This is a genomic window from Streptomyces sp. NPDC020780 (assembly GCF_044334475.1).
In the GTDB taxonomy this organism is placed as follows: Bacteria; Actinomycetota; Actinomycetes; order Streptomycetales; family Streptomycetaceae; genus Streptomyces.
The window spans coordinates 229,266-286,613 of record NZ_JBIRTB010000006.1; the positions used below are offsets into that span (position 1 = coordinate 229,266).

Genomic DNA, 57,348 nt, shown 5'->3' on the forward strand with positions numbered 1-57,348 from the left:
CACCACGCGTCCGGTCTTCTGGACGCGCGAAGTACCACCGGGCGGAGGGCCGTTGGCGGCGCTCGGGGCCGGTGTCCGGCACGTGACCGCGGAAACCGTGCTCGTGCTCTCCGCGGACCTGCCGTTCCTGGACGGGGCGACCGTCCGCTCGCTGCTGGACACGGTCGGTACGGGTGCCTGCGAAGGCGCTGTGTGTACGGACCCGGACGGACGCGACCAGCCGCTCGTGGCGGTCTACCGAGCGGAACCGCTGCGCCGCGAACTCGCGCTCCTGGCTACGGAGCACGGCAGCCTCGCCGGGCTGCCGCTGCGGTTGCTGACGGCCGAACTCGCCCTCGACCGGGTCGAGGCGGGGCCTCTCGCCTCGTTCGACTGCGACACCTGGGAAGACGTTGCTGCCGCCAGGGCGCGTATCAGGGACCATGGAACCGTGCTGGACGAATGGATCACCACAGTCAAAGACGAACTGGGCATCGAACTCGACGTCGATACCGGCGTCCTCCTCGACCTCGCCCGTGATGCCGCGCACGGCGTCGCCCGGCCCGCCGCACCGTTGACCACCTTCCTGGTGGGGTACGCGGCGGCGAAGGCGAGCAGTGGGGCGAGCCCGGAGGACGCGGCCGCCGCCGTGGCGGACGCGGCCCGCAAGGCCGCCGCGCTGGCCCTGCGCTGGGAGGAAGAGACGGAGGCCGGCAGCGGGACCGGCACGCCATGACGGCGCCAGGAGGCGAGACGGGGGATCCGCTTCCGGCGGACCGGCCGGGCGGGCGCTCGACCGATGCCGCCCAGCGATCCCCTGCCGCCCAGCGATCCCCTGCCGTTCAGCGATCCTCTGCCGCCGCTCAGCAGCCCCACGCCGCCGACCTGATCGGCAGGGCCGGGGATGCCCGGACCGCCGACGGAACCCGCGAGCCTGACGGGCTCCGCGCAGGGGAAGCCGGGCCGGCAGCAGAAGTCCCCGAGCCGGAGGAAGCCCCGACGGCCGCAGAAGCTCGAGCCGCAGAGAAGGCGCGAGCGCCTGCAAAACCCTGCACCGCCGCAGAAGGCCGGTCCGCAGAAACCCTTCGCGCAGAAACCCGCTCCGCCGAGGAAGCCCGTACCGCAGAAACCCGTGCCGTCGAGGAGGAGCGGGCCGTCGAGCAGGCTCTGGCTCTGGTCGGACGCCAGGTCCCCTCCGCGCACTCCGCGCCCGGCCGGCCCCTCCCCTCCGAGCCCGTCGGGCCCTCCCTTTCCTCCGCTCCGCGCACCCCGGCGGCGTCCAGCGAGGGGCCCTCGGCCGCCGACGTTTCCCCGGCTGCCCGCAGCCGTGCCCGCCCCGCGGCATCCCACGGCTCCAGCGGTTCCAGTGGTTCCTCCCGCCCGTCCCGCTCCTCCCCCTCACACCCGACCACGTCGTGGACCGGCGCCCGCGCCCTGGCCGAGCGCCTCGGCCGCTCCGCCCCGCGCGCCGCTCACCGGCTTCCTCTGGACCGGGCGCTCGGCCACGTCCTGGCCGAGGCCGTGGTCGCCCTCACCGATCTGCCGTCCTTCGACACGTCGGCCATGGACGGCTGGGTCGTCGCAGGGCCGGGCCCGTGGTCCGTACGCGAGGGCGAAGGGGTTCTCGCCGGCCACAGCACGGCCGTACCGCTGCCCGACGGCACAGCGGTACCCATCGCCACCGGCGCCCGCATTCCCTCCGAGGCCACCGCCGTCATCCGCAGCGAACACGCACACGCGGACGAGACCAAGGGGCTGCTCCACTCGACTCGCCCGGTCGTTCCCGGGCAGGACATCCGCCCGCGCGGCCAGGAGTGCCGGTCCGGCGACCAGCTTCTGCCCGTCGGGACTCTGGTGACGCCGCCCGTTCTCGGCCTGGCGGCCGCCGCGGGGTACGACGCCCTGGTGGCCGTCGGCCGGCCACGCGTCGACGTTCTCGTCCTGGGGGACGAACTGCTCACCGTCGGACTGCCGCGTGAGGGGCTGATCCGGGACGCCCTCGGCCCGATGCTGGCCCCGTGGCTCCGGGCCCTGGGTGCGGAGGTCACGGCCCCCAAGCGTCTCGGGGACGACGCGGACGCCCTCCGCCGAGCCCTCACCACATCCGACGCCGATCTGATCGTCACGACCGGCGGTACCGCGGCCGGGCCCGTCGACCATGTCCATCCGGTACTCGCCGACACCGGCGCCGAGCTGCTGGTCGACGGAGTAGCCGTGCGCCCCGGCCACCCCATGCTTCTGGCCAGGTTCCCCGATGGGGGTCCCTACCTGGTGGGTCTGCCCGGCAATCCGCTCGCAGCCGTTTCCGGTCTGCTGACGCTGGCCGAACCCCTGCTCCGGGGAATCGCAGGAAGGCCCGCTCAGGACGCGTTCCGAGTGCCGGTGCACGAGGAGGTCCAGGGCCATCCGCACGACACGCGACTCGTCCCCGTGGTCCACCGAGGGGACAGGGTCGTGCCGCTGCACTACAACGGTCCCGCGATGCTCCGGGGGATCGCCGCTGCGGACGGGCTGGCTGTGGTGCCCCCGGGCGGGGTACGGTCCGGCACCGAGGTGGAGATCCTCGATCTACCGTGGGCCTCGGCAACGCCGTGGACTGAAGGGTGTTTCACGTGAAACTTCCCGGCCACGACGCGATGGCCAGGCGCGCCGACGAATACGTGGTGCCCACTCGGGTGCTCCTGCCACGGCGGGTGGTCGACCGGCCGCTGCGGCAGGTCGCCAAGCGGCTGGCGATGGCCTTGGCGGTACTGGCCGCCACGGTCTTCATCGTCTGGGCGGACCGGGGCGGGTACCACGACAACGCCGATGAGAAGGTCGACTTCCTCGACGCCGTCTACTACGCGACGGTGACGCTGTCGACGACCGGGTACGGCGACATCGTGCCGTACAGCGATTCGGCGCGGCTCGTCAACGTGGTGCTGGTGACGCCGCTGCGTGTGCTGTTCCTGATCATCCTGGTCGGCACCACCCTCGAGGTCCTGACGGAACGGACCCGGGAGGACTTCCGGCTGAACCGTTGGAGAACCAACTTGCGTGAACACACAGTTGTCGTGGGCTTCGGTACCAAGGGCCGCTCGGCAATCCAGACGCTCTGTGCCACCGGGCTGAAGAAGGACCAGATCGTCATCGTCGACCCGGCCGGCAAGGTGATCGAGGCGGCCAACGCCGAGGGATTCGTGGGTGTGGTGGGTGACGCCACGCGCAGTGACGTGCTGCTGCGGGCGGAGGTACAGAAAGCGCGGCAGGTCATCATCGCCACTCAGCGCGACGACACCGCCGTGCTGGTCGCCCTGACGGCGCGGCAGCTCAACCGGGGCGCGAAGATCGTCGCCGCCGTGCGTGAGGAGGAGAACGCGCCGCTGCTGCGTCAGTCCGGCGCCGACGCCGTGATCACCAGTGCCAGCGCGGCAGGCCGCCTGCTGGGGCTCTCCGTCCTGAGCCCGAGCGCCGGCACGGTGATGGAGGATCTCATCCAGCAGGGCAGCGGCCTCGATCTCGTCGAACGGCCGGTGATAAAGGCCGAGGTGGGCAAGAGCGTCCGGGAGACCGACGACTTGGTGGTCAGCGTCCTGCGCGGGCACCGGCTGCTCGGTTACGACGATCCGGCAGCCAGCCCCCTGCAGCTGACGGACCGTGTCATCACGATCGTGCGGGCCTCGCCGCTCCACGTGCCACCGGCGAACCATCCGCCGCAGTCCAACCAGCGGTCGTAGACGGCCCGGGCGCGCGGACGGGTCCCAGGCAAGCCTGACACGCCCGGAAGGCCGTACGGAGTAGCCTCGCGGCCATGCATGCGATCACGATCCCCGAACCCGGTGGCCCCGAGGCGCTCGTATGGACCGAGGTCCCCGATCCCGTACCAGGCGAGGGCGAAGTCCTCGTCGAGGTCGTGTCCGGTGCGGTCAACCGGGCCGACGTCCTGCAGCGGCAGGGCTTCTACAACCCTCCGCCCGGCGCGTCCCCCTATCCCGGCCTGGAGTGCGCGGGCCGCGTCGCGGCACTCGGTCCGGGTGTGACCGGTTGGTCCGTGGGCGACGAGGTCTGCGGGCTGCTGGCGGGCGGTGGTTACGCGGAGAAGGTGGCCGTACCGGCCGGACAGCTGCTGCCCGTGCCCGCCGGAGTGGATCTCGCCGTGGCCGCCGCGCTGCCCGAGGTCACCGCGACGGTCTGGTCCAACGTCTTCATGGTGGCCCATCTGCGGCCTGGTGAGACCCTGCTCGTCCATGGCGGCTCAAGTGGCATCGGCACGATGGCGATCCAGCTCGCCAAGGCGGTGGGGGCGCGGGTCGCGGTGACCGCGGGCGGCCCCGAGAAGCTGGCCCGGTGCAAGGAACTCGGTGCCGACATCCTCATCGACTACCGCGAGCAGGACTTCGTCGACGAGCTGCGCAGGGCGACGGACGGTGCGGGAGCCGACGTCATCCTCGACATCGTCGGGGCCAAGTACCTGGACCGCAATGTGCGGGCGCTGGCGGTGAACGGCCGGCTTGCGATCATCGGTATGCAGGGCGGAGCCAAGGGCGAGTTGAACCTGGGGGCCCTGCTGAGCAAGCGGGCCGCCGTCACGGCCACGTCCCTGCGTGCCCGGCCGCTCGCGGAGAAGGCCGCGATCATCGCCGCGGTACGCGAGCACGTCTGGCCGCTCATCGAGCAAGGTGTAGTCAAGCCCGTCGTGGACCGTACGGTGCCGATGGCGGATGCGGCGGAGGCCCACCGGGTCCTTGAGTCCAGCACCCACATCGGCAAGGTGCTCCTGCTCGCCCCGACGGCCTGAGGGAGACGCGGCGCCCCGGCGTCCAGAGGCCGGCGTCCCCCCGCGTCCCGAGAGCCGACGACCGGGCAACGAGGACAGGCGGACTCAGACCGACACCCAGGACGGCCTACGCGCCGGGGGCCGGCACACCTCAGGTGTGCCGGCCCCCGGCGCGTAGGGGCGACACAGGACGCTGACCACTGCCCGCGCCTCCGTGCGGCGTCGTCCCGCCCACGGCCGTGACGGCGGCTACAGGTACGGGCCCGAACGAGCCGGACCGTGCGGGTCCGGGCCGCCTTCCTCGTCCTCGTGGAGCGCACCCGGGGGAAGGGCGCGGCGCATCTGCTCCAGCTGGGCCCTGGCCGCCATCTGCTGCGCGAACAACGCGGTCTGGATCCCGTGGAACAGCCCCTCCAACCAGCCGACCAGCTGGGCCTGGGCGATCCTCAGCTCGGCCTCCGAGGGGACGGACTCCTCGGTGAACGGCAGCGACAGCCGTTCCAGCTCCTCCACCAGCTCGGGTGCCAGCCCGTCCTCGAGTTCCTTCACGGAACTGGCGTGGATCTCCTTGAGCCGCACCCGGCTGGCCTCGTCGAGAGGAGCGGCCCTGACCTCTTCCAGAAGCTGCTTGATCATGCTGCCGATGCGCATGACCTTGGCGGGCTGCTCGACCATCTCCGTCACCGGGACCTCACGCGACTCGTCGTCGCCGCCCCCGCCACCGATAGCCATTCCGTCCTGCCCCACCACGAGGACCTGGGGGTGCTCCTGCGACCGGTCATTCCTCGGCATCTCCATGTCGCCATTGTCTCGCACACCTGCTGCACCACACGGTGGTGCCCCCGGAAAAGCATGATCCACCTTTCCGGGGGCGGCCGATCGGCCGGTCAGTCAGGGACGACCCCGCCCCGGGACGCTCATCCCGCGCGGCGGGTCAGTGTCAGCCGTGAGCCGGTGAACGCGGCCGCGAGCAACCCGGCCAGCACCGGTACGACCAGGGCCAGCAAGCCGAGGGTCTCCCACGGCATCACGATCGGCGTGTAGGCGGAGTCCATGGGCTGCCGACGCATCGCCTCCATCGCCTCTCCCAGGTCGACCAGTCGCAACGCCACCGCGGGCACCACGCCCGCCGCCGTCCCGAGAAGCACGCCGGTGAGGGCGACCACCACAGACTGGAATCCGGAGAGGGTGCGCCGCACTCCGGGCGGTGCGCCCACCGCGCTGAGCGTGGTGAGGTCGGCCTGCGCGTCGGCCTTCGCGAGACCGGTGGTGAGGCCGGCGGCGCCCAGGGTGACCACGCCCGCGAACAGGGCGAGGACCAGCAGGACCACCTCCTCGCCGCGGTCTTCGTAGGGTCTCTCCGACTGCAGGTAGATCCCGTTCCCGGCCTGGGTGATCACTGCGGCCACTGCCTGCCCCTCGCGGTCCGTCGGCGCGTGGGCGACAGCGTAGACGCTTCCGAGGACCGCGGTGTGCAGCCCGAGCCGGTCTGCGGCTCGCTGCGGAAGGATCATGCGGACTCCGGGGGTGGCGGCGTACCGCGCGGGGGCGACGTACACCTTCACCCGGTCCGTGGTGGCCTCGGTCTTACCCGGGTGGAGCTTCCGATTCTCCTTGTCCCGTTCGTCGTACGTGTGCACGGCCTTGAGCGTGACCTCACCGTTCTCCGCGTACGCCGGGTTGAGCAGCACGGGCGTTCCGGCAGCCAGGGCTGCGGCTGCCGCCGGGTCGTCGAGCTTCACATACGTCCTGAGCAGCGCGGCGTCACCGACGACGATGTGGCTGTCACCCGTGTTGAGCGCCTGCGCGGTGTTGAACTCGTCGACGCAGGCGGGGGAGTTCAACAGCTTCTTGTGCGCGTCGGCGGAGAGGCTTTCGGCGAGCTTCCGCGCGCCCGCCCCCGCCTCCTTGCGGGCCTGGCGCACGGGTACGCCGTCCCGTTCGCGCGGCAGGGCGATGTTCTCGGCGGCGGTGAGCGCGGGGATCAGGTTGTAGTCCTGGAAGACGTAGCCGATACTGCGGCGGCGCAGGCGCGCGATGCCCTTGCGGCCGAGCGCCGAGAGGTCCTGGCCTTCGATGACGACCTGGTCGCTGCTCGCGGTGTCCAGGCCCCCGGCCAGCGTCAGCAGCGTGGACTTGCCGGACCCGGAGGGACCCATGACGGCGACCAGCTCACCGGTGCGGACGGACAGGCTGACGCCGCGCAGAGCATGGACCTCTGCGGCACCGGAGCCGTGGGTGCGGGTCAGCGCCCGCAGTTCGAGCACGGGCGTGTCCGCGGGGACACCGGCGGACGGGGCGGGTACGGACGTGGACATGGCGGGTGTTCCCCCTGAGAACGGCGCGATGGTCAGGCAGACGGCTGCGGGACGGGTGGGCCGGTCGCCGGTGTGTCGCATGCCGGTCGGCGTCAGGCGTGGGTCAGCGGCGGACGGAGGGACGGGAGCCTGCCGGCCGGGCGGCTCCTCGGCTCGCCGGCCCGGCCGCACGGGGGGCGGGGTCGGTCATGGCGGCTTCGGCGAGACGGACCAGGCGCGACTCGCAGTGGTCCAGCCACCGGGCCTCCGCCTCGGCCTGGAAGATCAGCTGCTCCACCACGAGGAGCCAGGCCACCTCGTCGCGGTCGGCGGGTACGTCGGCGAGGGCCTGCGCCTTGAGCCGGGTGTAGTCCTGCATCGCCTTCAGAGTGTGGCCGCGTTGCGACTGGATGACGGCCCGGATGTCGACCCCCGGGGCGCCGACCGCCATGGCGAGTTTGATCGCCAACTCGTCCCGGGGCGGATTGCTGCGGTCCACAGGAGTCTCGAACCAGCTGCGGAGCTCGTCGCGGCCGTCGTCGGTGATCGAGTAGAGCGGGTGACCCGCGTCGTCCTCGCCGTTCTGCACGACCATGCCGTCGCGCTCCAGCCGGCTGAGCGTCGTGTAGACCTGCCCGACGTTCAAGGGCCAGGTGGCACCGGTGCGGGACTCGAACTCGGTGCGGAGCTGAGAGCCGTAGCGGGGCCCTCGCTCAAGAAGGGCCAGCAGCCCGTGGCGGATACACATACTCAGTATCCATACCGAGTATGTGTACCGCCGCAAGTGTCCCGGAAGGGGGAGAAGGCCTCGGCCCCCCGTCAGACCGCCCGGCGCATGCGGAAGGCGAGGAACCCCAGTCCCAGTCCGACCAGGGCGATCCCGCTGCCCAGCGTCAGTAGCGGGACCTGCCGTGCGGCAGGCCCGTCCAGCGCCTGCCGCTGCCGTGCCGACCTCCCGGGCTCGGGGAAAGCGCCGGGCGGTGGGGTGAACGCGGGCGCCTCGTCCGGGTCCTCCGGTGGCACCTCGTCGGCAGGCGGCGTCTCGGAGCGCGCGAGTTCCATGGGTGTCAGCGACCGCCCGGGCCGGGGCCGGCCTTTCCCCGCCTGCCTCCCGGCCAGGGGGGAGTCCTCGGCGGACGGACCGGCGCCGGGGGAACGGGGGGACGGCGAGGGCGACGGCCGAACGGGCGCGCCGGCTTCCCGCGAGCGCACGGGGAGAGCGGGTGCGGGGAAGGCCTGAGCGGGGAGAGCGTGGGCCGGAAGGCCGCGCGCCGCAGAGGTGGACGCAGGGGTGACAGTGGACGACCGTACGTTGCCGTACGCCACGGAGACCGGCCCGATGATCAGCCCGGCGGACATGGCCAGAGAGGCCACACATCGTGACGACCGTGAAGCCAGGAGTCCCTGAGGCATGAGATCAGCGTCACACGCACACGGAGGCCCGGCATCCCGGGCCCACCGCACGGCACACGGCCCCGGGCGGACACCCGGCACACGGCCCGCTCTGGGCGGGCCGGCTGCCACGAAGGAAGCCGGAGCGGAGCAGGAAGCAGTCAGAGTCGTCAGAAACTGTCAGCAAGGGAGCGCGCAGGCAGGCAGCACGCACGCAGCCCCGAGGCGGGCATCAGGCAGCACGCACGCAGCCCCCGACAGCACGCAGCCGTCAGGCCGGGTCGCCCGTGGCGATCTGGAGTTCGAAGTGGGTGCCCCGCTCAGCAACAGCCGCACCCGGCGTCGGGAACTGGCCGATGACCTGGTCCTCCGCGTAGGTGTTGCCCTCCACCTCGATCACCTTGACGGTCCAGCCGGCCGCGGCGGCGCACGCCTTCGCGGAGAGGACGTCCTTGTAGATGAAGTTCGGCGCCTGGACCTTCGCGGGGTCGTCCGTGTCCTCCGTGGCGTCCGTGCACTTCTCGGTCTCCATCGTCCGGTTCCGCTCCGGGGGCTTGTGCTCCCCCGCCACCGCGGACTCGCTGGAGCCAGGATCGCCGCCCTTGCCGTAGTCCGAGCCGTCGTCGAAGTCCAGGAAGGCGATGAGGCCGCCGACGGCGATCAGCGCCACCACGATCGACCCCACGACGACCGGCATGCCCGACCGGGAACGGCCGTTGCCCCCCGTGGGCTGCGGGGACGTCGCGTACGCGGGCGGAGTCCGGTGCCCCACGGCACCGGGCCCGTACGGCTGGGCCGCCTGCGGGTAGCCGTATCCCGGCGTGGGAGCGGGGGTCGGCACCCCGTAGGGGCCGGGCTGCTGCTGGGGGTGGTGGGGCTGCGGCTGGTAGGGCGTCTGCACGCCGTGCGGAGCGGGGGCGGCCTGGTCCACGGGCGGGAAGACCGCCGAGCCGACGCCCGAGCCGCTGTTGACCGGCGCACCGCCGCCGATGATCACCGGAGCACCGGCCGGACCGCTCGCGTTCAGCACGCGGGCGATCTCGTCCTGCATCGCCGCGGCACTGGGGAAGCGCTCGTTCGGGTTCTTCCTGAGCGCGCGGGCGACGAGCGCGTCCATCGCCGGAGTGAGGGACCGGTTGATGCTCGACGGAGCGACCGGCTCCTCCTGGACGTGCGCGTACGCGATGGCGAGCGGCGAGTCCGCGTCGAAGGGGATGCGTCCCGTGAACAGCTGGAAGAGCATGATGCCGACCGAGTACAGGTCGGACCGCGCGTCCACCCCGCGGCCCAGCGCCTGCTCGGGGGAGAGGTACTGCGGCGTACCGACGACCATGCCGGTCTGGGTCATCGAGGTGACCCCCGACTGCATGGCACGGGCGATGCCGAAGTCCATGACCTTGACGACGCCGCGCTTGGTCATCATGACGTTTCCGGGCTTGATGTCGCGGTGGACCAGGCCCATCTCGTGGCTGGTCTCCAGGGCGGCGAGCACATCGGCCGTCACCTTGAGCGCCTTGTCGGCGGGCATGGCGCCGTACTGCTGGATGTCCGACTGGAGTACGGAACCCAGCGGCTGCCCCTCGACGTACTCCATGACGATGTACGGCATGAGCGCGCCGCCGAGCTCGTCCTCGCCCGTGTCGAACACCGAGACGATGTTGGTGTGCTGCAGCTTGGCCACGGCCTGGGCCTCGCGCCGGAAGCGCTCGCGGAAGGACTGTTCGCGCCCCAGCTCCGTGTGCAGCGTCTTGATGGCGACCTGGCGGTCGAGTGCCGAGTCGTACGCGAGGTAGACCGAGGCCATGCCGCCCTCGCCGAGCAGGTCGCGCAGCTGGTAGCGGCCGCCGGCCACGGATCCGCCCGCGTAGCGCCCGTGTGCGCCGTCGTGGCTCATGACTTGCATCCCCCTCGGCGCCCGACGGACGCGGTGATCCCTGTTACGGGCCAAGTCTGCCCGAGGGGTCCGACACGTCAAGCCGGGGGCCCGTTCCGTGACCCTACGCGCGAGAAGCGTCTCGGAAGCGTTACAGGATGCGCATGTAATTTGCGTGCCCGGCACGCCAGCCGATTGGATGACCCGTCACTCTGGAAACCGGGGTGTCCTCCGGAGGCTGTAGCGTGACGTGGCAATGCAGCAAGGCACCGTGAGAACCCGCGCACGCGGGGACAGATACGACGGCGAGGACTGATGGCACCCGATTCCGAAGCAAACGGCGGCGGAGTTTCGGATGGCACCGACTCCTGGGGCGTCGGTGGCGTGGTCGGGGACGGCCGCTACCGCATGACCCACCGGCTGGGCCGCGGCGGCATGGCCGAGGTCTTCGCCGCGGAGGACGTCCGGCTGGGACGTACGGTGGCGGTGAAACTGCTCCGGTCCGATCTCGCCGAGGACCCGGTCTCCAAGGCCCGTTTCACCCGCGAGGCACAGTCCGTCGCGGGGCTCAACCACCATGCGATCGTCGCCGTGTACGACTCCGGTGAGGACGTCGTGGGCGGGGCGACCGTTCCCTACATCGTGATGGAGCTGGTCGAGGGCCGCACGATCCGCGATCTGCTGCTCAGCGCGGAGGCCCCGCCGCCCGAGCAGGCGCTGATCATCGTCTCGGGTGTGCTGGAAGCGCTCGCGTACTCGCACCAGCACGGCATCGTGCACCGTGACATCAAGCCCGCGAACGTGATCATCACCCACTCCGGTGCGGTCAAGGTCATGGACTTCGGCATCGCCCGCGCCCTGCACGGCGCCCAGTCGACGATGACCCAGACGGGCATGGTCATGGGCACACCGCAGTACCTCTCCCCCGAGCAGGCGCTCGGCAAGGCGGTCGACCACCGGTCCGACCTGTACGCCACCGGCTGCCTTCTCTACGAACTGCTCGCGCTGCGGCCCCCGTTCACCGGTGAGACGCCGCTGTCCGTCGTGTACCAGCACGTCCAGGACATCCCGGTCCCGCCGTCGGAGGTCACGGGCAGTGTGCCTCCCGAGCTGGACGGCCTCGTCATGCGCTCCCTCGCCAAGGACCCGGACGACCGGTTCCAGAGCGCCGAGGAGATGCGCGGCCTGGTCCAGTACAGCCTGCAGATGCTGCAGGTCCAGGGCGGTCACACGGGTACCTGGAACACGGGCCCGGTCGCGGCGGGGCACGACGGCGGCCACACGGCGGCGATGAACATCGGCGGTGGTACGGCCGCCATGGCGCACCCCATGCACGGGGACACCTCGCAGGGGCCGATCCTGCCGCCGATGAACCCCGACGACGGGGCCTACGCCGGCGGTTCGCACGGTGGCGGCGGCCGCGGGAAGATGTGGCTGTTCGTCCTGCTGGCCCTCATCGCGATCGGCGCGGGTGTCGCTTTCGCCATGCAGGCGGCGGACCAGGGAGACACGAAGAAGAAGCCGCCCGCCGCACCGTCGGTCTCCCCGTCGCCGTCCGAGACGAAGTCCTCCCCGGAACCGTCGGACGAGCCGTCGGACGAGCCGTCGCGCGAGACGGGCAGCTCCACGGGCGGGAACTCCTGGCCCAGCAAGGAGCCGTCGTGGACCCCGAGCGACACCCCGACACAGCCGACCCAGGAGCCCACGGACACCCCGACGACGTCGGACCCGGGCACGAGCGGGGGCGGCGGTTCGACGACCGACGGCTCCACCGGCGACACGGGCACCACCGACGGCGGCACCACCGACGGCGGCACCACCACCGAGGGAACGACCGACGGCAGCGGCACCACGACCGACGGCACCAGCGGTGGTACCCCGGCCGGGACCTCGGCGGGCGCCGCCGCGGGTACGACCACCGGGACGGGCACGGGCACCACCCCCTGAACAGCGGTGCGGCCTTTACGGGGCCTCACCCCGTGAAGGCCTCGCTGACCGCCTCGTAGGCGCGCGTCCACCACACGGCCAGGGCCGACACTGCAGGGAACTGCGGGTCGGCCCTGCGGTCGTGGAGGCCGTAACGCCAGCGCAGTATCCAGAAGTCGTTGAGCCGCTCCCACCAGACCCGGTGCACGGCAGCCGCCAGTTCGGCCGCGCCCGCGCCGGCCGAACGCCGGTAGGCGCGGGAGTACGCCCGTACCTTCTCCAGAGCCAGTTCGCCGTCCGGCCGCACGAAGAAGATCGCCGCCGCGCGCACGGCCTCCTCCGCGCGCGGCTGCACGCCGAGCCGGTCCCAGTCCACGATCGCCACCGGATCGGCGCCGCGGTAGAGCAGGTTCAACGGGTGGAAATCGCCGTGCACCCAGCCCCTGGCTGCGCCTCCGGGGGGCGGCGGCCGGCGGTGGGCGTGCCGCTCCAGCAGGGCGCGGCGCTCGGTCAGACGGTGCACGGCGAGCTCGTCGAACGCGTCGCGCGGCCCCCTGCCCCGCGCCGCCGCCAGTAACTCGTCGATCAGTGCGAAGGTGTCGGCGGGGTCCGGGCTCCGCTCCTGTACCGGAGGCGGCGGATCCGCTTCCATGACGCACTCCAGACCGGTGTGTACGGCTCCGAGGAGCGCCCCGAGCCGCCGGGACTGCGCCGTCGTCAGCTGGGCGCCGTCCCGGTGGAGACCGTCGACCCAGGGGTGCAGGGCGTAGTGCCGGCCGTCGATGACCGTGACCGTCTCACCCTCCGTGGCCGCGAGCGGCGGGGCGACGGGAACACCGAGGGAGTGCAGCTGCTGGGTGGCCCTGTGCTGCCGGACGATGGTGGCGTGGTCGCCGCTCGCGTCGTCGAGGTGGTGTTTGTCGAGGTGGTGCTTGAGGAAGTACCGGCCACGGGTCGTGGAGACGCGGTAGCCGTGGTTGAGCAGGCCCTTGGTCAGGGGCTCGCAGCTGAGGGGTTCACCGGTACCGGGGTAGCGGTGCAGGACCTGGCCGACCGGAGGCACAGGCGGACGGGTCACAGATGAGCGCGGCACGCGACACATGTTAGGTGACGCTATGTGGCTGGTTTTACGGACTTGCGTCGAAGCTCAGGGTGTGCATGTGGACCACGTGCGGATCGAGCCGGAGGTACACGGGGTCGAAGGCTTCGCCGTTCACCGTCGCCGGGCCGCCGCCGAGGAGCGCGCGCTCCCCCGGGCCCGGGTGCACGATCTGCGCGGGCCCGGTGAACTGCACCGACCACAGGTCCGCAGGATCCCCGGGATCCCCGGGCCGGCCGGGATCCCGCGCGTCGAAGTTGTCCGCCCCGTACGCGATGACGCTGCCGTCGCACGACCGGTGGCAGCCGAGACCGCGGTGCATCCGGAGGATCACCCGGTCCTCGACGACGATGTGCCGGGCCACGGCCAGGAAGGGCAGGGCCCGCATGCTCGTGGCCAGGCGGCCGTAGGGGACGCGGCCGAGCAGTTCGATGGCGCGGCGTTCGTCGGAGGGATGGGAGGACGGCATGCCCCCACTGTCCGGCACCGGTAGGAGCGGGGTAAGGGTCCGCCGCCCCCGGTACGCCGGGACCAAAGTCCCGGGCCGCACACCGCCGGCCCCTCCCGCACCGCCGGCCCCTCCCGCACCGCCGGCCCCTCCCGCACCGCCGGCCCCTCCCGCACCGAAGCGGCCCGGAGGCGCCGAAGCGGCCCGGAGCGCCCGCGCCTTCAGCGCTTCTCGGCCTGCAGCCGCGCCACGTACGCCGCCGCCTGGGAGCGCCGCTCCATGCCGAGCTTGGCGAGCAGGCTGGAGACGTAGTTCTTGACGGTCTTCTCGGCGAGGTGCAGCCGTTCCCCGATGACCCGGTTCGTCAGTCCCTCCCCGATCAGGTCGAGGATCCTGCGCTCCTGGTCGGTCAGGCCGGCGAGCCGGTCGTCGCCCTTGCCGTCCTTCCCCTCCCGGAGCCGCTCCAGTACGCGTGCCGTCGCCACGGGGTCCAGCAGCGACTTGCCGGCCGCCACGTCCCGGACGGCGTTCAGCAGTTCGCTGCCCCGGATCGCCTTGAGCACGTATCCGGACGCGCCGGCCATGATCGCGTCGAACAGGGCCTCGTCATCGGCGTAGGAGGTGAGCATCAGGCAGTGGACGCCCTCGTCCCGGGAGCGGATCTCCCGGCAGACCTCCACGCCGCTCCCGTCCGGGAGCCGTACGTCCAGCACGGCGACATCCGGCCGTGTCGCGGGGATCCGGGCGAGCGCGTCCGCCGCCGTACCGGCCTCGCCGACGACCTCGATGTCCTCCTCGACGGAGAGCAGCTCATGCACGCCCCGCCGGACGACTTCATGGTCATCAAGCAGAAAAACAGTGATTTTTCCATCTTCGCGCACGATCGCAGTCTCACACACTCCTTTCCCGTCCGCCCTTCCCTGCCGCCGACGGCCGGGATAACGTGCCGTTGTTCCGGCGGCCTGCGCGGCCGTTACCAGTGCTGTGACCAGCAGGACTTCGCGATTTTTTCGATTTACTTGGAAATCCAAGCAAAATCGCAGGTCACAAGGTGTTTCGCAGTTATGCGAAGCACTGGGTAACGTGCCTATGACAGGGCGCTCGCCGGGGCACCTGTCACGCCTGTTGCGGACCGAGCGGCACCCACCCCGTGCCCGGGTCCTCCCACAGGCGAGCCGCACTGGTTCCCGGCCATCCCGGGGGCCGGACCGACGGAGGAGCACGCACGTGACCGTGGAGAGCACTGCCGCGCGCAAACCGCGACGCAGCAGCAAGCGGACCAGCGCCGCGAAGACGCCACAGAGTTCCGAGCCCCAGCTGGTACAGCTGCTGACGCCGGAGGGCGAACGCGTCACGCACCCGGACTACGAGATCGACCTCAGCGCGGACGACCTGCGGGGTCTCTACCGGGACATGGTCCTGACGCGCCGCTTCGACGCCGAGGCCACCGCGCTGCAGCGTCAGGGCGAGCTGGGCCTGTGGGCCTCGCTGCTGGGCCAGGAAGCCGCGCAGATCGGCTCCGGCCGGGCGCTGCGCGACGACGACTACGTCTTCCCGACCTATCGGGAGCACGGCGTCGCCTGGTGCCGCGGTGTCGACCCGACCAATCTGCTCGGGATGTTCCGCGGTGTGAACCACGGTGGCTGGGACCCGAACACGAACAACTTCCACCTGTACACCATCGTCATCGGCTCGCAGACCCTGCACGCCACCGGCTACGCCATGGGCGTCGCCAAGGACGGCGCGGACTCGGCCGTCATCGCGTACTTCGGTGACGGCGCCTCCAGCCAGGGCGACGTCGCCGAGGCCTTCACCTTCTCCGCGGTCTACAACGCCCCCGTCGTGTTCTTCTGCCAGAACAACCAGTGGGCCATCTCCGAGCCGACCGAGAAGCAGACCCGGGTGCCGCTCTACCAGCGTGCCCAGGGCTTCGGCTTCCCCGGCGTCCGGGTCGACGGCAACGACGTACTCGCGTGCCTTGCCGTCACCAGGTCGGCGCTGGAGCGCGCCCGCCGGGGCGAGGGACCCACCCTCGTCGAGGCGTTCACCTACCGCATGGGCGCCCACACCACCTCCGACGACCCGACCAAGTACCGCGCGGACGAGGAGCGGGTGGCGTGGGAGGCCAAGGACCCGATCCTTCGTCTGCGCACGTACATGGAGAAGCAGGACCTCGCCGACGCCGCGTACTTCACGGCGCTGGAGGAGGAGAGCGAGACCCTCGGCAAGCGGGTCCGCGAAGCGGTGCGGGCCATGCCCGACCCGGACCCGCTGGCGATCTTCGACCACACCTACGCCGACGGCAACCCGCTGGTCGACGAGGAGCGGGCGCAGTTCGCCGCCTACCAGGCATCGTTCGCCGAGGAGGGCAACTAGCCATGGCCGCCCAGAAGATGTCCATCGCGAAGGCGCTCAACGAGTCGCTGCGCAAGGCTCTCGAGACCGACCCCAAGGTCCTCGTCATGGGGGAGGACGTCGGCAAGCTCGGCGGGGTCTTCCGCATCACGGACGGCCTCCAGAAGGACTTCGGCGAGGGCCGGGTCATCGACACCCCGCTCGCCGAGTCCGGCATCGTCGGTACGGCGATCGGTCTGGCCCTGCGCGGCTACCGCCCGGTGGTCGAGATCCAGTTCGACGGCTTCGTCTTCCCCGCGTACGACCAGATCGTCACGCAGCTCGCCAAGATGCACGCCCGCGCGCTCGGCAAGGTCAAGATGCCGGTCGTCGTCCGCATCCCGTACGGCGGCGGCATCGGTGCCGTCGAGCACCACAGTGAGTCGCCCGAGGCCCTCTTCGCCCACGTGGCGGGTCTGAAGGTCGTCTCCCCGTCCAACGCCAACGACGCCTACTGGATGATGCAGCAGGCGGTCCAGAGCGACGACCCGGTCATCTTCTTCGAGCCCAAGCGGCGCTACTGGGACAAGGGGGAGCTCGACACCGAGGCCATCCCCGGCCCGCTGCACAAGGCCGCCGTGGCCCGCGAGGGCTCCGACCTCACGCTGGTGGCGTACGGCCCGATGGTGAAGGTCTGCCTGGAGGCCGCCGCCGCCGCGCAGGAGGAGGGCAAGTCGCTCGAGGTCCTGGACCTGAGGTCGATGTCCCCGATCGACTTCGACACCGTCCAGGCGTCGGTCGAGAAGACCGGGCGCCTCGTGGTGGTCCACGAGGCACCGGTGTTCTACGGCTCCGGGGCCGAGATCGCGGCCCGGATCACCGAGCGCTGCTTCTACCACCTCGAAGCACCGGTACTGCGGGTCGGCGGCTACCACGCCCCCTACCCGCCGGCCCGGCTCGAGGACGAGTACCTGCCGGGTCTCGACAGGGTGCTCGACGCCGTCGACCGCTCGCTGGCGTACTGAGGAGAAAGTCCGTGACGACGATGACCGAGACGTCTGCCCGTTTCCGTGAGTTCAAGATGCCCGACGTGGGCGAGGGACTCACCGAGGCGGAAATCCTCAAGTGGTTCGTCCAGCCCGGCGACACCGTCACCGACGGACAGGTCGTGTGCGAGGTCGAGACGGCCAAGGCCGCGGTGGAACTGCCGATCCCGTTCGACGGGGTGGTGCACGAGCTGCGCTTCCCCGAGGGCGCCACGGTCGACGTGGGCCAGGTGATCATCGCGGTGGACGTGGAGCCCGGCAGCGGTGACGCCCCCGCGGCCCCGGCGGCCGTGCCGGAGCCGGTGCAGGAGCCCGTACCGGAGCCCGGGCCGGAGGCCCCCAAGGGCCGCCAGCCGGTGCTGGTCGGGTACGGCGTGGCCGAGACCTCCACGAAGCGGCGCGCCCGCAAGGGGGCCGCCGTCCCGGGCCCGGCCGCCGCGGCCGTCCAGGCCGAGATCAACGGCCACGGCGCCGCCGTGCCGCAGAGCCGTCCGCTCGCCAAGCCGCCGGTGCGCAAGCTGGCCAAGGACCTGGGGATCGACCTGGCGACGGTCACCCCGACCGGCGAGGGCGGTGTCATCACGCGCGAGGACGTCCACGCGGCGGCTGCCCCGGCCCCCGCCGAGGCCCCCGCACAGGCTCCGGCGGCCACCGCCGCCCCCGAACCCGCCGCCGTCCCCGTGGCGGAGGCGGGCCGGGAGACGCGCATCCCCATCAAGGGAGTACGCAAGGCCATGGCCCAGGCCATGGTCGGCAGCGCCTTCACGGCGCCGCACGTCACGGAGTTCGTGACCGTCGACGTGACGCGCACGATGAAGCTGGTGGCTGAGCTCAGGGAAGACAAGGACATGGCGGGGCTGCGGGTCAATCCGCTCCTGGTCATCGCCAAGGCGTTCCTCGTCGCGATCAGGCGGAACCCCGGGGTCAACGCCGCCTGGGACGAGGCCGGCCAGCAGATCGTGCAGAAGCACTACGTCAACCTGGGCATCGCCGCGGCCACCCCGCGCGGTCTGATCGTGCCGAACATCAAGGACGCGCACGACAAGACCCTGCCCGAACTGGCCGGGGCCCTGGGCGAACTGGTCTCCACGGCACGCGAGGGCAGGACCTCCCCGGCGGCCATGGCAGGCGGCACGGTGACCATCACCAACGTCGGTGTCTTCGGCGTCGACACGGGTACGCCGATCCTCAACCCGGGCGAGTCCGCGATCCTCGCGGTCGGGTCGATCAAGCCGCAGCCGTGGGTCCACAAGGGCAAGGTGAAGCCCCGTCAGGTGACCACGCTGGCGTTGTCGTTCGACCACAGGCTGATCGACGGTGAGCTCGGCTCCAAGGTGCTCGCCGATGTCGCGGCGATCCTGGAACAGCCGAAGCGGCTGATCACCTGGGCCTGACGGCCCCGCAGCCGGAACGAGCGAGGGGCCTGCCGCAGCACGCGGCAGGCCCCTCTCCCGTACGTACGGCTCCTACTTCTTGAAGGAGTAGTCCAGCACCTTCTTCGCGTCGGCCGACCGGGTGGTCGCGGAGGTTGCGGTGAGGACCGTGCCGATGACCGTCCTGCCGTTCCGGGTCGCGGCGAAGACCAGGCAGTACTTGGCCGTCGGACCGGAACCGGTCTTCACACCGATCGCCCCGCTGTAGCTGCCGAGCAGCGGGTTGGTGTTGGTCCACGACATGTAGCGGTAGCCACCGCTCTTCGTCGTGACCTTCTGCTTCGTCGACTTCGTCTTGACGATCGCGCGGAAGGTGGAGCTCTTCATGGCGCTGCTGGCGATCTTCGTCAGGTCGCGCGGCGTCGAGTAGTTGGACCCGCTGCTGATGCCGTCGAACGAGTCGAAGTGCGTGTTCTTCAGACCGAGGCTCTGGGCACTGGCGTTCATCTTGCCGATGAAGGACTTCACCCGGGCGGCACGCGTGGTGCCGGAGCCGAACTTGTCCGCGAGGGCGTACGCGGCGTCGCAGCCCGACGGCAGCATCAGCCCGTACAGGAGCTGACGGACCGTGACCTTGTCGCCGACGATGAGCCGGGCCGAGGAGGCGTTCTTGGAGACGATGTAGTCGCTGTACGCCTTCTGGATCGTGACCTTGGAGTCCAGGTTCAGGTTCTTCTGGGCCAGCACCACCTTGGCCGTCATTATCTTCGTCGTGGAACCGGTGGAGCGGCGGGTGTCCGCGGCTTTGGTGTAGAGCGTCTTCGCGGTGCCGTTGTCCATCACGAACCCGCCCTTGGCGGTGATCGACGGCGTGGGCGGAGTCGCTGCCTGAGCTGTGGTGGCGAACGCGCTGCCGGCCAGGACGGCGCCTGCGGTGAGGGCCACGGTGGCGGCAACGTTTGCGCGGTTTATGCCCTTAAGACCGATTTTCAAGTCAAACGCTCCAAATACCCCTGTTTGGCGGCCACATGAGGGTGCCGCCCCGTGGTGAGACTCATGAGCCGGGGAGATGGATGTACTGCCGGAGCGGCGACTTCGGTCGTCGCGGCCGGGTGCGGGAGGCAGTGCGGCCGGCAGGGTGGATGCCGTGCGCGCATCCGGTCGTGATGTCCCGCATCGCGGACGGGCTCCGTCATGCGCGCATGTTGTATCTATGCTGTGCGCATGCCTGCCGCGCCCCCTGCCACCGCCGCACCCGTGAAGAACCCCGTCAAGCAGCCCCCGGCCGCCGAGCGCGTCTACACCCACATCAAGCAAGCCGTACTCGACCGCCGCTACGAGGGCGGCACGCTCCTCACGGAGGGCGACCTGGCCGACGCCGTCGGCGTGTCCCGCACGCCCGTACGGGAAGCGCTGCTGCGCCTGGAGGTCGAAGGGCTGATCAAGCTCTACCCCAAGAAGGGCGCCCTCGTGCTCGCCGTCTCCGCCCAGGAGATCGCCGACGTCGTGGAGACCCGGCTGCTCGTCGAGGAGTTCACCGCCCGCAAGGCCGTGCCCGCCTCCCCGCGGCTGATCGCCCGCCTCGAGCAGCTCCTGGAGGAACAGCGGCAGCTCGCCGAGGCCGGCGACCTGGCGGCCGTCTCCGTCAAGGACCGGTGCTTCCACGCCGAGATCGTCAAGAACGCCGGCAACGAGATCCTCTCCCGCCTCTACGACCAGCTCCGCGACCGCCAACTGCGCATGGGTGTCGCCGTGATGGAGGCGCACCCCGGCAGGATCGCCGCCAACATCACTGAGCACGGCGAGCTCCTGGACGCCATCAGGAACGGTGACGCGGAGGGTGCCGCCCAGGTCGTACGACGCCACGTGAGCCGGGTCAAGGTCCTGGTCCGGGGTGATGACCGGTGACCTCCCCCGTCCCCACTCTCTCCCTGCCCGGCGATCCGCCCGGCGGCCGGCGTGCCGCCTGGATCTGGGGCATCGGGGTCGCCGTCTACTTCGTCGCCATCATCTTCCGTACCAGCCTGGGGGTCGCCGGACTCGACGCGGCGGACCGGTTCGACGTCAACGCCTCGGCCCTGTCGACGTTCTCCATCCTCCAGCTCCTCGTCTACGCGGGCATGCAGATACCCGTCGGCCTGATGGTCGACCGGCTGGGCACCAGGAAGGTCCTCGCCCTCGGCGCGGTCCTCTTCACCCTCGGCCAGCTCGGCTTCGCGCTCTCCCCGTCGTACGGAACGGCGCTCGCCTCCCGCGCGCTCCTCGGCTGCGGTGACGCGATGACCTTCATCAGCGTGCTGCGTCTTGGCGCCCGATGGTTCCCGGCCCGGCGCGGTCCGCTGATCGGGCAGGTCGCCGCACTCTTCGGCATGGCGGGCAACCTCGTCTCGACCCTCGTCATCGCCCGGGCGCTGCACGGCTTCGGCTGGACGGCCACCTTCGCGGGCAGCGCCGTCGCGGGGCTCGTCGTGCTCGTCCTGCTGCTGCTCTTCCTCAAGGACCACCCCGAAGGCCACGAGCCCCCACCCGTCCAGCACGCCGGTGCCTCGTTCGTCCGCAGGCAGATCGCCGCCTCGTGGCGCGAGCCGGGCACCCGGCTCGGCATGTGGGTGCACTTCACGACGCAGTTCCCGGCCATGGTCTTCCTGCTCCTGTGGGGCATGCCCTTCCTGGTCGAGGCCCAGGGGCTGAGCAGGGGGACGGCCGGTGAGCTGCTCACCCTCGTCGTCCTCTCCAACATGGTGGTGGGGCTCGTCTACGGACAGGTCATCGCCCGGCACCACGCGGCACGCGCCCCGCTCGCCCTCGGCACGGTCGCGCTGACGGCGCTGCTCTGGGCGTCCACGATCTTCTACCCCGGTGACCACGCACCCATGGGGCTGCTCGTCACCCTGTGCGTGGTGCTCGGCTCCTGCGGCCCCGCGTCGATGATCGGCTTCGACTTCGGCCGGCCGGCGAACCCGCCGGAGCGCCAGGGCACCGCCTCGGGCATCGTCAACATGGGCGGGTTCGTCGCCTCGATGACCACGCTGTTCGCGATCGGCGTGCTGCTGGACGCGACGGGCGACAACTACCGCGTCGCCTTCGCCTCGGTCTTCGTCCTGGAGGCGATCGGCGTCACGCAGATCCTGCGGCTGCACGCCCGCGCCACGCACAGGGAGCGCGACCACCACGTCGTCAGCCGGGTGGAAGCCGTGCACGTGCCCGTCTGACCGCTGTCCGGGGGCGCCCCCGCCCGGTCCCGGCCGGACGGGCGCCACCGGCCGGCCCACCCGCGGGCCCGGCGGCCGGCCCGCCTCGGCACCACGGAGTCACGTCGGCACCGCACCACGGAGCAGCTGCTACGGCGTCACGGCGTCACGGCGAAGTTCTGGAGGATCGCGGCCGCCAGCTCCTGGTCGCCCTCGATCTTGATCCGGTCCTGCACCGCGTGCGGCCGGACCCGGCCGCACGCCAGCCGGTAGTACGTCTCCCAGTCCATCGCCAGCGTCACGGCGGGACCGAGCGACGGCGCACCGTCGACCGATCCGCGGCCGTCACCGTCGACCCGGACGGTGCGCAGGAACTCGACGGGACCGTGCACGTCGAGGACGACGGCCGAATTGTGGGGTGCGCCCGCGTCCTTGGCGACCACCTTCGGCAGCCCGGCCAGCAGCGTGTCACGGGCGACCAGAGCGCCGGGGGAGTCCAGGTTTCCCGGCTCACCCAGCGTCGTACGCAGGTCCTGCTCGTGCACCCAGACGTCGAAGGCCCGCAGGTGCAGGGCCAGTTCCAGGGTCTGCTCGGCCCCCAGCGGTGCCCGCACCATGGTCTCCGGGGCGCGCGACTCGTTGCGCAGCTGACGCATGCGCCGGATGAGCGTGTACTCGAGTTCCGAGGTCATCTCCGGTGCTGTGTGGTGGCGCCGGACGTCGACCTGCATCTCCATGTAGCGCTGGAAGTCGTTCTGCACGTGGTAGAGGTCGCGCGGCAGCGTGTGGATCGGGCGCGGATCGCCGAGCTGCTCGCACTCCATGCCGATGATGTGCGAGACGATGTCGCGCACCGACCAGCCCGGGCAGGGCGTACGGCGGTTCCACTCCCCCTCGGCGAGCGGCTTGACCAGCTCGGCTATCGACTCGATGGAGTGGGTCCAGGCGTCGGCGTAGGTCTGGAGGCTGGGATGGACGGTCACGGGACCCCTCGTGCGGTTCTGCGGTGCATGGGCTGGAGAGCAGGGAGTGCCGGCGGGCTGGCCGGCACTGACGGCGCTGTCTGCGGGCTGCGTGGGAGGTTCGCTCGCTAAGTTACGCTGCGAGCAGGCACCCCGGCAGTGCTTTCGTGTGACGATCGTAGGCCCGCGTTGACGGTCCCCACGCCAGGACGGTGGTAGTGTGCACGCCTCCCTCATCCAGATCGCAGTAAACCCGGACGAGTCGGTCAATTCCCGTCGGGAACGCGCGGCTTCGCTGGTCGTGGCCCAGCGGGGCGTGGATCTGGTGGTCCTTCCGGAGCTGTGGACGGTCGGCGCCTTCGCCTACACGGCGTTCGCCGACGAGGCCGAACCGCTGCGGGGCGCCACCCATGACGTGATGGCGAAGGCCGCCGCCGAGGCCGGGGTGTGGCTGCACGCGGGCTCCTTCGTGGAGCGTGCCGAGGACGGCACCCTCTACAACACCTCGCTCGTCTTCTCGCCCGCGGGCGAGCGGACCTCCGTCTACCGCAAGATCCACCGCTTCGGTTTCGACAAGGGGGAGGCGGTGATGATGGGCGCGGGCGAGGAGCTCGTCACGGTCGCCCTGCCGCGGACCACCCTGGGGCTGGCCACCTGTTACGACCTGCGCTTCCCGGAGATGTTCCGGGGACTGGTCGACGCCGGGGCCGAGACCCTCGTCGTCGCGGCCGGCTGGCCCGAGCGCCGTCGCTCGCACTGGACCCTGCTGGCCCGGGCACGGGCCGTCGAGAACCAGGCGTACGTCCTGGCCGTCGGCTCCTCGGGCACCCACGCGGGTGTCGAGCAGGCCGGGCACAGCATCGTCGTCGACCCGTGGGGCGAGGTCCTCGCCGAGGCCGGCGCGGCCGAGGAGGTGCTCACCGTGGAGTTCGACCCGGCGAGGACCGCCACCACGCGCGAGCAGTTCCCGGCCCTCAAGGACCGCCGTCTCGGACTCGCCCCGCCGCGCTGACCGGCGGCCGCTCGGGTTTCACGTGAAACCCGACGCGCGTTCCCGCGGCCCTCACCCCTCCTCGCGCTCCTTGTCCGCGAGGACGATCACACACACCGCCACCGCGACGAGCAGGGGCACATCGGCGTCCTCCCGGACGATGTCGATGCCGTACGTGTCCCGCACGGTGAGCCGGCGCCGGGAGATCCGGGCGAGCAGTTCACCGTCGTACTCGATGCCGAACTCGCGGTCCAGGATCTTCCCGCTGACGTCGAGTGCGGTGCCGTCCACCAGGGTCACCCGGTAGTGGTTGCGCAGGAACGAGAGCCGCTTCCGCGTGATCCGGGCGAGCGCCTCCCCCTCGCGTTCGACGACCATCGAGTCCCGCAGACTCAGCAGTTTCCGGCGGAACTCCACGCGTACCCGGCCGTCCGCGTCCTTCAGCTCGAAGGTGTCGCGGAGGCGCATCGCCTTGCCGTCGACGAGGAAGAGCTTGTGCCCGTCCGCGTCCTCGATCCAGTAGTCGTCTCCGACGGCGAACAGACGCTCACGCACGAGAAGTCTCATGGCTCACAGACTCCACGACGCCCCACCGGAATGCGCGCAGGCCCCTGTGATGTTGACTGGTGTCATGACAGCACGTGCACGCGTCCGCGCCCCCGAACTCACCGGCAAGGGCGGCTGGCTCAATACGGGCGGCCGGCAGTACACCCTGGCCGACCTGCGAGGACGCGTGGTCATCCTGGACTTTTGGACGTTCTGCTGCGTGAACTGCCTGCACGTCCTGGACGAGCTGCGCGAGCTGGAGGAGAAGCACCGCGACACCGTGGTGATCATCGGTGTCCATTCGCCGAAGTTCGTGCACGAGGCCGAGCATCAGGCCGTGGTCGACGCCGTCGAGCGCTACGGGGTGCACCACCCGGTCCTCGACGACCCCGAGCTCGCGACCTGGAAGCAGTACGCCGTGCGCGCCTGGCCCACGCTCGTCGTGGTGGACCCGGAGGGTTACGTCGTCGCCCAGCACGCCGGTGAGGGACATGCGCACGCCATAGAGAAGCTCGTGCAGGAGCTGGAGGCCGAGCACGCCGCGAAGGGCACCCTGCGCCGCGGGGACGGCCCCTACGTGGCCCCGGAGCCGGTCGCCACCCATCTGCGCTTCCCGGGCAAGGCGCTCCTGCTGCCCGACGGCGGTTTCCTCGTCTCCGACACGACCCGCCACCGCCTGGTCGAGCTGGACGCGGACGGCGAGACCGTACGCCGGCACATCGGCACCGGCGAGCGCGGGTTCGCCGACGGGGGCCCGGACGACGCCAGGTTCAGCGAACCGCAGGGTCTCGCCGTCCTGCCCGACGGCCGTATCGCCGTCGCGGACACGGTCAACCACGCGATCAGGGCCCTGGACCTCGCCACGGGCACGACGACCACCCTCGCCGGCACGGGACGCCAGTGGTGGCAGGGCTCCGCCACCGACGGGCCGGCCACCGAGGTGGACCTGTCCTCGCCGTGGGACATCGCCTGGTTCGACGGCCGGCTGTGGATCGCCATGGCCGGGGTGCACCAGCTGTGGACGTACGACCCCGGGCAGGGCACCGTGCGCGTCGCCGCGGGGACGACCAACGAGGGACTGGTCGACGGGCCGGGCGCCGAGGCATGGTTCGCCCAGCCGTCCGGACTGGCCGCGGCCGGTGACAGGCTCTGGGTCGCCGACTCGGAGACCTCCGCGCTCAGGTACGTGGACGTCGAAGGCGCCGTGCACACCGCCGTCGGCACCGGGCTCTTCGACTTCGGCCACCGGGACGGCCCGGCCGGTCAGGCGCTCCTCCAGCACCCCCTGGGCGTCACGGCCCTGCCCGACGGTTCCGTCGCGGTCAGCGACACGTACAACCACGCCCTGCGGCGCTACGACCCGGAGACCGACGAGGTCACCACGCTGGCGACGGACCTGCGGGAGCCGAGCGACGCGGTGCTCGTCGACGGCGACCTGGTGGTCGTCGAGTCCGCCCGGCACCGGCTGACCCGGCTGCGGCTTCCCGAGGAGGCCGTGCGGGTCGCGGACCGGGCCCACCGCACCCGGCGCGCGGCCACCGACATCGCCCCCGGCACCCTCCGGCTGGACGTCGTCTTCCAGGCGCCCGCCGGGCAGAAGCTGGACACCCGGTACGGCCCCTCCACCCGGCTGCTGGTCTCCTCGACCCCGCCCGAGCTGCTCGCGGAGGGGTCCGGCCCGGGTACGGACCTGGGCCGGGACCTGGTCCTTGCGGACGGGTTCACCGAAGGGGTCCTGCACGTCTCGGCGATGGCGGCGTCCTGTGACGACGACCCGGCGAACGAGTACCCGGCCTGCCATGTGCACCAGCAGGACTGGGGCGTCCCCGTACGCGTCACGGCCGACGGGGACGCCAGGCTGCCACTGGTGCTGGCCGGGCTGGACGAGCGGGGCTGACGGCTCAGAAGTCGTCGGCGCCGGCGCGCAGCTCGTACGTCCAGTAGCCCGTCGCCCACTTCGCGGGGTCGACGGCGATGCCCTCGGAGCCGGGAGCCTTCACGACGGCCATGCCGCCGTTGCCCTGGAGCGTGACGGAGAAGTCCTTCACGGCCTCCACGTCCTCATCCATGCCGCCGTCCGACAGCTTCACCAGCGCGTACGCGGGGGCGCCGGCCGTGAGCACCACGGGGGCCGCGGGCTTGCTCCTGGCGACCGCCGGTGCGATGCCCCGGGCGTTCTCCAGGAAGCGGACCTCGGGGAAGCCCTCCATCCGGCAGCTGTGGCCGGAGGTGTTCTTCGCCGTCAGGACGATGTGGGTGAAGGGCGGGCCGTCCTGGGTCGCCGCGCTGATCTTCAGGTCCTTGGTGGTGCAGACGGAGGCGGAGGAGGACGAGGAGGAGCCGCCGGTGCCCCTGGCGGCTGTGGTGGTCGCCCCACCGGACGTCTTGGTGCCGGCGGCCTGCGCGGTGCCGGTGTCCCCGGTGGTGCCGGCGCCCTTCGTGTCCGTCCCGGTCTGCGCCGTGGACGCCGCGGGCTTCGAGGCGGCCGCAGGGCCGCCGGACTTCGTGCCGGTCCCGTCGTCACCGCAGGCGGTGAGGGTCAGGGCGAGAACTGCGGTGGCCGCGGCGGTGAGGACGGTGGTGCGGTTACGGAACGTACGCATGGAGATTCCCCCGGAAGTAACGGCGCGGCGATCGCCTGGTCGAGCGATCCGCCGCCGGCCTGCTGACATCCATCAGTCTGGGCTCCGCCGCTCACGTATCGCTGCTGTCCCGCTGACGTTCCGCTGACGTGGCGCTGCGTGAGCGGTCAGCACTCGCCGGTGAGCCTGCGGCGGGCCTGCTCGTACCGTCCGCGGTACTCCTCCCGCGGGGTCACCCGCAGCAGGGCCTCCAGGGCTCCCACGGCGCCCTCGTCGTAACCGGCCTCCTCCGCGACACCCGCCGCCCGGTCCAGCAGCCGGATTCCGTCCTCCGTCCCGCCGAGCGCCAGACGGGCCTCCCCGGCCACGGTCAGCAGCAGCACCCGGCGTGCCGCCTCCTCGTGCTCGGGCCCGAGGTCGAGCGCCGTCCGGGCGGCTTCCAGCGCCTCCAGCGGCCGGTTCGCGGTGAGCAGCATCCGGGCGAGGTGCTGCAGCCCGAGCATCTCGGTATGGCGGTCCTGCTCCTCGCGGGCCAGCCGGACAGCCAGTCCGCAGCGCTCCAGGGCGGTGGCGGTCTCCCCCTGCCCGGCCTGGACGACGGCCAGGTTGATCAGCGCGGTCGCCTCGCCGAGCCGGTCACCTGCCTGCCGGGCGAGTCCGGGCGAACGCTCCAGCAGGGCGACGGCCTCGGCGGTCCGGCCCTCCTCGGTCAGTACCCAGCCCAGGAGGTTGAGCACCCGCGACTCGGCGGCGGGGTCGTTCTGAGTACGGGCGGACTCCAGGGCGAGGTGCAGGAGAGGTGTCCAGCTGTCCCGGACCCGCCACACGACCTGCGGCCACTGGAGCAGGATGATCCGCCAGGCCCGGTCGTGGAGCCCGGCGGTGCGGGCGGCGACGGCGGCCAGGGCCAGGTCGTCGCGCTCGGCCGCCAGCCAGTTCATCGCCGCTTCCCGGTCGGTGAAGTCCCTGACCGCCGAGGGGCGGTGGTAGTCGTCCGGCAGGACGAAGCACGGCTCGCCGCCCGGCTCGGCGGTGTCGGCCGCCGCGAGTGCGGTGGCGATGTAGTGGTCGAGGACCCGGACGAGGGCCTCGGGCCCGGCCTCGGGTTCGATACCGCGGGCGTAGAGGCGTACCAGGTCGTGCAGTACCCAGCATCCGGGTGCCGTCTCGTTCACCAGGTGGGCGGCACCGAGCCGTTCCAGCGCGGCGGCCGCCCGCACGGGATCGGTGCCCGCGAGAGCGGCGCAGGTGTACGGGTCGACGTGGTTGCCCGGGTGGTGCCCGAGCCGGGCCAGCTGGTGCACCGCGTCCGGCGGCAACTGCTGGACGGTCAGCCGCAGAGCGGCCGACACCCCGGTGTCGTCCACTTCCAGGTAGGTCAGGCGGTTGCGTTCGTCGGCCAGCTCGTCGGCCAGGCCGGCCAGGGTCCACCGGGGGCGCCCGGCCAGCCGGGCGGCGGTCACGCGCAGGGCGAGGGGCAGCCCGCCGCAGAGTTCGGCCAGCCGACGGGCCGCCACCGGTTCGGCACGTACCCTCTCGTCGCCGATCACCCCGGCCAGGAGAGCGGTGCCGTCGTGCGGTTCGAGGGTGTCGAGGGGGACGGGACGGGCCGCGTCGGAGGCGATGAGGCCTTCCAGCCGGTGGCGGCTGGTGACGAGCGTGACGCAGTCGGAGCCGCCGGGGAGAAGGGGGCGGACGGTCGCGGAGTCGCGGGCGTTGTCGAGTATCACGAGCAGCCGGCGCCGGGAGGTCAGGGAGCGGAAGAGCGCGGCGGCGGCGGGGACGGACTCCGGGACGTGGCGCGACGGGACGCCGAGCGCGAGCAGGAACTCGCGCAGGACGTCGGTCAGGGCGGCTTCCCCGGTCTCGCTGAACCCCCGCAGGTCGGCGAAGAGGCGGCCGTCCGGAAAGGCGGCCGGGCTGTGGTGGGCCCAGTGCAGGGTCAGCGCGGTCTTGCCCACCCCGGCCGGTCCGGTGACCAGGCAGACGGGTGCCTCACCCGCCGCCGCCCGGGTCAGCGCAGCGAGTTCGGACGTACGTCCGTGGAAGCCGCGGGGAGCGCGGGGCAGCAGGTCGGTGGGGTGCGCGAACTCGGCGGAGCGCACGGTGTGGAGGACGTGCGGCGAGGGGAGCCCGTCCTGTTCCCCGGCCGGACCGGCCGCCTTCCCGGCACCGGCGACGGCCCGCAGGGGGGTGGCCGCCGCCTCGGCGGGGCTCACCGCGGGCAGGGCCGTGAGCGTCGTCCGGGCTCCTCCGGCGGAGCCGGGGCGGGCGGCGGCGTCACCGGCCCCGGCCGGTCTCCGTTCCCGCCTCCGCTCCCGCGCCGGTTCCCGCCCCGTCTCCCGTACGCCGCCGGGCACCGGGCCGCCCCGCAGGATCAGCGCGTACGCGTCGGCGAGTCCGGGTCCCGGGTCGATGCCCAGTTCGTCGGCGAGCAGCCGCCTGGTGCGGTGGAACCAGTCGAGCGCCTCCGACTGGCGCCCCGCCCGGTAGAGCGCCCTTATCAGGGCGGCGGCGAGCGACTCCCGCATCGGGTGGGCGACGGCCTCCGTCCGCAGGACGGCGGCGGCGCGGTGGTACTCGCCCAAGGAGGTGTAGGCGTCGGCGAGGTGTTCCACCGTCGCCAGCCTCGACTCCTCCAGTGTGTGGGCGGCGGCTTGGAGCGGGGATCCGGCGAACACTCCGCTCAGGGCCGGTCCCTGCCACAGCGCCAGTGCTTCGTGGAGCATCACGACGGTGTCGTCGGCGCCCAGCTGCCGCCGGGCCAGCATCAGGAGTTCCTCGAACCGCTGGAAGTCCAGGAGGCTTTCCGGCACCCGCAGGACGTAGGCGTCCCCGAGCGTCACCAGTTCCACGCCGTACGCGGACGCGTCAGCACCCACCAGGAGCGCGCGGAGCCGTGAGACGTGGCCCTGGATGACGCTGCGGGCGTGCAGCGGGGGTTCGTCGTCCCACAGGGATTCCGTCAGCCGGGTGACCGGCACCGGGGTGTTGGCGGAAAGCATCAGCGCGGCCAGCAGACTGCGGCGCTTGGCGGGCCCGAGGGGGAGCGGCCCGGTGAGGGTGTCGACGGAGACCGTGCCGAGCAGCCGGAACTCCACGAGCGGCTTTCCTTCCGGGTGGGACGCACCCGGGGACCGGGTCGGCCCTCAGAATATCGGGGTCGCCGCCGACCCGGCGGAGGGTCGCGCCGGCCCGGTGGCACCCGGCCGGCCGACGGCCCGGGTCACGGGTAGCGGCGCTCCTCCTCCGTCACGACCGTGGTGGTGGGCGGCACGACCATGCGGCGGCGCCGCGCGATGCTCACGTAGACGAAGACCCCGACGAGTCCGACGAGCATCATGATCCAGCCGACCAGGTCGACGTTGACGGTGTCCATCTGCCAATCGGTGGCGAACGCGAGTATCGCCCCGGCACCGATCAGGAGAATGCATCCTCCGAGTCCCATGATTTCCGCCTCCTCGACGGCCCGGTGACTCCGGGCCGGTGTACGGGTCGCGTACCCGGCTCCGCAACAACCATGTCCGTGAGGAGGACTGACGCACGGAAAGGTCAGCCGGCGAGGAACGCCGCGATCGCCTCGGCCAGGAGGTACGGGTCGTCCGCGCCGCACAGTTCGCGGGCACTGTGCATCGACAGGATCGCGACGCCGACGTCGACGGTCCGGATGCCGTGGCGGGCCGCGGTGATCGGGCCGATCGTCGTGCCGCAGGGCATCGAGTTGTTGGAGACGAACGTCTGCCACGGCACGCCCGCCTTCTCGCAGGCGGCCGCGAACAGGGCACGCCCGCCGCCGTCGGTCGCGTACCGCATGTTGACGTTGACCTTGAGGATCGGCCCGCCGTTGACGACCGGGTGGTGGGTCGGGTCGTGCCGCTCCCCGTAGTTGGGGTGGATGGCGTGGCCGGTGTCCGAGGAGAGGCATACGGTGCCGGCGAAGGCGCGCGCGCGGTCCTCGTACGAGCCGCCGCGGGCGAACACGGAGCGCTCCAGGACGGTGCCGAGCAGCGGGCCGTCCGCGCCGGTGTCGGACTGGGAGCCGTTCTCCTCGTGGTCGAAGGCGGCCAGCACGGGGATGTACGGGAGTTCGCCGTCCGGCTGCGCGGCCACGGCGGCCAGGGCGGCCGTGGCGGCGTGCACGGAGAGCAGGTTGTCCATGCGGGGGCCGGCGAGCAGCTCACGGTCCCGGCCCAGGTAGGCCGGCGGCTCGACGGGGTGCGGCATCAGGTCCCAGCCGGTGACGTCGTCCGGGTCGACGCCGGCCTCCTCGGCGACGAAGCGGATGAGGTCGCCCTCCGCGACGTCACCGAGCCCCCAGATCGGCTGCATGTGCTTCTGCCGGTCGAGCTTGAGCCCGTCGGTGTTGGCGGACCGGTCCAGGTGCACGGCCAGCTGCGGCACCCGCAGCAGCGGCCGGTCGATGTCGACCAGCCGGTGCGTGCCGTCGCGCAGCGACAGCCGTCCGGCCAGGCCGAGGTCCCGGTCGAGCCAGGTGTTGAGGAGGGTGCCGCCGTAGATCTCGACGGCGACCTGCCGCCAGCCGTACGAACCGGTGTCGGGCAGCGGCTTGACCCGCAGGTTGGGGGAGTCGGTGTGGGCCCCGGCGATCCGGAACGGGGTGTGGGCCTCCGCGCCCTCCGGTACGTACCAGGCGACGATCGCGCCACCGCGCAGGACGTATTTCCCGCCCGTGGACGCGTCCCAGGCCGCCGTCTCCTCGACCTGCCGGAAACCGGCCTTCTCCAGCCGGGCCGCCGCGGCGGCGACGGCGTGGTACGGGGAAGGGCCGGCCATCAGGAAGGTCATCAGGTCGTCGGTGTGCCCGCGGTCGAAGCGGAGGCGTGAGCTCATGTTCTTCACTGTAACGACGGGGGCCCGGGAGGATTCACCGCAGGCCGCTCCGGCCCCCGGGGCGTCGTCCGGGCGCTCACGCCGGTGCGTACCCTCCGGGCGCTGTACGGGTGCGGAGGAACGGGTCCGGCCCGCCCCCGGTGGGGGACGGGCCGGACGCGGTGGGTGCGAGGTGCGTCAGAACGCGGCCTCGTCCAGCTCCATCAGGGAGTGGTCCACGGACTCGGCCAGGGCGCGCTCGGCCGAGACGCCCGGCAGGACGTTCGCGGCGAAGAACTTCGCTGCGGCGATCTTGCCCTGGTAGAAGGCGGCGTCCTTGGCGGAGGCCGTGGGCAGCTTCTCGGCGGCCACGGCCGCGCCCTTGAGCAGCAGGTAACCGACGACGACGTCACCGGAGGCCATGAGCAGGCGGGTGGTGTTGAGGCCGACCTTGTAGATGTTCTTGACGTCCTCGCCCGTCGCGGTCAGGTCGGTGAGCATCGTGCCGACGATCGCCTCCAGGTCCACGGCGGCCTTGGCGAGGTTGTCCAGCGCGCCGGACAGCTCCTCGTGGTCCTGGGCGCCCGCGAGGAACTTCTTGATCTCCTCGGAGAGGGCGTTCAGGGAGGCGCCCTGGTCGCGGACGATCTTCCGGAAGAAGAAGTCCTGGCCCTGGATCGCCGTCGTGCCCTCGTACAGGGTGTCGATCTTGGCGTCCCGGATGTACTGCTCGATCGGGTACTCCTGGAGGTACCCCGAGCCGCCGAAGGTCTGGAGCGACTGCGCGAGCTGCTCGTAGGACTTCTCGGAGCCGTAGCCCTTCACGATCGGGAGCAGCAGGTCGTTGAGGCCGTGCAGCGCCTTGGCGTCGTCGCCGGCGGCCTCGGCGACCTGGATCGCGTCCTGCACGGAGGCGGTGTACAGCACGAGGGAGCGCATGCCCTCCGCGTACGCCTTCTGCGTCATGAGGGCCCGGCGCACGTCGGGGTGGTGCGTGATGGTGACCTTGGGCGCCGTCTTGTCCATGAACTGCGACAGGTCGGTGCCCTGGACGCGCTCCTTGGCGTACTCCAGCGCGTTGAGGTAGCCCGTCGACAGGGTGGCGATGGCCTTCGTGCCGACCATCATGCGGGCGAACTCGATGATGCGGAACATCTGGCGGATGCCGTCGTGCTTGTCGCCGATCAGCCAGCCCTTGGCGGGGTGCTGGTCGCCGAAGGTCATCTCGCAGGTGTTGGACGCCTTGAGGCCCATCTTGTGCTCGACGTTCGTCGCGTAGACGCCGTTGCGCTCGCCGAGCTCGCCGGTGGTCCAGTCGAAGTGGAACTTCGGTACCAGGAAGAGGGAGAGGCCCTTGGTGCCCGGGCCGGCGCCCTCGGGGCGTGCCAGCACGTAGTGGAGGATGTTCTCCGACATGTCGTGCTCGCCCGAGGTGATGAAGCGCTTGACACCCTCGATGTGCCAGGAGCCGTCCTCCTGCTCGACGGCCTTCGTGCGGCCGGCGCCGACGTCGGAGCCGGCGTCCGGCTCGGTCAGCACCATCGTCGAGCCCCACTGCCTCTCGACGGCGATCTCGGCGATCTTCTTCTGCGCGTCGTTGCCCTCGTCGAAGAGGATGCCGGCGAAGGCCGGGCCGGAGGAGTACATCCAGACGGCCGGGTTCGAGCCGAGCAGCAGCTCCGCGTAACCCCAGATCAGGGAGCGCGGGGAGGTGGTGCCGCCGATCTCCTCCGGCAGGCCCAGACGCCAGTACTCGGAGTCCATGAACGCCTGGTAGGACTTCTTGAAGGAGTCCGGGACCGGCGCGGTGTTGGTCTCGGGGTCGAACACCGGCGGGTTGCGGTCGGCGTCGGCGTACGAGTCGGCGAGGTCGTTCTCCGCGAGGCGGGTGACCTCGTCGAGGATCGTCTTCGCGGTGTCGACGTCCATCTCCGCGAACGGACCGGTGCCGTACAGCTTGTCGCGCCCGAGGACCTCGAAGAGGTTGAACTCGATGTCGCGGAGATTCGACTTGTAGTGCCCCATGGGAAGGCTCCGTAATCAATAGCAGTGGCGCGCAGCGCCCCGTGGAGGAGTGAGGACCGGGCGACGGCTGGCGTGGGCGTGTCAGCTCACTCCACGATGATGCTACCCGTCAGTAATAAGACGCAACCCCTCAAGGTGCAGATGTGTCCGATTACTCTTTGCCGCATGTATGGCTACGACCAGAACCCGGGCGCGCAGCAGCAGATGGGTGGCGGCTACGAGCAGCCGCTGTACCCGGAGCCCTCGCCGCCGTCCCTGGCCGACGCGGTTCGGGCCTTCACGACCGGTTCGCTGTCCGCGGAGGACTTCCAGCAGATCTTCGCCACGTCGAAGGTCTACTGCCCGCGCGGCGACAACCCGGGTTTCCTGGCTCTCCACAACACCCAGCAGCCGGTGATCCCGATGTTCACCACGCTCAAGGAGCTCCGGCGGTACGCGGGCAAGGAGTCCAAGTACTTCGTGATCACCGGCGCCGAGGTGATCGATCTCCTCCCGACCGGCTACGGCTTCGTACTGGACATGGAGGGTGACCACCGCATGGTGTTCGACGCCAAGGCGGTGGAGCAGATGGTCGACTTCGCGATGCGCCGTATGTACGGCTGAGGGCGGCGGCGCGCGGGCGGTGGGCCCGGTCCGGGAGTGGGGTGCTCCCGGACCGGGCCTTTTCGCTGGCCGGGGGCCTCGGGAATGCTTGCCACCTTGCTAGATGTTCACTGTTCAACTAAATTGGACGCAAGACCTCCGGAGGTGGCTCCCATGCCCGCAGTGACCGTCGAAAATCCGCTGACCCTGCCCAAGGTCACCGCCCCGGCCGACGCCGTGGCCCGACCGGTGCTGACGGTCACGACCGCCCCGTCCGGCTTCGAGGGGGAGGGGTTTCCGGTGCGCCGCGCGTTCGCCGGGATCAACTACCGGCACCTCGACCCGTTCATCATGATGGACCAGATGGGTGAGGTGGAGTACGCGGCGGGCGAGCCGAAGGGAACGCCCTGGCACCCGCACCGCGGCTTCGAGACCGTCACCTACATCATCGACGGCAGCTTCATCCACCAGGACAGCAACGGGGGCGGCGGCGCGATCGAGAACGGCGACACCCAGTGGATGACGGCCGGTTCGGGCCTCCTCCACATCGAGACGCCCCCGGAGCGCCTCGTCATGTCGGGCGGCCTCTTCCACGGCCTCCAGCTCTGGGTGAACCTGCCGAAGGCCGACAAGATGATGGCCCCGCGCTACCAGGACATCCGGGGCGGACAGGTTCAGCTCCTCGCCTCCCCGGACGGCGGCGCGCTGCTGCGTGTCATCGCCGGCGACCTCGACGGACACGAGGGCCCGGGCATCACCCACACCCCGATCTCCATGATCCACGCGACCGTGCGGCCGGGCGCCGAGGTGACGCTGCCGTGGCGCGAGGACTTCAACGGCCTCGCGTACGTCCTCGCTGGACGCGGGAGCGTGGGCGCGGAGCGGCGCCCCGTCCGCATGGGCCAGACCGCGGTCTTCGGCGCAGGGTCCTCGATGACCTTCCGTGCCGACGAGACGCAGGACGGCAACACCCCGGACCTGGAGGTCGTGCTGCTCGGCGGGCGTCCGATCCGTGAGCCCATGGCGCACTACGGGCCGTTCGTGATGAACACCCAGGCCGAGCTCCAGCAGGCCTTCGAGGACTTCCAGGCCGGCCGCCTCGGCACGGTGCCCGCCGTGCACGGCATGTGACAGAAGGCGGAGCGTACGGGTGACGAGCCGTCACCCGTACGCCCGTACGGGCGGGACACCGCTGCCCCCGCGTGTTCGGGTGGGAGAGTGCCTACCCGCAAGCGCCTCCTGCCCGACAGCGCCCGGCGCACGGCCGCCTGGTGCGGTGTCCTGCTCCTGGTGGCCGGTGTCGCGGCGGTTGCCGTCTGGCTGGTCATCGCGCTCAAGACGGCGGTCACCCCGGTCCTCCTCGCCCTGCTCGGTACGGCGCTGCTCGGACCGGTCCACCGCCGGCTGACCGCGCGCGGACTGAACAGGTCCGTGGCCGCCGGGCTGACCTGTGCGGCGCTCGTCGCGGTGGTGGGGGGCGCCGGCTACATCGTCGTCACCGCCCTCGTCGACACCGGCGGCCAGATCGTGGACTCGCTCAAGCAGGCCGGGCAGTGGGTCATCGACCACCTGGACGTCGCCGGTGTCGCCGACGTGAACGACCTCGCGGCCAACGCCAGGACCCTTGTCGGGAAGTTCGGCGCGAGTGCCGCGGGCGGTCTGCTCACCGGCATCAGCGTCATCGGCTCCCTCACGGCCACCGCCGTCCTGGCCCTGCTGCTGACCTTCTTCTTCCTGCGCGACGCCGACCGCGCCGCTCACCTCCTGCGCACCGTCGCACCGCGCGGCACCGGAGACGTGGTGGAGGCGATGGGGCGCAGGGCCTTCGGGGCCGTCGAAGGGTTCATGCGGGGCACCACCCTCATCGCCCTGATCGACGCGGCGTGCATCACGGCAGGCCTGCTGATCCTGCGGGTCCCGGGCGCGGTGGGGCTGGGTGCGCTGGTCTTCGTGGGCGCCTACATCCCGTATCTCGGGGCCTTCGTCTCCGGCGCCGTCGCCGTCCTGGTCGCGCTCGCCGACCGCGGGTTCGTGATCGCGCTCTGGGCGCTGGGCGTGGTGCTCGCGGTCCAGGTGCTCGAGGGGCACGTGCTGCAGCCGGTCATCCAGAGCCGCACGGTCCACATGCACCCCGCCATGATCCTCATCGCGCTGACCGCGGGCGCGAGCGTGGCGGGCCTGCTGGGCATGCTGCTCGCGGTGCCCCTGTGCGCGGCGGCGTTCGGCATCATCGGCGAGCTGCGGAAGGGTGACGGGGCCCCGGAAGGCTCATGAGGCGCCGGCCACGCGCAGTTCCGCGGGGTCCTGAGACTCGTACAGCTCGAACCAGATGCACTTCCCCTCGCCCTGCGGGTCCACCCCCCACGCGTCGGCGAGCATCTCCATCAGCAGCAGCCCCCGCCCGCTGGACGCCATCTCCCCCGGCCGCCGCTTGTGGGGCAGTTCGTCGCTGGCGTCGGCCACCTCGACGCGCAGCCGCCGCTCACCGCGCTCGCCGGTCAGCTCGGCGATCAGCAGCGCGTCCCCGTCCGTGTGGACGAGGACGTTGGTGGCCATCTCGGAGACCATGAGCACCGCCGAGTCGACCTGCTCCCCGTCGGCCCAGTCGTGCAGCAGCGCGCGTACCTGCTCGCGGGCGGCGGAGACCCGCTCGGGCTCCGCCTGCGCGATGATCATCGCCGAACGGCGCCCCGGCTGCCGGCGCGTCCGCGCCCCCTCCCGGCGCAGCACCAGAACGGCGATGTCGTCCTCGCGCCGGTCCACCAGGGGGCCGGTCAGGTAATGCGAACCCGGGCCGTGCACGGCCTGGACCAGCGCGTCGGCGAGCGCCTCCAGCTCCTCGGCGGGTTTCTCCAGGATCGGCCGGAGCCGCGTCCACCCCGTGGCCATGTCGTGCCCGCCGGTCTCGATGAGCCCGTCCGTGCAGAGCATGATCGTCTCCCCCGGCTCCAGGAGAACCTGCGTCGTCGGATAGTCGGTGTCCTTCTCGATCCCGAGCGGCAGGCCGCCCGCGGTCTGCCGGATCACCGCGGTGCCGTCGACGCTGACCACCACCGGGTCCGGATGGCCCGCGCGGGCGATGTCGAGGGTGCCGGTGTCCGGGTCGGCCTCCGCGTACAGGCAGGTGGCGAAGCGTGCCGCGGTGAGTGCGTCCTCGCCGTCCACGGGTTCGTACGCGTCGTTGAGGCCGGCCAGGAAGCGCGAGGCCCGGGAGAGCACCGCGTCGGGGCGGTGGCCCTCGGCGGCGTAGGCCCGCAGCGCGATCCGGAGCTGGCCCATCAGCCCGGCGGCGCGGATGTCGTGGCCCTGGACGTCACCGATGACGAGGGCGATACGGCCGTTGGGGAGCTGGATCATGTCGTACCAGTCGCCGCCGACCTGGAGCCCGCCACCGGTCGGGATGTAGCGCGCGGCCACGCGCAGGCCCGGGATGCCGGGCCCCAGGGACGGCATCATCGCCCTCTGCAGCCCCAGGGACAGCGCGCGCTCGGTCTCCGCGGCCCCGGCCCGCGTCAGTGCCTGGGCCAGCATCCGGGCCACCGTCGTCAGTACGGAGCGCTCGTCGGGCGAGAAGGCCACACTGTGCCGGAAGCCGGCCATCCAGGCGCCCATGGTGTGGCCCGCCGCTATGAGCGGCAGGAAAGCCCACGAGCGGCGTTCGAAGGGCCGGGCGAGCGGCCAGGTGACGGGGAAGCGCCTGCGGTACTCCTCGGGGGAGGAGAGGTAGATGGCCTGCCCCGTCCGGACGGCCTCGGCGGCCGGGTAGTCGGTGTCCAGCGGCATGTCGGTGAACGGTTCGTCGTCCCCGTCGTCGGGCCCGTAGTGTCCGATCACCGTCAGGCGGTCGCCCGACACCCCGAAGACGGCGAGCCCGTTCGGGGAGAACCCGGGCATGGAGAGCGAACCGGCGACCCGCAGCACCTCCTCGGTCGACGCGGCCTCGGCCAGTGCCCGCCCCGCGTCCAGCAGGAAGGCCTCGCGCGAGCGGCGCCAGTCGCCGGTGAGGGGCGTGCGCACGGCGGTGGCGTCCGAGGCGCCGGCGACCTCCTCCAGGGTGCCCATCAGCACGTACTCGTCAGGACCGGCGGGCGGCCCTACGGGGACGGGCTTCGACCGGCTGCGTACCGTGCGCAGGACCGTCCCCCCGTCGTCCACCACGCGCAGCCTGGCCTCGGCGACCGTGTCCTCGGCGATGGCGAAGTTCACCACTCCGTCGATCTCGTCCCAGTCGGCCGGGTGGAAGCGGGGACGCACCTCCTCCCCAGGACGGACCGTGGGCTCGGCGGGCAGTCCGAGCAGCCGGGCCGCCTCGGCGTCGAGCGAGACGGTGCCCGCCGAGCTGTCCCAGCTCCACAGCCCGGTTTGGATCGCAGCCAGGATCTCCTCGGTGCGCATTGCCCCACTTTATGAAGATATTCTCCGCGGACGCCACCGAGAGGCAGCCGCCTGATGGGCGTTCGGGCACGTGGCCGCCCTTCTCCGGCGGCCGTCCCGGGGCCTGCGGCGTCCAGGGCAATGAAGGGGTGTGCCCACGGGCGGTAGCCTGGGGTGTCAATCCGCCCCGAACCGCGAAGACTGGATGAACGACGATGCATCGGTACAGGTCCCACACCTGCGGCGAGCTCCGCGCCTCTGACGTCGGCACCGACGTCCGGCTGAGCGGCTGGCTGCACAATCGCCGAGACCTGGGCGGCATCCTCTTCATCGATCTGCGCGACCACTACGGCCTGGTCCAGCTCGTCGCCCGCCCCGGCACCGCCGGCAACGACGCCCTGGCGAAGCTGACCAAGGAGACCGTCGTACGGATCGACGGCAAGGTCTCCGCGCGCGGCGCCGAGAACGTCAACCCGGAGCTGCCGACCGGTGAGATCGAGATCGAGGTCACCGAGGTCGAGGTGCTGGGCGAGGCCGGCCCGCTGCCCTTCACCATCAACACCGAGGACGGGGTGAACGAGGAGCGGCGCCTGGAGTACCGCTTCCTCGACCTGCGCCGCGAGCGCATGCACCGCAACATCATGCTGCGCTCGGCCGTGATCGCCTCCATCCGCTCCAAGATGGTGGCCCTCGGCTTCAACGAGATGGCCACGCCGATCCTGACCGCGACCTCCCCCGAGGGCGCCCGCGACTTCGTCGTCCCGTCCCGGCTGAACCCGGGCAAGTTCTACGCGCTCCCCCAGGCCCCGCAGCAGTTCAAGCAGCTGCTGATGATCTCCGGCTTCGACCGCTACTTCCAGATCGCGCCCTGCTTCCGCGACGAGGACGCCCGCGCCGACCGCTCGCCCGGCGAGTTCTACCAGCTCGACGTCGAGATGTCGTTCGTCGAGCAGGAGGACGTCTTCCAGCCGATCGAGAAGCTGATGAACGAGCTCTTCGAGGAGTTCGGCAACGGCCGTCACGTCACCTCGCCCTTCCCGCGCATCCCGTTCCGCGAGGCGATGCTGAAGTACGGCAACGACAAGCCGGACCTGCGCGCCCGGCTGGAGCTCGTCGACATCTCCGACGTGTTCGCGGACTCCGGCTTCAAGGCGTTCGCGGGTAAGCACGTCCGCGCGCTGCCGGTCCCGGACACCGCAGGCCAGTCCCGGAAGTTCTTCGACGGCCTCGGTGAGTACGCGGTCGAGCACGGCGCCAAGGGCCTCGCCTGGGTCCGCGTCGGCGAGGACGGCACGCTGGCCGGCCCGATCGCCAAGTTCCTCACCGAGACGGACGTCAAGACGCTCACGGAGCGCCTCTCCCTCGTCCCCGGCCACGCGGTCTTCTTCGGCGCGGGCGAGTTCGACGAGGTCTCCAAGATCATGTCCGCCGTCCGCGTCGAGGCCGCCAAGCGCGCCGGCCACTTCGAGGAAGGCGTCTTCCGCTTCTGCTGGGTCGTCGACTTCCCGATGTACGAGAAGGACGAGGAGACCGGAAGGATCGACTTCTCGCACAACCCCTTCTCGATGCCCCAGGGCGGCCTGGAGGACCTGGAGACGAAGGACCCGCTGGACATCCTCGCCTGGCAGTACGACATCGTCTGCAACGGCATCGAGCTGTCCTCGGGCGCCATCCGCAACCACGAGCCCGAGCTGATGATCAAGGCGTTCGAGATCGCCGGGTACGACCGCGAGACCGTCGAGCACGAGTTCGCGGGCATGCTCCGCGCCTTCCGTCTCGGGGCCCCGCCGCACGGTGGCATCGCCCCGGGCGTCGACCGCATCGTGATGCTGCTGGCCGACGAACCCAACATCCGCGAGACGATCGCCTTCCCGCTCAACGGCAACGCCCAGGACCTGATGATGGGTGCCCCGACCGTGCTGGACGAGGCACGGCTGCGCGAGCTGAACATCCAGCTCCGCAAGCCGGCCGCACCGGCCAAGGACAAGGCCGAGACGAAGGACGCCTCCGGGAAGTAGATGTTCCCGTTCCGCTTCGGTTCCACGTGAAACAGCCTCCGGCCACCGGCCGGAGGCTGTTTCACGTGACAGGGCCACAGGGCACACCGGCTCACCCACCGCTACGGACACCGCGCGCAGGCTCTCGGAAGGCGGGTACACGGACAGAGGCCCAGGTACAGCCGGATGGCCCCGGTTCCGGTTCGGCGCTGCCGGGCCCGGCAAAGACTGGCACCGAAGGAGCCCCACCGCCCTGCCACCGAGGAGTCCCGCACCGTGTCCGTCCCTCGTCGCCCGTACGTCCTTCTCGTCGCTCTGTTCCTGCTGGTCATCGGCTGCTCCGCCGGTGCGGTGAAGACAGCCGCGCCCCGTGGTGCGGCGGGCCCCGAGGTCTCGCCGACGCCTTCGCCGTCCCCGGTGGTGCTTGCCCCGCCCCGGGAGATCCCGGCGCTGGGCCCGCTGACCAGGCAACAGATCCCGGCCATCGCGCGGCAGGCCGTCGTGGTGACCGGGGAGGGCCCGGATCTCAACCGTTCCTCGGTCGTGCTCTACACCCGCGACGATCCCGCACTCGGCTGGAGACCGGAGGCAGGACCCTGGCCCGCCCACAACGGCATGAGGGGCTGGACAGACCACCATATGGCCAGCGATCTCCGCTCCCCCGTAGGGGTGTTCGGACTCACTGACGCGGGCGGCCTGCTGCCGGATCCCGGCGCGCTCCTCCCGTACGACGAACAACCACGCTTCCGTGTGAGCGGGGAGGGTTTCCTGGGAGAGCCGCTGGAGGGCTCCTTCGACTACGTCGTCGCCATCAACTTCAACCGGACTCCCGGTACGAGCCCGCTGGACCGCACCCGGCCGCTCGGCGAGGAGCGGGGCGGCGGCATCTGGCTCCACGTGGACCACGGCGGCCCCACCCAGGGCTGCGTCTCGCTCCCCGAGGACCGGATGAGGGAGCTCCTGCGCACGCTGGATCCGGCGAAGTACCCGGTGATCGTCATGGGGGACGCCGCGTCGCTGACCCGCTGAGAGTCGACGTTCGTACACACGCAGGAGCCCGGTACCCGAATACGTCGGGAACCGGGCTCCGGTGCGCGGGGCCAGCCGGCTGGAAGCCACCTGCCCGAAGGGCCGGCGGGATCCGGCTCAGGCCGGCTTCTCCTCCAGGCGCGGGAACAGCACCGCGCCCTTGGTCACCGTCGCACCCGCCGGCAGCTGCCCCCAGTGGCCCGCGTCCTGCACCGGCTGGGCGGCCAGAGCGCCGAGGGAGGCCTCCGCGCCGAGGGAGTCCCACAACTTCTGCGAGGTGTCCGGCATCACGGCGTTCAGCAGGACCGCGACACCGCGCAGCGACTCGGCCGCCGTGTACAGGATGGTCGCGAGGCGGGCCTGGCCCTCGGGCGACTGGTCCTTGGCGACCTTCCACGGCTCCTGCTCCGTGATGTAGCCGTTGACCTGCTTCACGAAGTCGAAGATCGCGAGGATGCCGCCCTGGAAGTCCAGTTCCTCGCCGATCTTCAGGTCGGCCGCGGCGACGGCCCGCGCGAGGCCTTCCTGGACCGCCCTCTCCGCGTCACCCGCGGCGGTGGCCGCGGGGAGGGAGCCGCCGAAGTACTTGCCGACCATGGCGGCCACGCGCGAGGCGAGGTTGCCGTAGTCGTTGGCGAGTTCGGAGGTGTAGCGGGCGCTGAAGTCCTCCCAGGAGAACGAGCCGTCGCTGCCGTAGGCGATGGCCCGCAGGAAGTACCAGCGGTAGGCGTCCACGCCGAAGTGCGAGGTCAGGTCCTGGGGCTTGATGCCCGTCAGGTTCGACTTCGACATCTTCTCGCCGCCGACCATCAGCCAGCCGTTGGCGACCACCTTGCCGGGCAGGGGCAGGCCCTGAGCCATCAGCATCGCGGGCCAGATGACCGAGTGGAAGCGGAGGATGTCCTTGCCGATCAGGTGCACGTCCGCCGGGAAGGTGCTGTCGAACTTCTCCTGGTTGGCTCCGTAGCCGACCGCTGTGGCGTAGTTCAGCAGGGCGTCGATCCACACGTAGATGACGTGCTTCGGGTCCCACGGCACCGGGACCCCCCAGTCGAACGTGGAACGGGAGATCGACAGGTCCTGCAGGCCCTGCTTGACGAAGTTCACGATCTCGTTGCGCGCCGACTCGGGCTGGATGAAGTCCGGGTTGGCCGCGTAGAACTCCATGAGCTTCGGGCCGTACTCGCTGAGCTTGAAGAAGTAGTTCTCCTCCTTGAGGATCTCCACCGGCTTCTTGTGGACCGAGCACAGCTTCGTGCCGTCCTCGGCCTCGATCAGGTCGCCGGGGAGCTTGTACTCCTCGCAGCCCACGCAGTACGGGCCCTCGTAGCCGCCCTTGTAGATCTGGTCCTTGTCGAACAGGTCCTGCACGAACTCCTGCACACGGTCGGTGTGCCGCTTCTCCGTCGTGCGGATGAAGTCGTCGTTCGCGATGTCGAGGTGCTCCCAGAGGGGCTTCCAGGACTCCTCGACGAGCTTGTCGCACCAGGCCTGGGGCGTGACGTCGTTCGCCTCGGCCGTGCGCATGATCTTCTGACCGTGCTCGTCCGTGCCGGTGAGGTACCACACCTTCTCGCCGCGCTGACGGTGCCAGCGCGTGAGCACGTCGCCTGCGACGGTCGTGTAGGCGTGGCCCAGGTGAGGAGCGTCGTTGACGTAGTAGATGGGGGTCGATACGTAGAAACTCTTCACGCCGTCGCCCCCTTGCTTCTCGGATCCAGTGGCCGCCATGGTCGAAATCCTAACGGCCCGGGGAAGATCCACTCACATCGATGAGCACCGCCCCTGCCGCGGAGGGCCCGGCCGGAGGGCGGGTCCCGTTTGTCGGGCGTTCCGGCCGGAGCGGGGGCAGGGGGGTGGGGCCGGAGCCGCTGCGCGGGCCGTCGGCCGTACGGTCCCGGCCGTGGGGGACCGCGGCGGTACGGTCACGGCGCCACCCGGCCCGGGGGCGGGCGGCGCCGTGACCGTACGCCTACCGGTGGATCAGTCCTCGGTGACGAATCCGCGGGCGGCGGCCCAGGCGGGCAGGCCGGCGAGCACGGCCCGGTAGAAGGCCGCGTCGTCGACCTCGCGGGGGGCGGGGCCGGCGTGGAAGAACCCGGCGTTCCCGACGTCCAGCCTGCGCAGGAAGTCGAAGCCCTTGGCGTCCTCGTCACCGAACGCGACGAACTGGAAGAACAGCGGCAGCCGTGCCGCGTCCGCCAGGGACTGCCTGGCCGCCTGCTTGGCGTCCGGGGCGCCGTCCGTCTGGAAGATCACGAGCGCCGGTCCGGTGGCCCCGGACGTCTCGTAGTGCGCGACGATCTCCTCGACGGCCCGGTGGTAGTTGGTACGTCCCAGCCGGCCGAGGCCGGCGTGCAGCTCGTCGATCCGGCCCTCGTGCGCACCCAGGTCGACCGCCCCGGTGCCGTCGATGTCGGTCGAGAAGAAGACGACGGGCACGGTGGCGGTCTCGTCCAGGTGCGCGGCCAGCGCCAGGGTGCGGTCGCCGAGGTGCTGGGCGCTCCCGTCCTTGTAGAACGGCCGCATGGACCCGGACCGGTCGAGGACCAGGTACACGGTGGCCCGCAGACCGGTCAGCCCGTGCGCCTTCAACCCGGCCTGCGCCGCCTTGTAGGGGGCGACGAGCTGGGGCGCGGAGGCCTTGACCCGCGCCAGGGGGACGGCGGGCTTGGACGCGGTGGAGGACGTGGCCTTCGGGGCGGGGTCTGCCTCGGGAGTGGCCTCCGCCTCGGCCGGAGCGAGGGTGGCCTCGGCGGCGGCCACGGGCTCGGCCGGCGGTGCTTCGTCGGCGTCCGGCTGCGGGGCCTCCTCGGTCGCCGGCGTGGCGGCTTCGGAGGCGGCGTCCGGCTCCTTGTCCGCTGCCGCTGCCGGAGTACCGGCGGGGGCCTGGGGAGTTTCAGCAGGGGCCTCCGCCACGGGCTCCTCGGCGTCCACAGCGTCCACGGTCGCGTCGGCCGCCGGGACCGTGGACCCGGCGGCGGCCGTGTCGGCGACCGGAACCGCTCCGGACGCGGCCTCGGCCGGTGCGGCCGCCTCGACGGCGTTCGTGGCCGACTCGCCGCTCTTCGGCGCGGTGGTGGCTTCGGTGGTTTCGCCGGCTTCCGCCTGCGGCTCGGCGACCTCGGGCTGCGGCTCCGCAGTGGGCTCCGCCTCGACCTGGGGCTTGGCGTCGGCATCCACCTCCGCGTCTGCGGCGGACTGCGCTCCCGCTTCGGGCGTCGCGTCCGCGTCTGCGGCGGGCTTCGCCTCTTCGGTCCCGGGCTTCGCCTCCGCCGCGGGCTCCGCGTCTGCGGCGGACTGCGCTTCGGCCTCGGACGTCGCGTCCACCTCTGCGGTGGGCTCCGCCTCGCCCTGGGGCTTGGCGTCGGCGTCCGCCTCTTCCTTTGCCGCGGACGGCGTTTCCGCTTCGGGCTTGACGTCCACGTCCGTGGCGGGCTTCGACTCCGCGACGGGCGTGGCGTCAGTCTCCGCCTTCGCGTCTGCGGCGGGCTCCGCCTCCGCGGCGGACTGTGCCCCTTCGGCCTCCGGCTCCGGGTCGATGTCGATCGTGATCGGTGCGATGGTGGCGGGCTCCGGAGCGGAGGCGGTTTCCGCCTTCTCCGGATCCGGGCCGGTGCCGGCGTCCGGGGCCGGCTTCTTCGCGTCCGGCTTCTTCGCGTCCGGGTCCGAGCCCTGGGCCGGAACTGCGGTCTTACGCTTGGCAGTTGACGTAGACGTGACGGCTGCCCTGTCGAAGGCCGCCGCCACCAGGTCGGAGGCCGGTCCCCCGGCCTCCCCGTCCTCGGACCGGTCCGAGGACGGGGAGGCCGGGGCCGGTACCGAGGCCTTCGCGGGCTCGGCCGCCGAAGTGGTCTCCGGCTCCGGCTCCGTGGGCTGGGTGCGCTCGGCCTGGGGCGGGACGGTGGCCGTGGTCGGCTCGTCCTGCTCCGTGCGGCCGAACACCTTGCGCAGCAAGCTCCGAATGCCCATGGGCGAGGCCTTTCGCATGAGTTGGGTGCGATAAATGTCCGTACTGCGGGAATTGATCCCCGGCCAGGGCGGATACGTAAGGTTAGCGGCCGGATCCGGCCGTTCGGTGGTCCGGCCCGCCCCCGGCGTCGGCCGGGCTTCCCGGGCGTCCCGTAAGGAGCGGTGTCCCCGACTTCACCCGCCGTTCACCGGCAGTCCCACCCGCCGCGTGGATGCCCGCCTACCGTCACGCAGGACACACAGACGGAGGGACGAAAACGTGCGCACCATGCTGCCGCTCATCGGCTCGCACCCGGGCGGGCGGTCTGCGCTGACCTGCCGCTACCGCTGCGGTGACGCCTGCTTCCAAGAGGTTCCGAACACCAGTGGAAACGAGTACGCCGGTGACATCATCGCCGGCGCTCTGTCACGCCGGTCGATCATGCGCGCCGCCGCGGTGGTGACGGTCGCCGCTGCCGCCGGGACCGCCGCTCTCGCCGGTCCGGCCGCACCGCGGGCGGAGGCCGCGCCGCTCGCCGGCCACCCCGGCGGCAGGCCGGTACCAGGCGCTTCGGGCGCCCGGGGCCTGCGCTTCTCCCCGGTGGCGCCCAACACGGACGACCGGGTCACCGTTCCCGAGGGTTATGGCCAGAACGTGGTGATCCGCTGGGGCGAACCGATCCTGCGCGGCGCCCCCGCCTTCGACCCGGACAAGCAGTCCGCCAAGGCGCAGGCGGGCCAGTTCGGTTACAACAACGACTTCCTCTCCCTGCTCCCCCTTCACGGCGAGCACGGCCGCCAGGTGCTGGTCGCCAACCACGAGTACACGGACGAGATCCTGATGTTCCGTGGTTACGATCCGGCCGCCCCGACCCGTGAGCAGGTAGAGATCGCCTGGGCCGCGCACGGACTCTCCGTCGTGGTGGTCCAGGAGGAGAGCCGCACCGGAAGGCTCGCCCCGGTCAGCCGCCACCCGCTGAACAGGCGCCTCACCGCGACCAGCGAGTTCCGGCTCACCGGCCCCGCCGCGGGCAGCCCGCTGCTCCGCACCTCCACGGACCGTACGGGCCGCAAGGTCCTCGGAACGCTCAACAACTGCGCGGGCGGCACCACGCCGTGGGGCACCACGCTGCACGGCGAGGAGAACTTCAACCAGTACTTCGCCAACGGCTCCAGCACCACCGACAAGCGGTACGGCATCGGTACGGCGGCCACGGAGCGCAAGTGGGAGCGGTTCGACCGCCGGTTCGACCTGGCGCAGGAGCCCAACGAGGCGCACCGCTTCGGATGGGTGGTCGAACTCGACCCGTACGACCCCGACTCGACGCCTCGCAAGCGCACCGCGCTCGGCCGCTTCAAGCACGAGGCGGCCCAGCCGCGGCTGACCGCGGACGGCCGCCCCGTCGTCTACATGGGGGACGACGAACGGTTCGACTACTTCTACAAGTTCGTCTCCAGCAAGCGGATGAAGAAGGGCAACTCGCGGGCCGCCCGCGAGCACAACCTCACGCTGCTGGACGAGGGCACCCTGTACGTCGCCAAGCTGACCGGTGACTCGCCGGCTGCGGAGTTCGACGGCACGGGCAAGCTGCCCTCAGACGGCGAGTTCGACGGCAGCGGCGTCTGGATCCCGCTCGCCACCGGCAACACCTCGCACGTGCCCGGGATGACCGCCGACGAGGTGTACGTCTTCACGCGCCTGGCCGGTGACAAGGTCGGCGCCACGAAGATGGACCGCCCCGAGGACGTCGAGCCCTCGCCGCGTACCGGCCGCGTCTACGTCGCGCTCACCAACAACACCGACCGTGGCAAGGCGGGCAAGCCCGGGGCCGACGAGGCCAACCCGCGCAACGCCAACAAGCACGGCCAGATCCTGGAGCTCGCGGAGCACTGGGACGACCCGGCGGGCGACGGCTTCGCCTGGCGGCTCTTCCTCGTCGCGGGCGACCCGGACGACCCGGCGACGTACTTCTCGGGATTCCCGAAGGACGAGGTCAGCCCCATCTCCTGCCCGGACAACGTGGCCTTCGACGACCACGGCAACCTGTGGATCGCGACGGACGGCAACCAGCTCGGTTCGCACGACGGCCTGTTCGGTGTGGCCACGCAGGGTGAACGCCGCGGTGAGCTCAAGCAGTTCCTGACCGTACCGACCGGCGCCGAGACCTGCGGTCCGCTGATCCAGGACCGCCGGGTGCTCGTCGCCGTGCAGCACCCGGGCGAGGTGGACGGGGCCTCCGTCGAGAAGCCGGCAAGCACCTGGCCGGACGGACCGGGCCGGATCGTACGGCCCTCGGTCGTCGCGGTCTGGCGCAAGGACGGCCGCGACATCGGCGTCTGATCGTCCCATGCTCCGGACGGCCACCGCCCCGCCGGCGTGCGGGACGGTGGCCGTCCGCCGGGCGTGGGCAGTGCCCGGGACCTCACGCCGGATTCCTCGCCGGACTACAGTCGGGTCCATGGTTTCCGGTGAGGCGCCGCAGGCGGAGGGAAGCGTCCGGGTCGACGTCTGGATCTGGTCGGTCCGGCTGACGAAGACCCGGTCGCAGGCTGCCGCCGCCTGCCGGGCGGGGCATGTGCGGGTCAACGGCGAGCGGGCCAAGCCCGCCCAGGCGCTGCGCACGGGCGACGAGGTACGCCTCCGGCACGCGGGGCGGGACCGGATCGTCGTCGTCTCGAAGATCGTGAAGAAGCGCGTCGGGCCGCCGGTCGCGGTGGAGTGCTTCGTCGACAACAGCCCGCCTCCGCCGCCGCGTGAGGCAGTGCTCCAGGTCCCGGTCCGCGACCGGGGCACGGGCCGTCCCACCAAGCGGGACCGGCGGGAGATGGAACGCCTCCAGGAGCGGCGGGACAAGCCCGAGCGGCGGGCCAGGCCCTGACGGGCTGATCAGCTCTCGTAGCCCTCCACCTCGTCGGCGGGGCGGACCCGGGCCGCCGACGGGTCCTCGCCGTACTCGGTGAGTGCCCGCCGCTGCCTGAGCAGGTCCCAGCACTGGTCCAGCCGTATCTCCACCTCCCGCAGCCGTGCCCGCTCCTCGGCGGAGAGGCCGTCCACGGTCGAGCGGGAGCGCAGGTCGCGCTCCAGAGAGATCAGTTCGTCGATGCTCTCGAAGATGTCCTGGTCACCCATGAGGCTCTCCCGATTCGGTGTCCTGGTGTTCTGCGGTGATGCGGTGTACGGCCGGCCCGGCAGGTCAGAGGGTGAAGACGGTCTTCCCCCGCGCGCCGCCCGCGCGGTTCTGGAGCAGTGCCTGCGGGGCCTTCTCCAGGGGGAGCTCCATGTCGACGGGCACCATCAGCTCGCCCCGCGCCGCGGCGGCGGCCAGCTCGTCGAGCAGACGGGCCGTGGGGGCGAACCGGAAGTCGACCCAGGCGGCCCCCGTCGGCGCGGCGGCCCCCCGGGTGGTGACGGCGACACCGCCCTCGCGCACCAGGGCGGCATGCGCGGCGAAGGCGGCCGGACCGGTGGAGACCAGGTCGACGAGGGCGTCGGCCCCGTCCGGGTACAGCTCCCGCACCGCCCGCTCCAGCTCCCCGGCGGCGAGGGTCGTGTCGACCGTGGCCGTGGCGCCGAGCGCCTTCATCCGTCTGCCCTCGTCGCCGCGCACCGCCGCGACGACCGCCAGGCCGCGGGCGGCTGCGAGCTGGGTCAGGAAGCTCCCGACGCCGCCCGCCGCACCGACGACCAGCAGGCTCCGGCCGCTGCGTACCGCCGTGCCTCCCAGGATCTGTGCGGCGGCACCGCCCGCCGTCGGGAGCGCCGCCGCGAGCCGGAGCGGCAGCTCGCGCGGGACGAGGGTGACCGGGGAGTCCTGCGGGACGCACACGTACTCGCCGTAGGCCCCGCACCGGCCCGGAGGCCGCACGGGGACCCGGCCGAAGACCGGGTCCCCGACACGGAAACGGTTGTCGCCGGGGCCGATCATGTCCACCCGGCCCGCGAAGTCGGTCCCCACGATCAGGGGGTACGCCGCAGGGGCCGTCCCGTCCGGAGGCCGGCCGGGGGGCTGCGCGTCGAGCGGGTTCAGCGCGGCGTACTCGACCTTGACCCGTACGTCACCCGGCCCGGGGTCCGGCTTCGGCACCTCGACGAGGCACGGCTCCGCGTCGAACGCGCTGACAGCGATGGCTCGCATACGGCCGGCCTCTCGGTCGCCCCCGACTCTCACGCCTCCACTCTCGCCCGGCCCCCGCACCCGCGCATGTCGGACCGCGTACCCTGCCGTGTCCCAGGCACTCACGGTGCGCCCCGGCCGCGCCGCCCTCATCCAGCCGACGCCGTACGTCTCCGGGACGCCAGAGCCCACCCCAGCACCCCGCCGACCACCAGCACCGCCCCGGCCAGGAGCAGGGCCCATACCGTCGTCCGCAGCGAGGCGGTGAGCGCGTCGTACACGGCGGCGGCGGCGTCCCGGCTGCTGCCGGGCACCTGGTCCAGCACCCGCGCGCGGCCCACGGCCACCGCGATGCGCAGGACGACCGCGCCGAGGACGAAGCCGCCCCCGGCCACGGCGGCGGTCCGGAGCCCGGCCCGTACGCCACCCCGTACGACCGTGAGTCCGAGGACCAGCACGAGCAGCACCACCGTGCCGACGGCCGGCCAGACACTGCCGTACCGCAGCCAGTGGAACGAGGTCCGCAGGTCGTCCGCCCGCTCGGCGGACAGGAGGGTGATCGAGATGTGCCGGACCGGGATCTGGTCGGCGAACGGCACCCCGTTGTCCACCAGTTCCCGCTTGACCTCCTGGATGACGGGTGCCAGGTCGATGATCACCGCCTGACCGCTGTTCCCGTGCAGTGCCTCGGTCACCGCCTTGTACGCCGTCCGGTTCGCGGCGTCCCAGGCCCGCTGGAAGGCCTCGGTCGTCGTGAAGGAGCGCGCGGTCCGCCCCAGGAACTCCTCCACGGTGTCCTGGAACGGCCCGACGTCGATGTTCTTCATCGCCTCGTCGGTGATCAGCGTGGCCACGGTGCGCTGCACGTCCGCGTCGGAGGCCAGCGGCGAGACGGCGGCGAGGTACCGGTCGGGGTCGTCGAGCTCCAGGTCGACCCAGGCGGACAGAGCGCTCACCGGCACCAGCACGGCAAGCAGGACGAGCAGTACCGCCGACAGAACCGCTGTGAGATACGTCCGCACAGCCCCAGCCAATCCCCTGGGACGGCCGGGCGCTGCGGGCGGTGGGCCATTCGAGTTGCCGGGCGGTGCGGCCGGGTGTGGTCTGGAGTGACAGAGCGACGGGGGAGAGGGAAGGAGCTGTCCGCCATGGCCACTCACGCAACGATGCCGACGCGTGGACGACGTACGCGTGCACACTCCCCGGCCCGGCACGGACACACCCCGCTCGCCTGGGCGGTGCCCATCACCCTGGGGGTGATCCTCGGCTTCTGGGCCTTCTTCATCCGGCGGGACGGCGGGACGACCACGAGCGGCCAGATCTGGCTCGGCGTCGTCTCCGGGGTGGCCTTCGCCGCGCTCTGCTTCGCCCTCGGCCGGGTGCAGCGGGCGCTGCCCCGAGAGCTGAGCTCCGCGGCGTACGGCGCCCTGTCGGGAGGCGCGATCGGCTTCCTGTACAGCCTGCACGACAACAGCGTCCTGGCGTCGACCACCCTCGGACTCGTGATCGCCGCAGGCGTGACGTGCATGGCGTACTACGTCATCTACACGCACATGGAGTGAGCGCCGGTGCTCCTCAGCTCCCGGACCCCACGAGGCCAGTTCCCGGGCGACCGCGGGACCGCCTTCAGTGGGTTCCCGCGGAGGCGCGGCCGCCGGGAGTCGCGGGGCACGACCCGGTCGTGTCAGTCGTGGACGACCGTGACCGGGCAGGAGGCGTGCTGGGTGACGTGGAGGCTGACCGAGCCCAGCAGGGTCGCCTTGAAGCCGCTGTAACCGCGCGCGCCGACGACCAGCAGGTTCGCGCCCCTGGCCCGCTCCAGCAGGGACAGTGCCGGGTTGCCGATGACGACGATCTTCTCGACCTTCGCCGCGCCCTCGGCGCCCAGGGCCTCCTCCAGCGCCTCGGTGAGGGCCACGCGCGCCACCGCCTGCGGATCGAAGTCCTCCGGCATGCCGGGCATCATGGACGCCCAGCTGGTCGCGGGGTACTCCCAGCTGTTGACCGCCTCGACCGTGTCGCCGGTCAGCTCGCCCTGACGGACTGCCCAGCGCAGCGCCTTGATCGACGCGTCCGAGCCGTCCACACCGACGACGATCCTGCCCATGTCTGCCTCCACCTGGTGTCGAGCATGTGCGACATGCACCTCACGATGCGTCTACTCGTTGCAACTCTAGTCAAACCGGACCTCGGCGTACCGGCCGGGTGCCGGAGCCTCCGCTCAGCCGGCCCGCAGTCCGGCGAGCTGCTCCTCGAAGGGCACGACCGCGTCCTCGCCGTCGTCGAGCGTCGGCTCCCGGCTCGCTCCGGAGACGGTCCGTCCCGTGACCGCGGAGGCGAGCTCGCCGCCCGCGCGCCGGATCCGGGACGGCAGCCCCTCGGTGTACTCGTCGCCGGACGAGCCCCAGTCCTCCGACGCCGCGTACACGGCGGTCGGCAGGACGACCGCCCGCAGGTAGGCGAAGAGGGGGCGCAGGGCGTGTTCCAGGACCAGTGAGTGGCGGGGGGTGCCACCGGTCGCCGCGACGAGGACGGGCTTGCCGGTCAGGGCGGTGGGCTCGACGAGGTCGAAGAACGACTTGAACAGTCCGCTGTACGAGGCGGCGAAGACGGGGGTCACGGCGATCAGCCCGTCCGCCCCGGTGACGGCGTCGATCGCCTCCTTCAGGGCGCGCGGCGGGAAGCCGGTGACCAGGTGGTTGGCGATGTCGACGGCCAGGTCGCGCAGTTCGACGACCTCGACCTCGACCCGGCGGTCCTGGTCGGCGGTCAGCCGCTCACGGGCGGCCCCGGCGAGCCGGTCGGCCAGCAGCCGGGTGGACGAGGGGCTGCTGAGCCCGGCCGCCACGGCCACGATCTTCAGGGGGGCGGTGGTGAGCGCGGTCATCGGAGCTCCTTCGGGGCGGCCTCGGCGGCGGTACGGGCGGCGGTGACCGCCGGGTGGACGGGCGCGTCCGGCACGCCGGCCGGGCGCAGGGCGGCGAACTCCTTGCGCAGCACGGGTACGACCTCCTCGCCCAGGATGTCGAGCTGCTCCAGAACCGTCTTCAGCGGCAGTCCCGCGTGGTCCATCAGGAACAACTGGCGCTGGTAGTCGCCGACGGCGTCCCGGAAGGAGAGGGTCCGCTCGACGACCTCCTGCGGGGAGCCGACGGTCAGCGGGGTCTCCCTGGTGAAGTCCTCCAGCGACGGCCCGTGGCCGTAGACCGGGGCGTTGTCGAAGTAAGGGCGGAACTCCCGTACGGCGTCCTGGGAGTTCTTCCGCATGAACACCTGGCCGCCGAGGCCCACGATGGCCTGCTCGGCGGTGCCGTGGCCGTAGTGGGCGTAGCGCCGACGGTAGAGGTCGACCATCTTCCTCGTGTGTTCCATGGGCCAGAAGATGTTGTTGTGGAAGAAGCCGTCGCCGTAGTAGGCGGCCTGCTCGGCGATCTCCGGGGAGCGGATGGAGCCGTGCCAGACGAACGGCGGTACGCCGTCCAGCGGGCGCGGGGTCGAGGTGAAGGACTGCAGGGGCGAGCGGAACTTGCCCTCCCAGTCGACGACGTCCTCGCGCCACAGCTTGTGCAGGAGCGCGTAGTTCTCGATCGCCAGCGGGATGCCCTGGCGGATGTCCTTGCCGAACCACGGGTAGACCGGACCGGTGTTGCCGCGCCCCATCATCAGGTCCACACGGCCGTCCGCGAGGTGCTGGAGGGTGGCGTAGTCCTCGGCGATCTTCACCGGGTCGTTGGTGGTGATCAGCGTGGTGGAGGTGGAGAGGATCAGCTTCTCGGTGCGGGCGGCGATGTAGCCGAGCGTGGTCGTCGGGGAGGACGGGACGAACGGCGGGTTGTGGTGCTCGCCGGTCGCGAAGACGTCGAGCCCCACCTCCTCCGCCTTCTGCGCGATTGCGAGCGTCGCCTTGATCCGCTCGTTCTCGGTCGGTGTCCGGCCGGTCGTGGGGTCGGTGGTGACGTCCCCGACGGTGAAGATCCCGAACTGCATGGCGCCCGCCTCCAGTTTTAGTTGAACCTTGAACTACCTGGGCACACCCTACAACGGGGTGCCCCGTCTTCCTATTCCGCCCGGCACGGGGGCGTCCGTGGGCTGCGTACTCTGGGGGCGCGCGCCGGCCGAGGCGGCAGGCGAAGGAGGCGGGTCGATGAGCGAGAGCGAACGCTGGAAGGAGCGCGGCGTAGCCCTGCGCGTCTTCGTCTACATCTTCGCGACGCACGTGTTCGCCGGCTTCGTCACGCTGCTGTTCTACGTGGGTGGGCACGCGGACAGGTAGGGACCGCCCTCGATCCTGCCCTGGCGGCCCCCGACCGCCCCTGACCAGGCCTGACCCGGGCGAGAGGCCCTGGCCGTTCCCCTGCCGGGGCGGTCGGCGGGCCCGGGCCCCGATACCCGGGCGCGGTACAGTGGGGCCATGACCTCCGTACCGTGCCGTAGCTGGTGGCGCTCCTCCTAGGAGCGGCCACCTCTTCCGCACGGAACCAGGGCCGTTCGATCTCGGACGGCCCTTCCTGCTGACCCGGTGTCCTTCGGCGGGCCGTCCTCCACGCACACCACCAGCGAGGAGACCCCGTGACCATCACCGACGCCCTTCCCGTCAGCCCCGCCGAGCGCCGCAGCGCCGAGCTGGAACGGCAGCTCGCCGAAGCCCCCGGCCGGTTCCGCGTCCTCACCGGGGACCGGCCCACCGGCGCCCTCCACCTCGGGCACTACTTCGGTACCCTCCACAACCGGGTCCGCCTCCAGGACCTCGGTGTGGACGTCTTCGTGCTCATCGCCGACTACCAGGTGCTCACCGACCGGGACGTCGCCGAGCGGCTCACCGAACACGTCGAGGGACTGCTGCTGGACTATCTGGCCATCGGGCTCGACCCCGCCCGTACGACCGTGTTCAACCACAGCGCGGTCCCGGCCCTCAACCAGCTGATGCTGCCGTTCCTCTCACTCGTCTCCGTCGCCGAGCTCGGCCGCAACCCCACCGTGAAGGACGAGATCGCCCACTCCCGGCAGGCCGCCGTGAGCGGGCTCATGTACACCTACCCGGTGCACCAGGCCGCCGACATCCTGTTCTGCAAGGGCAACCTCGTGCCCGTCGGCCAGGACCAGCTGCCCCACCTGGAGATCACCCGCACGGTCGCCCGGCGCTTCAACGAGCGGTACGCAGCCGTCTTCCCGGAGCCCGACGCGCTGCTCTCCGCCGCACCTCTGCTGCTCGGCACCGACGGCACGAAGATGAGCAAGAGCCGCAACAACTCCGTCGCCCTCGGCGCGAGCGAGGACGAGACCGCACGGCTGATCAAGGGGGCGACCACCGACGCCGATCGGCACATCACCTACGACCCCGAGGCGCGGCCCGGGGTGTCGAGCCTGGTGCTGCTGGCCGCGCTCTGCCTGGACCGGGACCCGCACGCCGTCGCCGACGAGATCGGGAACGGCGGCGCCGCCGTCCTCAAGCGGACGGTGACGGACGCGGTGAACAGCCGGATGGCCCCGATCCGGGCCCGCCGGGCGGAGTACGCGAAGGACCTGGGGTACGTCCGGTCGGTGCTGCGCACCGGCAACGAGCGGGCGAACGCGATCGCGGAGGCGACCCTCGACGAGGTGCGCGACGCGATGGGCGCACCCCGCTGAGGTGGCGGGGCGGGCGGGCAGGCGGGCGCCGGCCGACCGGTCCGGAGGGTGCGGCCGGGCGTCAGCGGGTCAGCGTGCGCTGCCGGCCCAGCAGTTCGGCCAGACCCCGCCGGGTCGCGGCGATGACCACACGGTCCTGCGCCCGCAGGACGTAGCCGGGGTGCAGGTCCCAGACCAGCCCCGCCGGACGGTCCGGGCCGGCGGGGCCGTCCGGGTGCGAGGGGTCGTACGGTGGGGTGGCGGCCAGATCCGGGACGCGGTCGGCCGGCGGGGTGGCGTCCAGGGCCAGGACGCGCCAGTACCCCGGCCGGAACGCCTGCGCGACGGTGCGGCCCTCCAGCTGGGGGTGGCCCGCCACCACGAGGGCGGCGAACAGCATCACCTTGCGCTCGACCGGCACCGCGCCCAGGATCTGCCGGCCCATCATGGCGCCCGCGAACGACGGGGCGGCCAGGTGGGACACGGAACGGGAGCGGGTCAGGGCCTGCGGGTGGGCGGTGCGCAGCGTGCGGTAGACGGCGGTGGCGAACTCGTCGTCGAACAGGCGCAGGGCCACCCGGAGGTCCGGCTTCACCGAGCGGGCGTACAGCGCGGCCTCGAGGTTCGTCGTGTCGGCGCTCGTCAGGGCGAGCAGGGCGCGGGCCCGCTGGATCTTCGCGGCCTCCAGGACGCCCTCCTGGGTGACGTCACCGATGACGGTGGGCACCCGCATGCTGCGGGCCAGCGGGATGCCGCGCGCCTGCGGGTCCTCCTCGACGACGACCACGGGGATGTCCAGCTCGCGCAGCCGTACCAGGACCCTCGTACCGATCTTGCCGAGGCCCAGGAGCACCACGTGGCCGGAGAGCCCGCGCGGCGGCCGGCGCAGGGAGGAGGCGGTGCGCAGCGAGCCGAACGCCTCCAGGACGGCGGCCACCAGCAGGGGCAGCAGGAGGAGCCCGGCCGTTCCGGAGAGCAGCTGGATGATCTGGCGGGAGGAGGAGTCCGTGTCCTCGACCGCCGGGTCGCCCATGGCGAGGAGGTCGAGCAGCGTGAGGTAGGCGGCGTGCAGCGGGCTGTCCCCGGTGGTGATCACCGAGGCGACGGCCAGGGCGACGACGGCCGCCGCGACGCCCGCCGCCGACCAGCGCAGCCGCCGGGAGAAGATGTGGCCGAGCGGGGCGCCCCGGCCGCCCATCCGGGTGGGGGCCCGGTCGGGTCCCGCGTGGCTGATGGCCTCCAGGACCACCGTGCCCCGGCCGGTGGCGGCGGCCACGGTCGCCTCGTCGGGCAGGAGCCGGGGGCCCTCGTCGCCGCTGCTGTCGGAGCCCTCGGCGCCGGCCGGGTTCTGCGTGGTGGAGGAGAGCAGGGCCAGCGTGCACAGGCCCGGGTCGGCGAGCTCGCCCTGCCGGGGCGGGGTGCGCTCGGCGGCACGCAGGAGCAGGCCCTCGGCCTGGATGACCTTGCTGCTTCCGGTCAGGGCGGTGGCGGCCAGGGCGGGTGCGGCGGTGTCGGCGTCGGACAGGACGGTGGTCGAGGCGTCCAGCGCGGCCGTGTCGATACCGGGCATGGCGACGGCGGCGGCCTGGTCGAGCAGGGCCTGGAGGTGCTGGCCGAGCTTGCGGTTGTAGAGCCGGATGACCAGGCGCAGCCGCGGGTTGAGCCGCCGCGCGGTGAGCGCGGCCCGGATGTTGCGTTCGTCGTCGTCGTAGACGAGGGCGAGGGCGGCGGCCCGGTCGACGCCCGCGTCCTCGAGCACGTCGTCGGAGGGCTCGTCCGCCTCCATGATGTGGACGGCCTCGACGCCCGCGTTCGTGTCGTCGTCGCCCGTGCCCCCGCTCGTCCCGTTGCGGTTCATCGCCGCCGACATCCGGCCGAACACCGCTGCGGCGCGGGCACGTTGGGTCAGCGGCAGCTCGGGCCGGGCGGCCTCCCGCCCGGGCGGGAGCAGCAGGGTGACCCGTTCCCCGTACACGTAGCGCAGTTCCACGGCGAGCCGCCGGGCGAGCGCGTCGTCGCCGCACACGACCATGTGGCCGCCTG

Annotated in this window: 47 protein-coding genes and 2 pseudogenes (2 of these 49 running past the window's edge); 22 read left to right on the forward strand and 27 right to left on the reverse strand. The window is 71.7% G+C overall.

Features of this window, described 5'->3' with window-relative positions; all coding sequences use genetic code 11:
- The 4 genes from ACH4VO_RS13860 to ACH4VO_RS13875 form a co-directional block, all read left to right on the forward strand.
- Positions 1-715: the 3' portion of an NTP transferase domain-containing protein gene (locus ACH4VO_RS13860; protein ID WP_360995449.1), read on the forward strand. The gene continues 161 nt to the left of window position 1, outside the view; 715 of the gene's 876 nt are visible here — the last part of the coding sequence; its start codon lies beyond the left edge, outside the window; the stop codon is at positions 713-715.
- Positions 716-1,152: 437 nt separating this feature from the next.
- Positions 1,153-2,595 (forward strand): molybdopterin molybdotransferase MoeA, encoded by a 1,443-nt coding sequence (locus ACH4VO_RS13865; RefSeq protein ID WP_398440948.1) that lies wholly within the window; start codon positions 1,153-1,155, stop codon positions 2,593-2,595.
- Positions 2,592-3,695, forward strand: coding sequence for a potassium channel family protein (locus ACH4VO_RS13870; protein ID WP_360995443.1), 1,104 nt, complete (start codon positions 2,592-2,594; stop codon positions 3,693-3,695). Before ACH4VO_RS13865 ends, ACH4VO_RS13870 begins: the two co-directional genes overlap by 4 nt.
- A 74-nt stretch (positions 3,696-3,769) precedes the next feature.
- The gene (locus ACH4VO_RS13875) at positions 3,770-4,756 is read left to right on the forward strand and encodes an NAD(P)H-quinone oxidoreductase (protein WP_360995439.1); all 987 of its coding nucleotides are present in this window, start codon (positions 3,770-3,772) and stop codon (positions 4,754-4,756) included.
- A gap of 228 nt (positions 4,757-4,984) precedes the next feature.
- Here ACH4VO_RS13875 and ACH4VO_RS13880 read toward each other — a convergent pair whose 3' ends face one another.
- The 6 genes and pseudogenes from ACH4VO_RS13880 to ACH4VO_RS13905 all read right to left on the reverse strand — a co-directional run bounded on the left by ACH4VO_RS13880 (position 4,985) and on the right by ACH4VO_RS13905 (position 10,318).
- The gene (locus ACH4VO_RS13880; RefSeq protein ID WP_360997941.1) at positions 4,985-5,533 is read right to left on the reverse strand and encodes a bacterial proteasome activator family protein; all 549 of its coding nucleotides are present in this window, start codon (positions 5,531-5,533) and stop codon (positions 4,985-4,987) included.
- Positions 5,534-5,652: 119 nt separating this feature from the next.
- Positions 5,653-6,636 (reverse strand): annotated as a pseudogene (locus ACH4VO_RS13885) (ABC transporter permease); the annotation flags it as partial.
- Positions 6,630-7,053, reverse strand: a pseudogene (locus tag ACH4VO_RS13890) (ABC transporter ATP-binding protein); the annotation flags it as partial. The pseudogenes ACH4VO_RS13885 and ACH4VO_RS13890, both read right to left, overlap by 7 nt.
- 103 nt (positions 7,054-7,156) lie before the next feature.
- A complete protein-coding gene (locus ACH4VO_RS13895) occupies positions 7,157-7,780 on the reverse strand; it encodes a PadR family transcriptional regulator (protein WP_360997937.1) in 624 nt (207 codons plus the stop codon).
- A gap of 71 nt (positions 7,781-7,851) precedes the next feature.
- Positions 7,852-8,094 (reverse strand): hypothetical protein, encoded by a 243-nt coding sequence (locus tag ACH4VO_RS13900; RefSeq protein WP_360997936.1) that lies wholly within the window; start codon positions 8,092-8,094, stop codon positions 7,852-7,854.
- Between the two features lie 601 nt (positions 8,095-8,695).
- Complete coding sequence (locus ACH4VO_RS13905; RefSeq protein ID WP_360997934.1) at positions 8,696-10,318, reverse strand: protein kinase; 1,623 nt, start codon at positions 10,316-10,318, stop codon at positions 8,696-8,698.
- Positions 10,319-10,612: 294 nt separating this feature from the next.
- Between ACH4VO_RS13905 and ACH4VO_RS13910 the strand changes: the two genes are divergently transcribed.
- A complete protein-coding gene (locus tag ACH4VO_RS13910; protein ID WP_360997932.1) occupies positions 10,613-12,244 on the forward strand; it encodes a protein kinase in 1,632 nt (543 codons plus the stop codon).
- A gap of 25 nt (positions 12,245-12,269) precedes the next feature.
- Here ACH4VO_RS13910 and ACH4VO_RS13915 read toward each other — a convergent pair whose 3' ends face one another.
- The 3 genes from ACH4VO_RS13915 to ACH4VO_RS13925 all read right to left on the reverse strand — a co-directional run bounded on the left by ACH4VO_RS13915 (position 12,270) and on the right by ACH4VO_RS13925 (position 14,651).
- Positions 12,270-13,325, reverse strand: a complete 1,056-nt coding sequence (locus ACH4VO_RS13915) for a phosphotransferase (protein ID WP_360997930.1) — start codon at positions 13,323-13,325, stop codon at positions 12,270-12,272.
- A gap of 25 nt (positions 13,326-13,350) precedes the next feature.
- Positions 13,351-13,791, reverse strand: a complete 441-nt coding sequence (locus tag ACH4VO_RS13920) for a pyridoxamine 5'-phosphate oxidase family protein (protein ID WP_360997928.1) — start codon at positions 13,789-13,791, stop codon at positions 13,351-13,353.
- Positions 13,792-13,991: 200 nt separating this feature from the next.
- Complete coding sequence (locus ACH4VO_RS13925) at positions 13,992-14,651, reverse strand: response regulator transcription factor (protein WP_360997927.1); 660 nt, start codon at positions 14,649-14,651, stop codon at positions 13,992-13,994.
- A 346-nt stretch (positions 14,652-14,997) separates the two neighbouring features.
- On the opposite strand from ACH4VO_RS13925, the gene pdhA reads away from it, so the two are divergent.
- Genes pdhA through ACH4VO_RS13940 form a run of 3 tightly spaced genes read left to right on the forward strand, consistent with a single transcriptional unit; the run spans position 14,998 to position 18,544 of the window.
- The gene (pdhA, locus tag ACH4VO_RS13930; RefSeq protein ID WP_069171694.1) at positions 14,998-16,146 is read left to right on the forward strand and encodes a pyruvate dehydrogenase (acetyl-transferring) E1 component subunit alpha; all 1,149 of its coding nucleotides are present in this window, start codon (positions 14,998-15,000) and stop codon (positions 16,144-16,146) included.
- Positions 16,147-16,148: 2 nt separating this feature from the next.
- Complete coding sequence (locus ACH4VO_RS13935; protein WP_360997925.1) at positions 16,149-17,129, forward strand: alpha-ketoacid dehydrogenase subunit beta; 981 nt, start codon at positions 16,149-16,151, stop codon at positions 17,127-17,129.
- A gap of 11 nt (positions 17,130-17,140) precedes the next feature.
- Complete coding sequence (locus ACH4VO_RS13940) at positions 17,141-18,544, forward strand: dihydrolipoamide acetyltransferase family protein (RefSeq protein ID WP_360997923.1); 1,404 nt, start codon at positions 17,141-17,143, stop codon at positions 18,542-18,544.
- Positions 18,545-18,616: 72 nt separating this feature from the next.
- Here ACH4VO_RS13940 and ACH4VO_RS13945 read toward each other — a convergent pair whose 3' ends face one another.
- A complete protein-coding gene (locus ACH4VO_RS13945; protein ID WP_360997921.1) occupies positions 18,617-19,516 on the reverse strand; it encodes a D-alanyl-D-alanine carboxypeptidase in 900 nt (299 codons plus the stop codon).
- A 231-nt stretch (positions 19,517-19,747) separates the two neighbouring features.
- On the opposite strand from ACH4VO_RS13945, the gene ACH4VO_RS13950 reads away from it, so the two are divergent.
- The gene (locus ACH4VO_RS13950) at positions 19,748-20,431 is read left to right on the forward strand and encodes a GntR family transcriptional regulator (RefSeq protein ID WP_360997919.1); all 684 of its coding nucleotides are present in this window, start codon (positions 19,748-19,750) and stop codon (positions 20,429-20,431) included.
- On the forward strand, positions 20,428-21,735 hold the full coding sequence (locus ACH4VO_RS13955; protein WP_360997918.1) for an MFS transporter: 1,308 nt from the start codon (positions 20,428-20,430) through the stop codon (positions 21,733-21,735). Before ACH4VO_RS13950 ends, ACH4VO_RS13955 begins: the two co-directional genes overlap by 4 nt.
- A 137-nt stretch (positions 21,736-21,872) precedes the next feature.
- On the opposite strand, the gene ACH4VO_RS13960 is transcribed toward ACH4VO_RS13955, so the two are convergent.
- The gene (locus ACH4VO_RS13960; protein WP_360997917.1) at positions 21,873-22,697 is read right to left on the reverse strand and encodes a maleylpyruvate isomerase family mycothiol-dependent enzyme; all 825 of its coding nucleotides are present in this window, start codon (positions 22,695-22,697) and stop codon (positions 21,873-21,875) included.
- A gap of 199 nt (positions 22,698-22,896) precedes the next feature.
- Here ACH4VO_RS13960 and ACH4VO_RS13965 point away from each other — a divergent pair, with 199 nt between their 5' ends.
- Positions 22,897-23,688 carry a carbon-nitrogen family hydrolase gene (locus tag ACH4VO_RS13965; RefSeq protein ID WP_360997915.1) on the forward strand — a complete coding sequence of 264 codons (792 nt, stop codon included), beginning with the start codon at positions 22,897-22,899 and terminating at the stop codon, positions 23,686-23,688.
- Between the two features lie 51 nt (positions 23,689-23,739).
- Here ACH4VO_RS13965 and ACH4VO_RS13970 read toward each other — a convergent pair whose 3' ends face one another.
- Positions 23,740-24,234, reverse strand: coding sequence for an LURP-one-related family protein (locus ACH4VO_RS13970; RefSeq protein ID WP_360997913.1), 495 nt, complete (start codon positions 24,232-24,234; stop codon positions 23,740-23,742).
- 64 nt (positions 24,235-24,298) lie between these two features.
- On the opposite strand from ACH4VO_RS13970, the gene ACH4VO_RS13975 reads away from it, so the two are divergent.
- Positions 24,299-26,110, forward strand: coding sequence for an NHL domain-containing thioredoxin family protein (locus tag ACH4VO_RS13975; protein WP_360997911.1), 1,812 nt, complete (start codon positions 24,299-24,301; stop codon positions 26,108-26,110).
- Between the two features lie 4 nt (positions 26,111-26,114).
- On the opposite strand, the gene ACH4VO_RS13980 is transcribed toward ACH4VO_RS13975, so the two are convergent.
- From ACH4VO_RS13980 to ACH4VO_RS14000, 5 genes are all read right to left on the reverse strand, one after another.
- Positions 26,115-26,816: a DUF4232 domain-containing protein gene (locus tag ACH4VO_RS13980; RefSeq protein WP_360997909.1), complete on the reverse strand. Its 702-nt coding sequence runs from the start codon at positions 26,814-26,816 to the stop codon at positions 26,115-26,117.
- 146 nt (positions 26,817-26,962) lie between these two features.
- Positions 26,963-29,896, reverse strand: a complete 2,934-nt coding sequence (locus ACH4VO_RS13985) for a BTAD domain-containing putative transcriptional regulator (RefSeq protein ID WP_360997907.1) — start codon at positions 29,894-29,896, stop codon at positions 26,963-26,965.
- A 125-nt stretch (positions 29,897-30,021) separates the two neighbouring features.
- Positions 30,022-30,243, reverse strand: a complete 222-nt coding sequence (locus tag ACH4VO_RS13990; protein WP_069171704.1) for a DUF6458 family protein — start codon at positions 30,241-30,243, stop codon at positions 30,022-30,024.
- 104 nt (positions 30,244-30,347) lie between these two features.
- Positions 30,348-31,646, reverse strand: coding sequence for a M18 family aminopeptidase (locus tag ACH4VO_RS13995; RefSeq protein ID WP_360997905.1), 1,299 nt, complete (start codon positions 31,644-31,646; stop codon positions 30,348-30,350).
- Between the two features lie 177 nt (positions 31,647-31,823).
- Complete coding sequence (locus ACH4VO_RS14000; RefSeq protein ID WP_360997904.1) at positions 31,824-33,650, reverse strand: acyl-CoA dehydrogenase; 1,827 nt, start codon at positions 33,648-33,650, stop codon at positions 31,824-31,826.
- Between the two features lie 165 nt (positions 33,651-33,815).
- Between ACH4VO_RS14000 and ACH4VO_RS14005 the strand changes: the two genes are divergently transcribed.
- From ACH4VO_RS14005 to ACH4VO_RS14015, 3 genes are all read left to right on the forward strand, one after another.
- Positions 33,816-34,253 carry an SseB family protein gene (locus tag ACH4VO_RS14005; protein WP_069171707.1) on the forward strand — a complete coding sequence of 146 codons (438 nt, stop codon included), beginning with the start codon at positions 33,816-33,818 and terminating at the stop codon, positions 34,251-34,253.
- Positions 34,254-34,406: 153 nt separating this feature from the next.
- A complete protein-coding gene (locus tag ACH4VO_RS14010; RefSeq protein WP_360997902.1) occupies positions 34,407-35,363 on the forward strand; it encodes a pirin family protein in 957 nt (318 codons plus the stop codon).
- Between the two features lie 87 nt (positions 35,364-35,450).
- Positions 35,451-36,506, forward strand: a complete 1,056-nt coding sequence (locus tag ACH4VO_RS14015; RefSeq protein ID WP_360997900.1) for an AI-2E family transporter — start codon at positions 35,451-35,453, stop codon at positions 36,504-36,506.
- Here ACH4VO_RS14015 and ACH4VO_RS14020 read toward each other — a convergent pair.
- Entirely contained in the window at positions 36,501-38,627 is a 2,127-nt protein-coding gene (locus ACH4VO_RS14020; RefSeq protein WP_360997898.1) for a SpoIIE family protein phosphatase, read from the reverse strand. The genes ACH4VO_RS14015 and ACH4VO_RS14020 overlap by 6 nt on opposite strands.
- Before the next feature lie 194 nt (positions 38,628-38,821).
- Between ACH4VO_RS14020 and aspS the strand changes: the two genes are divergently transcribed.
- On the forward strand, positions 38,822-40,624 hold the full coding sequence (gene aspS, locus ACH4VO_RS14025; protein ID WP_360997896.1) for an aspartate--tRNA ligase: 1,803 nt from the start codon (positions 38,822-38,824) through the stop codon (positions 40,622-40,624).
- A gap of 255 nt (positions 40,625-40,879) precedes the next feature.
- Positions 40,880-41,632 (forward strand): hypothetical protein, encoded by a 753-nt coding sequence (locus ACH4VO_RS14030; RefSeq protein WP_360997894.1) that lies wholly within the window; start codon positions 40,880-40,882, stop codon positions 41,630-41,632.
- A gap of 117 nt (positions 41,633-41,749) precedes the next feature.
- Here the strand turns inward: ACH4VO_RS14030 and metG are convergent, their stop codons facing one another.
- Together metG and ACH4VO_RS14040 are read right to left on the reverse strand one after the other, a co-directional pair.
- On the reverse strand, positions 41,750-43,363 hold the full coding sequence (gene metG / locus ACH4VO_RS14035) for a methionine--tRNA ligase (RefSeq protein WP_360997892.1): 1,614 nt from the start codon (positions 43,361-43,363) through the stop codon (positions 41,750-41,752).
- 252 nt (positions 43,364-43,615) lie between these two features.
- Positions 43,616-45,604, reverse strand: coding sequence for a VWA domain-containing protein (locus tag ACH4VO_RS14040; protein ID WP_398440941.1), 1,989 nt, complete (start codon positions 45,602-45,604; stop codon positions 43,616-43,618).
- Positions 45,605-45,863: 259 nt separating this feature from the next.
- Here ACH4VO_RS14040 and ACH4VO_RS14045 point away from each other — a divergent pair, with 259 nt between their 5' ends.
- Together ACH4VO_RS14045 and ACH4VO_RS14050 are read left to right on the forward strand one after the other, a co-directional pair.
- Entirely contained in the window at positions 45,864-47,924 is a 2,061-nt protein-coding gene (locus tag ACH4VO_RS14045) for a PhoX family protein (protein WP_360998239.1), read from the forward strand.
- Between the two features lie 118 nt (positions 47,925-48,042).
- On the forward strand, positions 48,043-48,462 hold the full coding sequence (locus ACH4VO_RS14050) for an RNA-binding S4 domain-containing protein (protein WP_360998237.1): 420 nt from the start codon (positions 48,043-48,045) through the stop codon (positions 48,460-48,462).
- A gap of 8 nt (positions 48,463-48,470) precedes the next feature.
- Here ACH4VO_RS14050 and ACH4VO_RS14055 read toward each other — a convergent pair whose 3' ends face one another.
- From ACH4VO_RS14055 to ACH4VO_RS14065, 3 genes are all read right to left on the reverse strand, one after another.
- Complete coding sequence (locus ACH4VO_RS14055; RefSeq protein WP_360998235.1) at positions 48,471-48,713, reverse strand: DUF2630 family protein; 243 nt, start codon at positions 48,711-48,713, stop codon at positions 48,471-48,473.
- 64 nt (positions 48,714-48,777) lie between these two features.
- Entirely contained in the window at positions 48,778-49,719 is a 942-nt protein-coding gene (locus tag ACH4VO_RS14060) for an NADP-dependent oxidoreductase (RefSeq protein ID WP_360998234.1), read from the reverse strand.
- Positions 49,720-49,847: 128 nt separating this feature from the next.
- Positions 49,848-50,720: a hypothetical protein gene (locus ACH4VO_RS14065; protein WP_360998232.1), complete on the reverse strand. Its 873-nt coding sequence runs from the start codon at positions 50,718-50,720 to the stop codon at positions 49,848-49,850.
- 126 nt (positions 50,721-50,846) lie between these two features.
- Between ACH4VO_RS14065 and ACH4VO_RS14070 the strand changes: the two genes are divergently transcribed.
- Positions 50,847-51,260: a hypothetical protein gene (locus tag ACH4VO_RS14070; RefSeq protein ID WP_360998230.1), complete on the forward strand. Its 414-nt coding sequence runs from the start codon at positions 50,847-50,849 to the stop codon at positions 51,258-51,260.
- Between the two features lie 122 nt (positions 51,261-51,382).
- Here the strand turns inward: ACH4VO_RS14070 and ACH4VO_RS14075 are convergent, their stop codons facing one another.
- From ACH4VO_RS14075 to ACH4VO_RS14085, 3 genes are all read right to left on the reverse strand, one after another.
- Entirely contained in the window at positions 51,383-51,805 is a 423-nt protein-coding gene (locus ACH4VO_RS14075) for a universal stress protein (RefSeq protein WP_360998228.1), read from the reverse strand.
- A gap of 114 nt (positions 51,806-51,919) precedes the next feature.
- A complete protein-coding gene (locus ACH4VO_RS14080) occupies positions 51,920-52,585 on the reverse strand; it encodes an FMN reductase (protein WP_360998226.1) in 666 nt (221 codons plus the stop codon).
- Positions 52,582-53,685 (reverse strand): LLM class flavin-dependent oxidoreductase, encoded by a 1,104-nt coding sequence (locus tag ACH4VO_RS14085; protein WP_360998225.1) that lies wholly within the window; start codon positions 53,683-53,685, stop codon positions 52,582-52,584. Before ACH4VO_RS14085 ends, ACH4VO_RS14080 begins: the two co-directional genes overlap by 4 nt.
- 157 nt (positions 53,686-53,842) lie before the next feature.
- On the opposite strand from ACH4VO_RS14085, the gene ACH4VO_RS14090 reads away from it, so the two are divergent.
- Together ACH4VO_RS14090 and trpS are read left to right on the forward strand one after the other, a co-directional pair.
- Complete coding sequence (locus ACH4VO_RS14090; RefSeq protein WP_360998223.1) at positions 53,843-53,971, forward strand: DUF6126 family protein; 129 nt, start codon at positions 53,843-53,845, stop codon at positions 53,969-53,971.
- 296 nt (positions 53,972-54,267) lie between these two features.
- Positions 54,268-55,326 carry a tryptophan--tRNA ligase gene (gene trpS, locus ACH4VO_RS14095; RefSeq protein WP_360998221.1) on the forward strand — a complete coding sequence of 353 codons (1,059 nt, stop codon included), beginning with the start codon at positions 54,268-54,270 and terminating at the stop codon, positions 55,324-55,326.
- Positions 55,327-55,387: 61 nt separating this feature from the next.
- Here the strand turns inward: trpS and ACH4VO_RS14100 are convergent, their stop codons facing one another.
- Positions 55,388-57,348: the 3' portion of an NAD-binding protein gene (locus tag ACH4VO_RS14100; protein WP_360998219.1), read on the reverse strand. The gene runs 49 nt beyond the window's last position; the window shows 1,961 of its 2,010 coding nt (coding positions 50-2,010); its start codon lies off the right edge, out of view; its stop codon occupies positions 55,388-55,390.

Coding starts and splice junctions, on each gene's coding strand:
- ACH4VO_RS13875 (WP_360995439.1), top strand. CDS start 3,770: ATGCATGCGATCACGATCCCCGAACCCGGTGGCCCCGAGGCGCTCGTA.
- ACH4VO_RS13880 (WP_360997941.1), bottom strand. CDS start 5,533: ATGGAGATGCCGAGGAATGACCGGTCGCAGGAGCACCCCCAGGTCCTC.
- ACH4VO_RS13895 (WP_360997937.1), bottom strand. CDS start 7,780: ATGTGTATCCGCCACGGGCTGCTGGCCCTTCTTGAGCGAGGGCCCCGC.
- ACH4VO_RS13900 (WP_360997936.1), bottom strand. CDS start 8,094: ATGGAACTCGCGCGCTCCGAGACGCCGCCTGCCGACGAGGTGCCACCG.
- ACH4VO_RS13905 (WP_360997934.1), bottom strand. CDS start 10,318: ATGAGCCACGACGGCGCACACGGGCGCTACGCGGGCGGATCCGTGGCC.
- ACH4VO_RS13910 (WP_360997932.1), top strand. CDS start 10,613: ATGGCACCCGATTCCGAAGCAAACGGCGGCGGAGTTTCGGATGGCACC.
- ACH4VO_RS13915 (WP_360997930.1), bottom strand. CDS start 13,325: ATGTGTCGCGTGCCGCGCTCATCTGTGACCCGTCCGCCTGTGCCTCCG.
- ACH4VO_RS13920 (WP_360997928.1), bottom strand. CDS start 13,791: ATGCCGTCCTCCCATCCCTCCGACGAACGCCGCGCCATCGAACTGCTC.
- ACH4VO_RS13935 (WP_360997925.1), top strand. CDS start 16,149: ATGGCCGCCCAGAAGATGTCCATCGCGAAGGCGCTCAACGAGTCGCTG.
- ACH4VO_RS13950 (WP_360997919.1), top strand. CDS start 19,748: ATGCCTGCCGCGCCCCCTGCCACCGCCGCACCCGTGAAGAACCCCGTC.
- ACH4VO_RS13970 (WP_360997913.1), bottom strand. CDS start 24,234: ATGAGACTTCTCGTGCGTGAGCGTCTGTTCGCCGTCGGAGACGACTAC.
- ACH4VO_RS13975 (WP_360997911.1), top strand. CDS start 24,299: ATGACAGCACGTGCACGCGTCCGCGCCCCCGAACTCACCGGCAAGGGC.
- ACH4VO_RS13980 (WP_360997909.1), bottom strand. CDS start 26,816: ATGCGTACGTTCCGTAACCGCACCACCGTCCTCACCGCCGCGGCCACC.
- ACH4VO_RS13990 (WP_069171704.1), bottom strand. CDS start 30,243: ATGGGACTCGGAGGATGCATTCTCCTGATCGGTGCCGGGGCGATACTC.
- ACH4VO_RS13995 (WP_360997905.1), bottom strand. CDS start 31,646: ATGAGCTCACGCCTCCGCTTCGACCGCGGGCACACCGACGACCTGATG.
- ACH4VO_RS14000 (WP_360997904.1), bottom strand. CDS start 33,650: ATGGGGCACTACAAGTCGAATCTCCGCGACATCGAGTTCAACCTCTTC.
- ACH4VO_RS14005 (WP_069171707.1), top strand. CDS start 33,816: ATGTATGGCTACGACCAGAACCCGGGCGCGCAGCAGCAGATGGGTGGC.
- ACH4VO_RS14010 (WP_360997902.1), top strand. CDS start 34,407: ATGCCCGCAGTGACCGTCGAAAATCCGCTGACCCTGCCCAAGGTCACC.
- ACH4VO_RS14020 (WP_360997898.1), bottom strand. CDS start 38,627: ATGCGCACCGAGGAGATCCTGGCTGCGATCCAAACCGGGCTGTGGAGC.
- aspS (WP_360997896.1), top strand. CDS start 38,822: ATGCATCGGTACAGGTCCCACACCTGCGGCGAGCTCCGCGCCTCTGAC.
- metG (WP_360997892.1), bottom strand. CDS start 43,363: ATGGCGGCCACTGGATCCGAGAAGCAAGGGGGCGACGGCGTGAAGAGT.
- ACH4VO_RS14040 (WP_398440941.1), bottom strand. CDS start 45,604: ATGGGCATTCGGAGCTTGCTGCGCAAGGTGTTCGGCCGCACGGAGCAG.
- ACH4VO_RS14050 (WP_360998237.1), top strand. CDS start 48,043: ATGGTTTCCGGTGAGGCGCCGCAGGCGGAGGGAAGCGTCCGGGTCGAC.
- ACH4VO_RS14055 (WP_360998235.1), bottom strand. CDS start 48,713: ATGGGTGACCAGGACATCTTCGAGAGCATCGACGAACTGATCTCTCTG.
- ACH4VO_RS14060 (WP_360998234.1), bottom strand. CDS start 49,719: ATGCGAGCCATCGCTGTCAGCGCGTTCGACGCGGAGCCGTGCCTCGTC.
- ACH4VO_RS14070 (WP_360998230.1), top strand. CDS start 50,847: ATGGCCACTCACGCAACGATGCCGACGCGTGGACGACGTACGCGTGCA.
- ACH4VO_RS14075 (WP_360998228.1), bottom strand. CDS start 51,805: ATGGGCAGGATCGTCGTCGGTGTGGACGGCTCGGACGCGTCGATCAAG.
- ACH4VO_RS14080 (WP_360998226.1), bottom strand. CDS start 52,585: ATGACCGCGCTCACCACCGCCCCCCTGAAGATCGTGGCCGTGGCGGCC.
- ACH4VO_RS14085 (WP_360998225.1), bottom strand. CDS start 53,685: ATGCAGTTCGGGATCTTCACCGTCGGGGACGTCACCACCGACCCCACG.
- ACH4VO_RS14090 (WP_360998223.1), top strand. CDS start 53,843: ATGAGCGAGAGCGAACGCTGGAAGGAGCGCGGCGTAGCCCTGCGCGTC.